At 44.8% G+C, this 57,671-nt stretch carries 52 protein-coding genes, 5 tRNA genes and 1 rRNA gene (1 of these 58 running past the window's edge); 31 read left to right on the forward strand and 27 right to left on the reverse strand.

What is annotated here, in order from left to right:
* The first annotated feature begins 103 nt into the window (after positions 1-103).
* Positions 104-219: ribosomal RNA gene (rrf, locus tag G6R11_RS20885) — 5S ribosomal RNA — on the forward strand.
* A gap of 524 nt (positions 220-743) precedes the next feature.
* Here the strand turns inward: rrf and galU are convergent.
* The 10 genes from galU to G6R11_RS20935 all read right to left on the reverse strand — a co-directional run bounded on the left by galU (position 744) and on the right by G6R11_RS20935 (position 9,741).
* Positions 744-1,640, reverse strand: coding sequence for a UTP--glucose-1-phosphate uridylyltransferase GalU (galU, locus tag G6R11_RS20890; protein WP_163135097.1), 897 nt, complete (start codon positions 1,638-1,640; stop codon positions 744-746).
* A 169-nt stretch (positions 1,641-1,809) separates the two neighbouring features.
* Entirely contained in the window at positions 1,810-2,082 is a 273-nt protein-coding gene (locus tag G6R11_RS20895) for a ComEA family DNA-binding protein (RefSeq protein ID WP_163135099.1), read from the reverse strand.
* A gap of 124 nt (positions 2,083-2,206) precedes the next feature.
* The gene (locus tag G6R11_RS20900; RefSeq protein ID WP_163135101.1) at positions 2,207-2,506 is read right to left on the reverse strand and encodes a YciI family protein; all 300 of its coding nucleotides are present in this window, start codon (positions 2,504-2,506) and stop codon (positions 2,207-2,209) included.
* A gap of 4 nt (positions 2,507-2,510) precedes the next feature.
* Positions 2,511-3,071 (reverse strand): septation protein A, encoded by a 561-nt coding sequence (locus G6R11_RS20905; protein WP_163135116.1) that lies wholly within the window; start codon positions 3,069-3,071, stop codon positions 2,511-2,513.
* Positions 3,072-3,141: 70 nt separating this feature from the next.
* Positions 3,142-3,948, reverse strand: coding sequence for a tryptophan synthase subunit alpha (trpA, locus tag G6R11_RS20910; RefSeq protein WP_163135118.1), 807 nt, complete (start codon positions 3,946-3,948; stop codon positions 3,142-3,144).
* Positions 3,948-5,138 (reverse strand): tryptophan synthase subunit beta, encoded by a 1,191-nt coding sequence (trpB, locus tag G6R11_RS20915; protein WP_163135120.1) that lies wholly within the window; start codon positions 5,136-5,138, stop codon positions 3,948-3,950. Before trpB ends, trpA begins: the two co-directional genes overlap by 1 nt.
* A gap of 50 nt (positions 5,139-5,188) precedes the next feature.
* A complete protein-coding gene (trpCF, locus tag G6R11_RS20920; RefSeq protein WP_163135122.1) occupies positions 5,189-6,571 on the reverse strand; it encodes a bifunctional indole-3-glycerol-phosphate synthase TrpC/phosphoribosylanthranilate isomerase TrpF in 1,383 nt (460 codons plus the stop codon).
* Complete coding sequence (gene trpD / locus G6R11_RS20925) at positions 6,568-7,572, reverse strand: anthranilate phosphoribosyltransferase (RefSeq protein WP_163135124.1); 1,005 nt, start codon at positions 7,570-7,572, stop codon at positions 6,568-6,570. Before trpD ends, trpCF begins: the two co-directional genes overlap by 4 nt.
* Positions 7,572-8,168: an aminodeoxychorismate/anthranilate synthase component II gene (locus G6R11_RS20930; protein ID WP_163135126.1), complete on the reverse strand. Its 597-nt coding sequence runs from the start codon at positions 8,166-8,168 to the stop codon at positions 7,572-7,574. Before G6R11_RS20930 ends, trpD begins: the two co-directional genes overlap by 1 nt.
* Positions 8,158-9,741: an anthranilate synthase component 1 gene (locus G6R11_RS20935; RefSeq protein WP_163135128.1), complete on the reverse strand. Its 1,584-nt coding sequence runs from the start codon at positions 9,739-9,741 to the stop codon at positions 8,158-8,160. The genes G6R11_RS20930 and G6R11_RS20935 overlap by 11 nt, the downstream gene beginning before the upstream one ends.
* A gap of 242 nt (positions 9,742-9,983) precedes the next feature.
* On the opposite strand from G6R11_RS20935, the gene G6R11_RS20940 reads away from it, so the two are divergent.
* The 5 genes from G6R11_RS20940 to rluB are packed head-to-tail and all read left to right on the forward strand — an operon-like array spanning position 9,984 to position 13,719.
* On the forward strand, positions 9,984-10,826 hold the full coding sequence (locus G6R11_RS20940) for a PHP domain-containing protein (protein WP_163135129.1): 843 nt from the start codon (positions 9,984-9,986) through the stop codon (positions 10,824-10,826).
* 23 nt (positions 10,827-10,849) lie between these two features.
* Positions 10,850-11,470, forward strand: coding sequence for an L-threonylcarbamoyladenylate synthase (locus G6R11_RS20945; RefSeq protein ID WP_016400687.1), 621 nt, complete (start codon positions 10,850-10,852; stop codon positions 11,468-11,470).
* Positions 11,470-12,288 carry a ScpA family protein gene (locus tag G6R11_RS20950; RefSeq protein WP_163135130.1) on the forward strand — a complete coding sequence of 273 codons (819 nt, stop codon included), beginning with the start codon at positions 11,470-11,472 and terminating at the stop codon, positions 12,286-12,288. Before G6R11_RS20945 ends, G6R11_RS20950 begins: the two co-directional genes overlap by 1 nt.
* Positions 12,281-12,832, forward strand: coding sequence for an SMC-Scp complex subunit ScpB (scpB, locus tag G6R11_RS20955; RefSeq protein WP_163135131.1), 552 nt, complete (start codon positions 12,281-12,283; stop codon positions 12,830-12,832). Before G6R11_RS20950 ends, scpB begins: the two co-directional genes overlap by 8 nt.
* 26 nt (positions 12,833-12,858) lie before the next feature.
* Entirely contained in the window at positions 12,859-13,719 is an 861-nt protein-coding gene (gene rluB / locus G6R11_RS20960) for a 23S rRNA pseudouridine(2605) synthase RluB (protein ID WP_040306893.1), read from the forward strand.
* Between the two features lie 59 nt (positions 13,720-13,778).
* On the opposite strand, the gene G6R11_RS20965 is transcribed toward rluB, so the two are convergent.
* From G6R11_RS20965 to G6R11_RS20975, 3 genes are all read right to left on the reverse strand, one after another.
* Positions 13,779-14,375 (reverse strand): Yip1 family protein, encoded by a 597-nt coding sequence (locus tag G6R11_RS20965; RefSeq protein ID WP_163135132.1) that lies wholly within the window; start codon positions 14,373-14,375, stop codon positions 13,779-13,781.
* Positions 14,376-14,567: 192 nt separating this feature from the next.
* On the reverse strand, positions 14,568-15,317 hold the full coding sequence (locus G6R11_RS20970; protein WP_163135133.1) for a UDP-2,3-diacylglucosamine diphosphatase: 750 nt from the start codon (positions 15,315-15,317) through the stop codon (positions 14,568-14,570).
* A gap of 6 nt (positions 15,318-15,323) precedes the next feature.
* The gene (locus tag G6R11_RS20975; protein WP_163135134.1) at positions 15,324-15,821 is read right to left on the reverse strand and encodes a peptidylprolyl isomerase; all 498 of its coding nucleotides are present in this window, start codon (positions 15,819-15,821) and stop codon (positions 15,324-15,326) included.
* Positions 15,822-15,974: 153 nt separating this feature from the next.
* Between G6R11_RS20975 and cysS the strand changes: the two genes are divergently transcribed.
* A complete protein-coding gene (gene cysS / locus G6R11_RS20980) occupies positions 15,975-17,354 on the forward strand; it encodes a cysteine--tRNA ligase (protein ID WP_163135136.1) in 1,380 nt (459 codons plus the stop codon).
* Between the two features lie 43 nt (positions 17,355-17,397).
* Here cysS and G6R11_RS20985 read toward each other — a convergent pair whose 3' ends face one another.
* The 3 genes from G6R11_RS20985 to G6R11_RS20995 form a co-directional block, all read right to left on the reverse strand.
* Entirely contained in the window at positions 17,398-18,126 is a 729-nt protein-coding gene (locus tag G6R11_RS20985) for an ABC transporter substrate-binding protein (protein ID WP_163135138.1), read from the reverse strand.
* Between the two features lie 98 nt (positions 18,127-18,224).
* Positions 18,225-19,082, reverse strand: a complete 858-nt coding sequence (folD, locus tag G6R11_RS20990) for a bifunctional methylenetetrahydrofolate dehydrogenase/methenyltetrahydrofolate cyclohydrolase FolD (RefSeq protein WP_163135140.1) — start codon at positions 19,080-19,082, stop codon at positions 18,225-18,227.
* Positions 19,083-19,258: 176 nt separating this feature from the next.
* The gene (locus G6R11_RS20995; RefSeq protein WP_163135142.1) at positions 19,259-20,923 is read right to left on the reverse strand and encodes a putative transporter; all 1,665 of its coding nucleotides are present in this window, start codon (positions 20,921-20,923) and stop codon (positions 19,259-19,261) included.
* A gap of 422 nt (positions 20,924-21,345) precedes the next feature.
* Between G6R11_RS20995 and G6R11_RS21000 the strand changes: the two genes are divergently transcribed.
* The 5 genes from G6R11_RS21000 to G6R11_RS21020 all read left to right on the forward strand — a co-directional run bounded on the left by G6R11_RS21000 (position 21,346) and on the right by G6R11_RS21020 (position 21,904).
* Positions 21,346-21,422: transfer RNA gene (locus G6R11_RS21000), tRNA-Pro, on the forward strand.
* A gap of 47 nt (positions 21,423-21,469) precedes the next feature.
* Positions 21,470-21,546: transfer RNA gene (locus G6R11_RS21005), tRNA-Arg, on the forward strand.
* 31 nt (positions 21,547-21,577) lie between these two features.
* Positions 21,578-21,653, forward strand: a tRNA-His gene (locus tag G6R11_RS21010).
* Positions 21,654-21,696: 43 nt separating this feature from the next.
* Positions 21,697-21,781, forward strand: a tRNA-Leu gene (locus G6R11_RS21015).
* 46 nt (positions 21,782-21,827) lie between these two features.
* Positions 21,828-21,904: transfer RNA gene (locus G6R11_RS21020), tRNA-Pro, on the forward strand.
* Between the two features lie 872 nt (positions 21,905-22,776).
* Here G6R11_RS21020 and G6R11_RS21025 read toward each other — a convergent pair.
* Positions 22,777-23,739 carry a MalM family protein gene (locus tag G6R11_RS21025; protein WP_163135144.1) on the reverse strand — a complete coding sequence of 321 codons (963 nt, stop codon included), beginning with the start codon at positions 23,737-23,739 and terminating at the stop codon, positions 22,777-22,779.
* Positions 23,740-23,993: 254 nt separating this feature from the next.
* The gene (locus G6R11_RS21030) at positions 23,994-25,325 is read right to left on the reverse strand and encodes a carbohydrate porin (RefSeq protein WP_163135146.1); all 1,332 of its coding nucleotides are present in this window, start codon (positions 25,323-25,325) and stop codon (positions 23,994-23,996) included.
* A gap of 826 nt (positions 25,326-26,151) precedes the next feature.
* Here G6R11_RS21030 and G6R11_RS21035 point away from each other — a divergent pair.
* From G6R11_RS21035 to G6R11_RS21065, 7 genes are all read left to right on the forward strand, one after another.
* Positions 26,152-27,987, forward strand: coding sequence for a carbohydrate-binding protein (locus G6R11_RS21035; protein ID WP_163135148.1), 1,836 nt, complete (start codon positions 26,152-26,154; stop codon positions 27,985-27,987).
* Positions 27,988-28,269: 282 nt separating this feature from the next.
* The gene (locus G6R11_RS21040; RefSeq protein WP_163135150.1) at positions 28,270-28,974 is read left to right on the forward strand and encodes a phytanoyl-CoA dioxygenase family protein; all 705 of its coding nucleotides are present in this window, start codon (positions 28,270-28,272) and stop codon (positions 28,972-28,974) included.
* Positions 28,975-29,086: 112 nt separating this feature from the next.
* A complete protein-coding gene (locus G6R11_RS21045) occupies positions 29,087-30,094 on the forward strand; it encodes a LacI family DNA-binding transcriptional regulator (protein ID WP_163135152.1) in 1,008 nt (335 codons plus the stop codon).
* 59 nt (positions 30,095-30,153) lie between these two features.
* Positions 30,154-31,395: an ABC transporter substrate-binding protein gene (locus G6R11_RS21050; protein ID WP_163135154.1), complete on the forward strand. Its 1,242-nt coding sequence runs from the start codon at positions 30,154-30,156 to the stop codon at positions 31,393-31,395.
* 71 nt (positions 31,396-31,466) lie between these two features.
* Positions 31,467-32,483: a carbohydrate ABC transporter permease gene (locus G6R11_RS21055; RefSeq protein WP_163135155.1), complete on the forward strand. Its 1,017-nt coding sequence runs from the start codon at positions 31,467-31,469 to the stop codon at positions 32,481-32,483.
* Positions 32,480-33,379 carry a carbohydrate ABC transporter permease gene (locus G6R11_RS21060; protein ID WP_205473005.1) on the forward strand — a complete coding sequence of 300 codons (900 nt, stop codon included), beginning with the start codon at positions 32,480-32,482 and terminating at the stop codon, positions 33,377-33,379. Before G6R11_RS21055 ends, G6R11_RS21060 begins: the two co-directional genes overlap by 4 nt.
* 7 nt (positions 33,380-33,386) lie before the next feature.
* The gene (locus G6R11_RS21065; RefSeq protein WP_163135157.1) at positions 33,387-34,373 is read left to right on the forward strand and encodes a Gfo/Idh/MocA family protein; all 987 of its coding nucleotides are present in this window, start codon (positions 33,387-33,389) and stop codon (positions 34,371-34,373) included.
* Positions 34,374-34,418: 45 nt separating this feature from the next.
* Here G6R11_RS21065 and G6R11_RS21070 read toward each other — a convergent pair whose 3' ends face one another.
* Positions 34,419-34,925: a Tfp pilus assembly protein FimT/FimU gene (locus G6R11_RS21070; protein WP_163135160.1), complete on the reverse strand. Its 507-nt coding sequence runs from the start codon at positions 34,923-34,925 to the stop codon at positions 34,419-34,421.
* 398 nt (positions 34,926-35,323) lie between these two features.
* Here G6R11_RS21070 and tig point away from each other — a divergent pair, with 398 nt between their 5' ends.
* The 3 genes from tig (at position 35,324) to clpX (ending at position 38,732) form a co-directional block, all read left to right on the forward strand.
* Positions 35,324-36,625, forward strand: coding sequence for a trigger factor (tig, locus tag G6R11_RS21075; protein ID WP_163135162.1), 1,302 nt, complete (start codon positions 35,324-35,326; stop codon positions 36,623-36,625).
* Between the two features lie 89 nt (positions 36,626-36,714).
* The gene (gene clpP / locus G6R11_RS21080) at positions 36,715-37,338 is read left to right on the forward strand and encodes an ATP-dependent Clp endopeptidase proteolytic subunit ClpP (RefSeq protein ID WP_163135164.1); all 624 of its coding nucleotides are present in this window, start codon (positions 36,715-36,717) and stop codon (positions 37,336-37,338) included.
* Positions 37,339-37,451: 113 nt separating this feature from the next.
* Positions 37,452-38,732, forward strand: a complete 1,281-nt coding sequence (clpX, locus tag G6R11_RS21085) for an ATP-dependent protease ATP-binding subunit ClpX (protein WP_163135166.1) — start codon at positions 37,452-37,454, stop codon at positions 38,730-38,732.
* A 56-nt stretch (positions 38,733-38,788) separates the two neighbouring features.
* On the opposite strand, the gene G6R11_RS21090 is transcribed toward clpX, so the two are convergent.
* From G6R11_RS21090 to G6R11_RS21120, 7 genes are read right to left on the reverse strand one after another with little or no spacing between them, the layout of a single operon-like run.
* Entirely contained in the window at positions 38,789-39,394 is a 606-nt protein-coding gene (locus G6R11_RS21090) for a DUF938 domain-containing protein (RefSeq protein ID WP_163135168.1), read from the reverse strand.
* Complete coding sequence (locus G6R11_RS21095; protein WP_163135170.1) at positions 39,384-39,749, reverse strand: Na+/H+ antiporter subunit G; 366 nt, start codon at positions 39,747-39,749, stop codon at positions 39,384-39,386. Before G6R11_RS21095 ends, G6R11_RS21090 begins: the two co-directional genes overlap by 11 nt.
* Positions 39,750-39,758: 9 nt before the next feature.
* Complete coding sequence (locus tag G6R11_RS21100) at positions 39,759-40,028, reverse strand: K+/H+ antiporter subunit F (RefSeq protein WP_163135172.1); 270 nt, start codon at positions 40,026-40,028, stop codon at positions 39,759-39,761.
* Positions 40,022-40,525 carry a Na+/H+ antiporter subunit E gene (locus G6R11_RS21105; protein ID WP_240352522.1) on the reverse strand — a complete coding sequence of 168 codons (504 nt, stop codon included), beginning with the start codon at positions 40,523-40,525 and terminating at the stop codon, positions 40,022-40,024. Before G6R11_RS21105 ends, G6R11_RS21100 begins: the two co-directional genes overlap by 7 nt.
* On the reverse strand, positions 40,522-42,033 hold the full coding sequence (locus G6R11_RS21110) for a monovalent cation/H+ antiporter subunit D (RefSeq protein ID WP_163135174.1): 1,512 nt from the start codon (positions 42,031-42,033) through the stop codon (positions 40,522-40,524). Before G6R11_RS21110 ends, G6R11_RS21105 begins: the two co-directional genes overlap by 4 nt.
* On the reverse strand, positions 42,033-42,386 hold the full coding sequence (locus G6R11_RS21115; RefSeq protein ID WP_163135176.1) for a Na+/H+ antiporter subunit C: 354 nt from the start codon (positions 42,384-42,386) through the stop codon (positions 42,033-42,035). The genes G6R11_RS21110 and G6R11_RS21115 overlap by 1 nt, the downstream gene beginning before the upstream one ends.
* Positions 42,386-45,181 (reverse strand): monovalent cation/H+ antiporter subunit A, encoded by a 2,796-nt coding sequence (locus G6R11_RS21120; protein ID WP_163135178.1) that lies wholly within the window; start codon positions 45,179-45,181, stop codon positions 42,386-42,388. Before G6R11_RS21120 ends, G6R11_RS21115 begins: the two co-directional genes overlap by 1 nt.
* 242 nt (positions 45,182-45,423) lie before the next feature.
* Between G6R11_RS21120 and G6R11_RS21125 the strand changes: the two genes are divergently transcribed.
* The 7 genes from G6R11_RS21125 (at position 45,424) to G6R11_RS21155 (ending at position 55,570) form a co-directional block, all read left to right on the forward strand.
* The gene (locus tag G6R11_RS21125) at positions 45,424-45,792 is read left to right on the forward strand and encodes a DUF5329 domain-containing protein (RefSeq protein WP_163135180.1); all 369 of its coding nucleotides are present in this window, start codon (positions 45,424-45,426) and stop codon (positions 45,790-45,792) included.
* Positions 45,789-46,694: a GyrI-like domain-containing protein gene (locus G6R11_RS21130; protein WP_163135182.1), complete on the forward strand. Its 906-nt coding sequence runs from the start codon at positions 45,789-45,791 to the stop codon at positions 46,692-46,694. The genes G6R11_RS21125 and G6R11_RS21130 overlap by 4 nt, the downstream gene beginning before the upstream one ends.
* A gap of 246 nt (positions 46,695-46,940) precedes the next feature.
* Entirely contained in the window at positions 46,941-48,068 is a 1,128-nt protein-coding gene (locus tag G6R11_RS21135; RefSeq protein ID WP_163135184.1) for an S-(hydroxymethyl)glutathione dehydrogenase/class III alcohol dehydrogenase, read from the forward strand.
* Between the two features lie 17 nt (positions 48,069-48,085).
* Positions 48,086-48,925 carry an S-formylglutathione hydrolase gene (gene fghA / locus G6R11_RS21140; RefSeq protein ID WP_205473021.1) on the forward strand — a complete coding sequence of 280 codons (840 nt, stop codon included), beginning with the start codon at positions 48,086-48,088 and terminating at the stop codon, positions 48,923-48,925.
* Between the two features lie 242 nt (positions 48,926-49,167).
* Positions 49,168-50,331, forward strand: a complete 1,164-nt coding sequence (locus G6R11_RS21145; RefSeq protein WP_163135188.1) for a glycoside hydrolase family 5 protein — start codon at positions 49,168-49,170, stop codon at positions 50,329-50,331.
* A 222-nt stretch (positions 50,332-50,553) separates the two neighbouring features.
* A complete protein-coding gene (locus tag G6R11_RS21150; protein ID WP_163135189.1) occupies positions 50,554-54,561 on the forward strand; it encodes an AsmA family protein in 4,008 nt (1,335 codons plus the stop codon).
* 184 nt (positions 54,562-54,745) lie between these two features.
* Entirely contained in the window at positions 54,746-55,570 is an 825-nt protein-coding gene (locus tag G6R11_RS21155; RefSeq protein ID WP_163135190.1) for an ABC transporter substrate-binding protein, read from the forward strand.
* A gap of 40 nt (positions 55,571-55,610) precedes the next feature.
* Here G6R11_RS21155 and G6R11_RS21160 read toward each other — a convergent pair whose 3' ends face one another.
* Positions 55,611-55,838, reverse strand: a complete 228-nt coding sequence (locus G6R11_RS21160; RefSeq protein WP_163135191.1) for a hypothetical protein — start codon at positions 55,836-55,838, stop codon at positions 55,611-55,613.
* Between the two features lie 156 nt (positions 55,839-55,994).
* Here G6R11_RS21160 and G6R11_RS21165 point away from each other — a divergent pair, with 156 nt between their 5' ends.
* Together G6R11_RS21165 and G6R11_RS21170 are read left to right on the forward strand one after the other, a co-directional pair.
* A complete protein-coding gene (locus G6R11_RS21165) occupies positions 55,995-57,167 on the forward strand; it encodes a sugar MFS transporter (protein ID WP_163135192.1) in 1,173 nt (390 codons plus the stop codon).
* Positions 57,168-57,211: 44 nt separating this feature from the next.
* Positions 57,212-57,671 carry the 5' portion of a phosphoribosyltransferase gene (locus G6R11_RS21170; protein ID WP_163135193.1) on the forward strand. 116 nt of this gene lie beyond the right edge of the window, so only the first 460 of its 576 coding nucleotides appear in the window; it begins with the start codon at positions 57,212-57,214; the stop codon falls past the right edge of the window.

Consider the following 57,671-nt stretch of genomic DNA (forward strand, 5'->3'; position numbering starts at 1 on the left):
CCTAAAGGGTGTTGCTTATAGATACCTTATTTAGAAACCATGAATACTTGTTGTACTCATGAGATGTTTCAGCTTTTTCGAATGTTAAAGACAACAGTTTTTGCCTGGTGGCAATAGCGTTGTGGACCCACCTGATTCCATGCCGAACTCAGAAGTGAAACGCAACTGCGCCGATGATAGTGTGGGGCTTCCCCATGTGAAAGTAGGTCACTGCCAGGCTCTCATACTAAGCCCTCGTCTTATGACGAGGGCTTTTTTATTGCCTGCGGTTTATCGCTTCGCTCTTTATACCCTATCTGCATTTAGCCTTTTTAAGGCGCTATGACTCTACCGGCTCTAGCACCTCACTCTCCTGCACATACAAGGTCGACCAATGATTACGCTTGGCTAGCTTCTTTGCGAGGCTAGCGCGCTCACTCAAATCATCAATGCTTAAATTCGAAGCCGCTGTCCAGCGAGTAACACCTAGCCTAGTGAACGATGAATATCAGGGCTTAGCTATTTAAAGTGTAAGAGGGGATGAGGCTGAGTGGTGTCAGAGAAGATAACGTTAGGACTGAATAGTTGATTAAAGTATTTTAGTAAGTAAATGCATTAGGGATTTAATCGAGTTCAATTTAGCGAAGCTAGCGTGTTTAATCAGAGCATTGAGAGAATATTCGGATTTATGGCCTGTAGTAATCAAATAAAAAAAGCCTGTTAGATAACAAGCTTTTTTGAGAACTAATTTAGCTCTATAGAGCTTATAGCTTTAACTCAGAAAGATACTTCTTAAAGCGATCTCTTAACTCCGGATGGCGTAAGCCAAATTCAACAATGGCTTTCATATAGCCAAACTTACTGCCACAGTCATGGCTTTTACCTACCATGTAATAAGCTTGCGTGGCTTCTTTTTCCATCAAGCTTGCAATGGCATCAGTAAGTTGGATTTCGTCACCAGCACCAGGAGCAGTTCTTTCTAATTCTTTCCATATTTGAGCTGATAGCACATAGCGGCCAACAACCGCTAAGTTTGAAGGAGCCTCTTCAATCGCTGGTTTCTCTACTGAGCCTATCATATCCGAAGATTCACCAGGTTTTAGCTTCTTACCATCGATGTCTACGATACCAAATTTACTTACGTCCTCTTTGGCGACGGCTTCAACCATAACTTGGCTCGAGCCTGTTTGGTTAAACTTAGTTACCATGTCAGCTAAGTTTTCGGTGCGGAGATCTGAGGTTGAATCATCGAGCACAACATCGGGTAGAAGGACAGCAAAGGGTTCGTCACCTATTAAAGGATGAGCACATAGGATTGCGTGTCCGAGGCCTTTTGCGACGCCTTGACGAATGTGCATGATGGTAACGTCTCTGGGGCAAATTGACCGAACTTCATTTAGCAGCTGACGTTTTACCCTTTTCTCTAATGTGGCTTCTAGCTCGAAGCTGGTATCAAAATGGTTTTCTATAGAGTTCTTACTAGAGTGGGTTACTAAAATGATCTCTTTAATACCTGCAGATATTGCTTCTTGCACAACATATTGAATCAGCGGCTTATCTACGATCGGTAACATCTCTTTTGGGATGGCTTTGGTGGCGGGCAGCATCCTTGTTCCTAATCCTGCTACCGGCAGTACAGCTTTTCGTACTTGTTGGGTCATTTTCAGTCTCTTGAAAAGTAAGGTTAAATGCCCGTGCACTGTAACATGCCAAAATGACATTTTAAATTGAGATATTTGCGAATAGGTACACAGCTGATGTTTTTTTGAGGTGGAGAAGCTATCGCCCTCGCAGTAACTGCGAGCTACGGACGATGCTAAAATGAACTAATTAGTCTACGTAAATCCTGTCTTTGTTATCCAAATAGATTCTTTCACCAATACCTGGCACTAACACAATTTGTTCAATGTTCTTGAAGTCTCCATGTTGCTGGCGGTATTGAACGATAGCAGTTGATTTCGATTCTCCAACGCCTTTAAGTGAGTCTAGCTGTTCTGCGCTGGCGGTATTTAAGTTGACAGGTGTTAAATTTTCATTAGCTATGGCTGATTGTATATTGATTAAACTAAATACAAGCACCAGTGCCAGCTGAATTAACTTCATGGTTTATTCTCCTTTTTGATAAAACCATGAATAACCGTAGAAGATATGTTTTATATGCGAATCACTCATTTGGGCTAAATTGTGACGCTAAGATGACAATTGGGCGATAGCTCGCCCAATTAGATTAAGGAAGTACTTTTTTGAAAGGTTTTACGCTTACCTGTGCGTAAACGCCAGCAGCCACATAAGGGTCGGCATCTGCCCAGGCCTTTGCATCAGCCAAGCTTTCAAACTCAGCGATGACTGTTGAGCCGGTAAAACCAGCTTCAGCTGGGTCTTCAGCATCAATAGCTGGCATTGGACCAGCAACCAATAGTCGACCTTCATTTAGTAAGGTGTTTAAACGCTCTAAGTGAGCGGGACGAGCTTGCTTGCGTTTATCCAAGCTATTGGCAACGTCTTCAGCGTAGATTACATACCACATGCGATTAATCCTTTTTCTCAGTCAGTGATTCTTGTTGTTCTTTTGGCAAATGCTTATATAGGTAAACCACCGTACCCACCGTGAATACCAAGGTTAATCCAAGTAAACCGAACACCTTAAAGTTAACCCAAAACTCCTCTGAGAAGCTAAAGGCAATGTAGAGGTTTAGCGTTCCACAGGCGATAAAGAATAATGCCCAGGCCACGTTCACTTTGGACCAAACATCGTCTGGCAGCGTCATTTCCTTGCCAAGCATTTTTTTGATAAGCGGACTACCAAATGCAAACTGGCTGACTAGAAGCACTAAGCCAAATATCCAATTAATAACGGTAGGTTTCCATTTGATGAAGTCGTCATCGCGCAGAATTAAAGTTAAGCCACCAAATACTAAAATAAGTACAAAGGAGATGAGATGCATTTTCTCAACTTTTTTGTTTTTGATGTATGAAATAGCCAATAACACTGCTGTAGAGATAATTAATGCAAGAGTTGCCGCGTAAATATCTTGCATCTTATATACAGCGAAAAAAATAATTAAAGGGATAAACTCGAAAAATTGTTTCATAGTTCCTCAGCGCCAGCTGTTAATAAAAAAGCCGCTAAAAAGCGGCTTTTGATAGTAGCAAGATCTTTAGCTAAACGGTAGCCGCTTTCATGTCACTGGCAAACTGCTTAAGTGTAGCAAGCATTTGGACTTTGTCATCGAGGTTGTTTTCGATGATTTTAACCACGGCTGAGCCAGAAATAGCGCCAGCTGCTCCAGCTTGAATGGTTTCTTTAACCTGCTGAGGCGTAGCTATGCCAAAACCCAGTAAGGCTGGCGGCGCATTATGTTGCTTAAGCTTGTTTAACAGCTCTCCCACTGGTGCGCCTGCTTTAGTCTCTGTGCCAGTAACGCCTGCTCGGCTAACGAGGTAGGTATAACCTTGTCCATATTCAGCCACTTTGGCTAAAGTAGCTTCATCAGCGTTTGGTGGCGCAATAAAGATGCTTTGTAAGTCATGTTTATCGGCGGCTTCTCTAAATGGCGCTGATTCACGAATAGGCACGTCTGCCACTAGCACCGAGTCTACTCCTGCAGCGGCTAGCTTTTGATAGAAAGAGTCAATGCCAGTTGAATAAACCAAGTTAGCGTAAAGCAGCAGGCCAATAGGTACTTGTGGGTGTTTTTTGCGAATGGCACTTAGCATCTCTAAACACTTCGGTGGTGTTACATCAGCCGCTAGAGCACGTACATTTGCACCTTGAATAGTTGGTCCATCGGCTACCGGATCAGAGAAAGGAATACCCAACTCTAGTGCATCAGCACCACCTTCAACTAAGGCATCAACAATTGCTAGCGATTGCTCTAAATCTGGATCGCCAAGTGTAACAAAGGGAACAAAGGCGCCTTGTTGTTGGCTAGCTAATTGCTCGAATAGGTTAGCGTAACGTTGCGTCATTATAAGCTTCCTCTTTGTTCGAATATTTCGGCTACGGTGAAGATGTCTTTGTCGCCACGGCCAGATAGATTTACTAACAAAATTTGTTCTTTGTCTTTATCTTGCTTCGCTAATTTAAGCGCGTAAGCTAAGGCGTGAGCAGATTCAAGAGCCGGAATGATTCCTTCACATTCAGCTAAAACTTGGAAGGCTTCTAAAGCTTCCTCATCAGTTGCTGATTCATAATCCGCTCTGCCAATGGCGCTTAAGTGAGCGTGTTGCGGACCCACTGACGGAAAATCTAAGCCAGCTGAAATTGAATAAGACTCTTCAATTTGACCGTTTGGATCTTGCATCAATAATGAATGCATACCAAAGAACATACCTTTACGACCGTGTTTAAGCGGTGCGCCGTGTTGGTCGGTGTCAATGCCTTTACCAGCAGGTTCAACACCAATTAGTTTTACCTCTTCTTCTTTAATGAAGTCGGCAAACATGCCAATGGCGTTTGAGCCACCACCAACACAAGCAATGACTGCGTCAGGTAGACGACCTTCAGTTTCAAGAATTTGTTGCTTGGCTTCTTCGCCAATCATTTTCTGGAACTCACGCACAATGGTTGGGAATGGGTGAGGGCCAGCCGCGGTACCTAGTAGGTAGTGAGCGCTGTCGTAACTGGCAGCCCAGTCACGTAATGCTTCGTTACAGGCATCTTTCAGGGTTGAAGAACCACTATGCACAGGAATAACTTCTGCGCCCATCAGCTTCATTCTGAACACATTTGGCTTTTGGCGTTCACAGTCAATGGCACCCATGTAAACACGACACTTAAGGCCAAGTAGGGCACAGGCTAACGCGGTTGCTACGCCATGTTGGCCAGCACCTGTTTCAGCAATGATTTCTTTTTTGCCCATACGCTTAGCAAGCAATGCCTGACCAAGTACTTGGTTGGTTTTATGGGCACCGCCATGCAGCAAGTCTTCACGCTTTAGGTAGATTTTAGTTTTAGTACCGGCAGTTAAATTGCGGCACAGGGTTAGCGGAGTTGGTCTGCCGGCATATTCGCTTAGTAGGCCATTAAACTCTTCTAAAAAGTCTGGGTCTTCTTGGGCATCAATAAACGCTTGTTCTAGCTGGTCGAGTGCTGGCACTAAAATTTGTGGCACAAACTGCCCACCAAACTCGCCGAAATATGAATTTAATTTACTCATTGTTGACTCTTATTCGTTAATAATGGTTAACGGTGACTAATCTCTTGAGACTAGTACTGTCTAATCTGTTCAAACGCAGCATTAATTTTTGCTGGGTCTTTAACGCCTGGTGTTTGCTCAACACCGGAGTTTAAATCTAAGCCTGCAGCGGCGTAGGCTAGCGCATCTTGGATGTTGCTTGGGCTTATACCGCCTGCTAGCATCGCACCGTGGCTGTGCTCACCTAATAGTTGCCAGTTGAAGGTTTGTCCGGTGCCGCCACATTGGTCGGCCACTTTACTGTCGAACAAAATTTTGTCGGCATTATTGGGTGCTTCTGGCAGGGCATCACTCACCCCTAGCGCTTTCCAAACTAAGCTGTTATTAAGTTTGGTTTTTAACTCTGCAATATATTGTTGGTCTTCGCTGCCATGCAACTGAACGGCGTGCAATTTGAGTTTATTGGCAATGGTTGCCACTTCTTCAACCGAGCTATTTACAAATACACCTACAAAGTTAAGCGGAGCTGCTTGAGCGAGCTTTTCTGCCTGGGCTAGGCTTACGCAGCGCGGTGACTTCTCAGCGAAAATTAGGCCGCCATATACTGCGCCTGCTTGATAAACGGCCTGCACGTCTTGCTCGCGGGTTAATCCACACACCTTGTTTTCGCCCAAAATAAGCTTGCGACAGGCCATGTCTACGTCATCTTGGCTCATGAGCGAGCTACCCACTAAAAAGCCGTCGGCGTATTTAGCCAATTCACGCACTTGTTGGTGCTGATAAATACCGGACTCTGAGATGATGATCCTATCTTCAGGAATTTGTTTTGCCAGCTCTGGTGTTCTATCTAAAGTTATCGATAAGTCACGCAAGTTTCGGTTGTTAATACCGATAACTTTTGCATTTAGATCAATGGCGCGCTCAAGTTCTTCTTGGTTGCTTACTTCGGTAAGTACGCCCATGTTCAGTTTATGAGCAACTTCGGCTAGCAAGCGGTACTCGTTGTCATCCAATACCGATAGCATCAGTAAGATGGCATCGGCTTTATGATAACGCGCTAGGTAGATTTGGTATTCGTCAATGAAGAAGTCTTTACAAAGAACTGGCTGCTCAACCTGCTCTCGCACTTGAGTCACGTAGTCAAACTCACCTTGGAAGTACTTAGTATCGGTAAGCACAGAAATGGCTGCAGCATAGTTTTTGTAAACACCGGCAATTAGATCTAAATCGAACTCTGGGCGAATCAAACCTTTTGAAGGAGAGGCCTTTTTACATTCAAGAATGAATTTAGCTGGCGCACCAGATAGCGCTTGATAGAAGCTGCGTTCAGAGGGTTCAACTTGATTGATAAAGCTTTCTAATGCTTGGTTTAGCATGCGCTCGGCCAACCAAATTTCTTTATCTGCCACAATTTTATCTAGAATGGTGGCTTGTTTTGTTTCTGCTTGGCTCACTGACTCATCTCCGCCAATTGGTTCGCTAAGGTAAGTGGTCGGCCCGAGGCCATTTCATCTAAGGCCATTTGTACGCCTTGTGCTACATCGTCTGCTTTACCAGCAAGCTTAAGCAACAAAGCAACGTTTACTGCCACTGCAGCTTGTTGGGCAGTGCTGGCCTTACCTTGAAGTAATTGCAGGGTAATGGCTTTGTTTTCTTCAGGCGTGCCACCTTTAATGGCTTCTAGTGCTGCTTGCTCAACGCCAAAGTCTGCTGGGCTTAAAGTGTATTCAGTGATTGTGTCGCCACTTATTTCTGCAATTTGCGTTTCACCATGAATGGCTACTTCGTCTAAGCCAGCGCCGTGAACTACCATGGCTTTTTTCATGCCTAGTTGTTGCAAGGTGTGGGCTATCGGTGAAATAAGCGCAGGGTCGTAAACACCCATCACTTCCATGCTTGGGTGAGCCGGGTTAATTAGCGGGCCCAATACATTAAATATGGTGCGAGTTTTTAAGGTTTGTCGCACTGGCATTGCATGGCGTACGCCTGCGTGGTATTGCGGAGCAAACAAGAAGCACAGGCCTAACTCATCTAAACATTTTCGCGCAGTATCTGGTGTCATTTGAATATTAATGCCTAGAGCTGCCAACAGATCGGAAGAGCCTGATTTACTCGATACGCTGCGGTTACCGTGTTTGGCAACTTTAACCCCAAGGCTTGCAGCCACAAAGGCTGAAGTGGTTGAGATATTAATGGTGTTGTGGCCATCACCGCCTGTGCCAACAATATCTGCAAAGTCGTATTCAGGGCTTGGGAAAGGCGCAGCGTTGGCAAGCAAGGCTTTGGCTGCACCGGCAATTTCCTGCGGTTGTTCGCCTTTAATTTTTAGCGCGGTTAACAGTGAAGATAAAATAATCGGCTCTACTTCACCTTGAATAACCTGACTGAACACTTGCTGTGCTTGTTCAATGCTTAAATCTTGTCCTTGATATAGCTGCTCTAAAATAGCCTGCATTATGCTTGCTCCTGTTGGGTGGCCCAGTCTAGGCTGCGGGCTAACAGTGTTGCCCCTTCGCTGGTTAAAATGGATTCTGGGTGAAATTGAAAACCAATAACCTTGTCTTGCTCGTTAATGATTGCCATTGGCATTTTTTGGTAGTGGGCATTGACCACTACGCCTTCAGGCATCGAGGTAGCTACCAAGGAGTGATAACGCGCAACCGGTAGAGGGTTAGTTAAACCTTCAAATATTAAGCGGTTGTCGTGCTCAATAGCCGATGACTTACCATGCACAATTTCATCAGCTTTACCCACTACGCCGCCATAGCTTTCTACTAGGGCTTGATGACCTAGGCAAATACCAATAATGGGTACTTCACCTTTACACAAATCAATTAGCTCTAACATACAGCCTGCTTGCTGTGGGTTACCAGGCCCCGGTGATAACACCAATACCGGTGGTGTAGGGCTATCATCAATATGCTGCTTAATTTCTTTGGCGCTTAAGTGATTGCGGTAGATGCTCACATCTAAGCCTTGGCTGCGAAACTGATCAACAAGGTTGTAAGTGAACGAGTCAAAGTTATCGAGCAAAAATACACTATGAGTCATGGCTAACATCCTTCAAAGTTGAACCGTGAGCACGGGCTATTGCGTTTAGCACCGCTGCTGCTTTGTTTCGGGTTTCATCTGCTTCGGCTTGAGGCAGTGAATCATACACCACACCAGCACCAGCTTGAACATGTGCGACCTGATCTTTAACAAAAGCAGAACGAATAACGATACAGCTGTCCATGTCGCCGTTACCTGCAAGATAACCTACCGCTCCGCCATAACTGCCTCGGCGTTGTTGCTCAACTTGGCGAATTAACTCTGAAGCACGAATTTTAGGCGCGCCCACTAGGGTTCCCATATTCATACACGCTTGGTAGGCATGCAGTGCATCTAGATCACTGCGTAAAGTGCCTACCACTCGCGATACCAAATGCATTACGTGGCTGTAACGGTCTACTTTTAGTAAGTCGGCTACGTGGCGAGTACCTGGCTCACTAATGCGAGCAACATCGTTACGAGCCAAGTCAACCAGCATTATGTGTTCGGCGGTCTCTTTTTTGTCTAGGCGTAGCTCTAGCTCTAGTCGTCCGTCTAAGTCTTGATTGATTGAGCCATCGGCATTAAAACCGCGTTTACGAGTGCCGGCAATTGGGTAAATTTCAACATCGCGATTATGGCTAGAGTACTTAATAGCACTTTCTGGAGAGGCGCCAAACAATACAAATTCGCTGTCTTGTAGATAGAACATGTAAGGGCTAGGGTTGGTGATCTTTAGTTCGCGGTAAGCGGCGAGGCTATCGGGACAAGAGAGTTTAAAGCTGCGTGATGGAACAACTTGGAAAATGTCGCCTTGGCGAATGTAGTCTTTCATGGTTTCTACATTTTGGCAGAAGTCGCGGTCGCTTATGTCGGCTTCAATTTTTCCTTGGTAATCACTAAAATCTGGTTGCGCTTGTTGGTGATTTTTATGCTCACATAATTCTACCAAATGGGCTAAACGCTGATTTATTCTAGCTTGTTCGCCATCGTCGTATACCGAGCCAATTAAGTGAGTAACTTGTTCTTGGTGGTCAATGAGTAGCAATGTTTCGGCGAGGTAGAATTGGTAATCAGGGCAAATATTGGTGCTTTCGGCCACCTCTTGCAATTGCTCAAAGCTGGCGATGAAATCATAAGCAAATACGCCGCCGATAAAAACGCCTTTATCGTGAGAGGCGAGCTCGCCATAAAGCGTGGTAATTAAACGTAGCGCATCAACCGGTGAGCTAGCTTTTAATCGGGAGTCTTCGTCTAAATTAGCAGCTGGGAGTGGGTAATCTAAAACCAGATGAGTTGCACTGTGTTCGGTGATTAAGGCTTTATCACTGTGTTCTACAATGGCCGAGATAACCGCTTTACCGTTGAGTGATACTGCAGTAAAAGTCACTTGGCGACCTTTACAGGTAATCTTCAACGCTGCATCGGCCAAAATTAAACTTTGCAGGTTTTCTTTACTGTCTATCTCGCAAGATTCTAGCAATACATTGTGCTGACTTTCTTTGCAAAGCTCTTGATATAAGCTTAGTGGGTCAAGCACGTAGCTCGCATCAATTAATTTGTTGCTTAGCTGCACCCTAGGGTGATTACTCATGGTTCGTTACTCCTCGTTAAGGCCGTAGCGCAAATATAAAAAAAGCCCGCGTTAAGCGGGCTTTTTGTTGTTCTGTTCAATGTATTGGAAATACAACAACTCACACCCGTTTATTTCGGAGTGCGCCACCACCAAGATTTGTTGGTAAGAAGAAAAGTTGTCATGCTTATTCCTAGTCATTTTGATAGACTAAGTTAACTGTAAATGACATAACCAAGTCAAGAAAAAATTTAGGAAATTTAATGCGATTTGATTTGCATTGCCATACTACTGCCTCTGATGGTGGCTTAAGCCCAACAGAAATAGTAATGCGTGCCGAAAACATGCAAGTCGACGTATTGGCCATTACCGACCACGATACCACCGCCGGCATTGCTGAAGCGCAAGCCAGCGCTAAGCACTTGCAAATTATCACGGGTACCGAAATTTCCACCGCATGGCATGCCTTCGATATTCACATTGTTGGCCTTAACCTAGACATTACCCACCAAGGCTTGCAAGAGCAGCTGCTGGAGCAACGTGATAAGCGTGAAGTAAGGGCTAAAGAAATGAGCCGCCGCTTAGCTAAGGCTGGAATAGACAATGTGTATGAGGATGCCAAGCAAATAGCAGGCAGCGCACCTATTACTCGTTCTCATTTTGCTAAGGTGTTGGTAGAGCGCGGAATAGCGGCTAATTTTAATAAAGTGTTTGATAAATATTTAAGTCGAGGCAATACCGGTTATGTACCTAACAATTGGATGAGCATGGGAGATGCAATCGACATTATCCACCAAGCTGGCGGCGTTGCTGTGTTAGCTCACCCCACGCACTACGATTTGTCCAATAAATGGGTGCGTAAGCTGTTGGCCGAGTTTGCCGAATTGGGCGGCGACGGCGTAGAAGTGGCAATGCCGCAAATGTCTAAAGATCAATTGCAGTGGCTTGCCGAACTAGCCGAGCAAAATGGTTTAGCGGCTTCTCAAGGTTCTGATTTTCATCATCCCTCTCCTTGGCGCGAATTAGGTAGAGGCTTACAATTACCAGAAAAGTGCCAAGCGATTTGGCAACAGTGGCCTGGCTTCTCTCCTGAATCCACTCGCTAGGCCCCAAAATAGCAGGGACAGTTATGAGTCAATTTTTCTATGTACACCCCGACAACCCTCAACAGCGTTTGATGAATCAAGCGGCTAATCATATTCAGCAGGGCGGAGTGGTGATCTATCCCACGGATTCTGGTTATGCCATTGGCTGCCATATCGGTGATAAAGCCGCGTTAGAGCGGATTTGCAGAATTCGCCAATTGGATAAGAACCACCACTTCACCTTAATGTGTCGCGATTTATCTGAACTCTCTGAATACGCGCGAGTAGGTAATCAGGCCTATCGTTTACTTCGCAATAATACCCCGGGGCCATATACCTTTATTTTTAAAGGCACCAAAGAAGTTCCGCGTCGCCTGCTTAATCCTAAGCGTAAAACCATAGGTATTCGGGTTCCAGATAACAAGATAGCTTTGGCTATGTTAGAGGCTTTAGGCGAACCCTTGATGTCATCAAGTTTAATTTTGCCAGGCAACGATTACACCGAGTCCGATCCAGAACAAATTAGAGACCTACTGGAACATCAAGTGGATTTAATTGTGAATGGCGGTTATTTAGGTGAGCAGCCTACAACGGTAATTGACCTTTCTGAAGATGAACCCGAAATATTGCGCAGTGGCTCAGGCGATACGAGCCCCTTTGAATAATGTCTGACAATGCTTCTCCCACTCATCAGTTAACACTGGCCAGCGTTAACGGTGAACCTTGGCTAGATATTCCGGAGGATTTGTTTATTCCACCGGATGCCATGGAGGTGATTTTAGAGCAGTTTGAAGGACCCTTAGATTTATTGTTATACCTGATCCGCAAACAAAAGCTGGATATCGAGCACTTACCTGTATTGGCGATTACCCAGCAATATATGGATTATATTGAAGCGATGCGCATGCTTAAACTCGAGTTGGCAGCCGAGTATTTGGTGATGGCGGCGCTATTAACCGAAATTAAATCGCGCAGTTTGCTGCCTGTTCAAGAGCATGAGCAAGCCGAAGAAGACCCGAGAGCAGAGCTTATTCGGCGCCTTCAAGAGTATGAGCTTTACAAAGACGCCACCGAAAAAGTCGACAGCTTACCCAGACAGCAACGCGATACGTATACCGCATCCATTGAGCGACCTGATAACCTGCCGGTTAACGTGATTTATCCAGAGGTGGCAATGGATGAACTTATTGAAGCAATACGCGGTATTGCCCAGCGAGTGGCCAACTTTGAGCATCACGAAATTAAGCGCGAAAAACTGTCTACGCGGCAACGAATGAGCGATATTTTAGCTAAGTTGCAGCAGCACCAGTTTGTTGAATTTAGTCAGTTGTTTTCATTGGAAGAGGGGCGCAGTGGCTTGGTGGTTAGCTTTCTGGCAATACTTGAGCTGGTAAAGGAAGGCTACATCAAGTGTGTACAAAGCCAGCCCTTGCAGCCTATTCAAGTATTATTAGTAGATGCGGAGATTTTTGAGCATGGCTAAACCTAATTTAGTCAAGTTAGTTGAAGCTGCCTTGTTTGTGGCGGGAAGACCGCTTAGTGTTAAAGAATTGCAAACTACTGTGCTAGCAGATGTTGGCTTAGCCAAAGCACAAGTGAACATGGTTCTTGAAGAGTTGTCACAGCGCTATCAAGATTCAGGTATTGAGTTAGCAGAAACCGCATCAGGGTTTCAATTTAGAGCGCGGCAAGAGTATGCCCCGCAACTGGCAAATTTATGGGCTGAAAAAGCGCCAAAATTTAGCCGGGCAATGCTAGAAACTCTCACCTTAATCGCATACCGCCAACCCATTACTCGCGGAGAAATAGAAGCGATTAGGGGAGTGGCGGTAAGCAGCCACATTATTAGTGTATTAAAAGAGCGCAATTGGATCCGCAGCATTGGACATAAAGAAATTCCTGGTCGTCCTACCTTGTTTGCTACAACTGTGAGCTTCTTAGATTACTTTGGTTTGAAAGATCTGGCTGATTTGCCAGAATTAGATCAATCTTTACTTGAAAAACTGCCGCAAGACTTTCAGACTTAGCGCACATTACCACCCGGATAAGAAATATGAGTGAAAAACTTCAAAAAGTCCTGGCCCGTAGCGGTTTAGGCTCACGTCGTGAGATGGAAGCTGTAATTGACGCAGGGAGAGTAAGCGTAGATGGGAGTATTGCCACTTTAGGTGATCGCATCGAAGAAGGGGTTGAAGTAAGGGTGGATGGCCGCATCATCGACATTCAAAAAGTCGAAGACACCATTTGTCGAGTATTGGCTTACCATAAGTCTGAAGGAGAAATCTGTTCTCGCAATGATCCAGAAGGACGAGAAACCGTATTTGACCGTTTACCACGTTTGCAACATGGTCGCTGGATTGCGGTAGGCCGCTTAGATATCAATACCTCTGGTTTATTGTTATTTACTACCGATGGTGAGTTAGCCAACCGTTTAATGCATCCAAGCTTTGAAGTTGAACGCGAATACGCAGTACGTGTATTTGGTGACGTAGATGATGAAGTGATTCGTAATCTTCGCACCGGTGTTGAGCTAGAAGATGGCCGCGCGGCATTTACCACGGTTAAGCGCCAAGGCGGCGAGGGTATAAATCAGTGGTACTCAGTCACTTTAAGCGAGGGACGAAACCGCGAAGTGCGTAGAATGTGGGAATCGCAAGGTATGCAAGTGAGCCGTTTGATTCGGGTTCGCTACGGGCTTATTCCTTTACCTAAAGGTTTACCACGCAGCGGCTGGCAAGAAATGCCTTTAGATCAGGTAAACTACTTACGTAAGTTGGTACAGCTAAACAAAGAAGAGAATACGATTATTAAGGTAGAGGATCGTGTTCGCAGTACCCAACGCATCAGAAAGTCAGTGCGTAAACATCGCTCTCGTACTCAAAGCCAAGCGGCAAAAAGAAGACGCTTAAAGTAGTCTCTTAGTCATAAAAAAAGCTCGCTTAATAGCGAGCTTTTTTTATTGGCGTTTTATAGTCAGTTCGCAAAAATGGGACCTGCGCCGCTAGACCATAAAATAACCGTAGAAATAAGTACGGTCACTAACATCACCAAACCCACAGTGACTAAGCTACTGGCAAAGATAAAACCGCGCTCTTCAGGGATGTGCATAATGATCGGCACTCCGGTGTAGAGCAAATATACTGCGTAAGTTACGCCAACTAGGCCCGCCACCATAACAAACCAAGGTTCTGGATAAAGGGCGGCAAAACCCACCATGTAAATTGGTGTTGCTACGTAGGCGGACAGCTCAAGAGTTTGTTGATATGAGGTATCGGTATTAAAGGTTTTTGCCATCCAAAGCGCTGCATAAGCTAAACACAACACCACGGTAACCATGGCTGCGTACATGGCCACAGACATGAAAATGGCACTGTCGCTGGTTAAGGAGAAGCTATTTGCTCCCACCTTCCAACCAATGTGCACGGTCGAAAAGTAACCACAAATGGCTGGAATAAGTGCCATAAGTAGTAAGTGCGACAAGCTCGCTCCGATCCCTTCGTGGTGCTTGTCAATGTCTTGCCATTCTTCTTTTGTATGTGAAGCTAGTCCCCAAACATGACTAAATAACATAGGCGCGTCCTCGCTAAAATTAACATTAATGCAACATTAATAATTAAGTTATGCGCGATGTCTATGTAATCGTCAAGTAGTTTATTAATTAAACGATTCTGCTGGGAGTTAGGGTAAGAGTAGAGTATTCAAGCGCTTGGCTTGGTTTATGAACAAATCACCTAAGCAAAGTGCTAGTGCTTAATGTTTAAATTATTGACCAAGCTCAAGCTTCTGAAGCTGACCATTAGCGCTAAGTTCTACGCCATTTGGATCAATCTTCAATACACTCATTTGTTGATACCAATCACCAAGTACTACACGGTACTTGCTTGTGTTATCGGCTTGTTTAATAGAGTGGATATCTGGTCGATGGGTATGGCCGTGGATCATGTAGTCTATAGGCTGCTGTTCAAAGCGTTGTTCAACAGCTTGTTGGTTAACATCCATAATCCCTAGCGATTTACTGGTGTTGGCTTGTTTGCTTTTGCTACGGATTTTATTGGCAATTTTTTGTCGAACAAATAAAGGCAATAATAAAAACAAGCGTCTTAGCCAAAGCTTTTGAGTTACTTCGCGGTATTCTTGATAACCGACATCGTCAGTACACAGGGTGTCGCCGTGTAGAATTAAGACTTTCTGACCGTACAGTTCAACCAGCTTTTCTTCTTCCAGTAAGGTCATGCCACAGCGTTCAGCGTAAGCTTTGCCTACCATAAAATCACGATTACCGTGAATGAAGTAGCTTGGCACACCTTTATCAGACAAGGCTTTTAGCGCTTGCTCCACTTGTTTAGCAACTGGGGTTTTATCGTCATCGCCAATCCAAAATTCGAACAGATCGCCCAAAATGTATAGAGCTTCGGCCTCAGGCGCTTGTTGCTGTAAAAAGTCGAGAAAGGCCTGAATAATGTCAGGCCGATCTTCACTTAGATGTAAATCTGAAATGAAATAGGTGTGCACGTAGGCTTATTCCGAAACACTTACAGAAGTGATAAGTACTTCTTCTAGTGGAACGTCTGAGTGAACATAACCAAAGTTACCAGTATCTACACCTTTGATTTTGTTAACTATATCCATGCCTTCTACCACTTCACCAAATACGCAGTAACCCCAACCTTCGCTGGTTTCTGATTTGAAATCTAGGAAAGTGTTGTCATTCACGTTAATGAAAAACTGTGCTGATGCTGAGTGAGGGTCCATGGTGCGAGCCATTGCCAAGGTGCCGGTTTTGTTAGACAAACCGTTGTTTGCTTCGTTTTTAATTGGCGCTTTAGTTTCTTTTTCTTCCATGCCTGATGCAAAGCCACCGCCTTGAACCATAAAACCGTCGATTACGCGGTGAAAGATAGTGTCGTTGTAAAAACCATCTTTTGCATAAGCAAGAAAGTTAGCGGCTGTTTCTGGTGCTTCGCTAGAATTTAGTTTAACTACGATGTCGCCAAAATTTGTATGTAAAGTAACCATTTTTTCACCCTTTTTTGGTAAGTGCACCGATTCTAAACTTTCCCATCTCTACTGACTAGTCACAGTGCTTAATTCGGCTGTTTTTCCTCAAGCGCAGTGTTAGAATAGCCAACCTTAGTAAGCAGTCAGTAAATGGAACAGGAAACCGATTAGATGTTACAGATATACAATACTTTAACCCGCAAGAAACAAGCGTTTAAGCCCTTAGTAGAAGGCAAAGTGGGTATGTATGTTTGTGGAGTTACCATTTACGACTACTGTCACATTGGCCACGCGCGCACCTTTGTGGCCTTTGATACTGTGGCTCGCTACTTACGTTGGTCGGGCTATGAGCTTAATTTTGTTCGTAACATCACTGATGTGGATGACAAAATCATTAAGCGTGCTGCTGAAAACGGTGAAAGCTGTGATGCCTTAACCGAGCGCTTTACTAAAGCCATGCATGCTGACTTCGATGCGCTGAATATGCTACGCCCAGATATTGAGCCTCGTGTTACAACGCATATGCCAGAAATTATCGAAGTAATAGAAAAGCTGATCGCTAATGGCCATGCCTATGTTGCAGACAGCGGTGATGTATTGTTTGAAGTCAATACCTTTGCTGATTACGGCAAGCTTAGCTTACAGAATTTAGAAATGCTACAAGCTGGCGCGCGTGTAGAAGTGGAAGAAGACAAGCGTAATCCTTTAGATTTTGTATTGTGGAAAAGCGCTAAACCGGGCGAGCCAATGTGGGATTCTCCATGGGGCAAGGGGCGCCCTGGCTGGCATATTGAATGTTCAGCAATGAACATGAAGCACCTAGGCGAGGTATTTGACATTCACGGCGGTGGTTCCGATTTAGCTTTCCCACATCATGAAAACGAAATCGCCCAATCGTGCTGTGCCCACAAAACCAATTACGTGAACTACTGGATGCACTCCGGCATGGTTCAGGTGAACAAAGAAAAAATGTCTAAGTCTTTGGGTAACTTCTTCACTATTAAAGATGTATTAGAAGTATATGACCCCGAGACAGTACGTTACTTCTTGTTATCCGGTCATTACCGTAGCCAACTGAACTATTCAGAAGACAATCTAAAGCAATCTCGTTCTGCACTAGAGCGCTTGTATACGGCTTTACGCGGTATTGAGCTGGTGGCGATTGACGAGCAAGTGGCAAACGCCTACCGCGAACCGTTTAAAGCGGCCATGGATGATGACTTTAATACGCCAGAAGCGCTACCAGTATTGTTTGAGCTAGCTAAAGAAATTAACCGTGTTAAAGAAAGCGATGTGGCTTTAGCTGGGCAGTATGCGAGCTTATTGCTGGAGCTAAGCGCAGTGTTAGGCATTTTAACGCAAGACGTAGAAACCTTTTTGCAAGGTGAGCACGATAGTGAAGTGGCTGAAATTGAAGCCTTGATTGCAGCGCGTAATCAAGCTCGAGCTGATAAAGACTGGGCGGCGGCGGATATTGCTCGTAATCGCTTAACTGAGATGGGCATTGTACTGGAAGACGGCGCTGCAGGCACCACCTGGCGCAAAGCTTAAGTAAGACATACAGAGAATAAAAAGGCAGCCTAGGCTGCCTTTTTTACATGTGGTATTTCTTTAACAAGTTCTGATACTGCTCCCCAGCGGTGACTTTGCTGAGAGCGGCTCTAAAGCGCTTTAGGTAATCTTGATTGGTACCTTGGCTAAATGCATAGCAGCCCTCCAATTTACCCAGTTGATGCACCGGTTCAAATAGTTCGCCCTCAAAGCCTAAGGCTCTAGCTGTTTGCTCAATTACTTCTGGTTCAGAGGCTATTACATCAACTCGCTCACGCTTTAACATGCGTAAGGCTTTTTCTAAATCTTCTGTTAGTGATATTTGTTCAAACTCCACACCTTTGTAGAGCAATAGTTGCTCACCTACGCTGGCTTTCATCGCACCAAATAAAAGCTTCGAATTTGGACCTATTTCATCAATTTTTATAGCTCGAGATTTTAAAGCTATCAGCTTGATATCGGAGGTAGTAATTGGGCAAGCCCAGTGGAACATATGCTCTCTGCGGGGACTACGCATGGTGAGAAACAAAGCCATATTAGGGCGGTGTTGTAACAAGTAGTAAGCTTTTTCCCAGGTTTGCATTTTGATAGGCTGCGGATCTTCGCCCATCTCTTGCCACACTAAGCGTAACAATTCGACCGAAATACCGGTGAGGTGGGCATCTTCTACGTAGTTAAAAGGGCGCAGGTTTTCCGTTACAAAGCTTACGTTTTCTGCACGAGCAGTAAACGCTAAGGCAAAGCAAAGTAAGAGTAAGTAACGGTGGAGCATAAGTAATCCTAATCAAGTCCCTTTGTTTAAATTAGCTTACTTTTGATTAAGTTGCAGTGAAAATGGCGAATACTTGATCTGAGTATTCGCCCTGTTAACTATTTATCGTGAAACTCTTCGCAAGCCTCTAAGGTGTTTTGAATAAGGGTTGCTACTGTCATCGGGCCAACACCGCCAGGCACAGGCGTAATAAATGCTGCGTTTTGGCGAGCAACTTCGTACTCTACGTCGCCAGCCAGTTTACCGTTGTCTAAGCGGTTAATGCCTACATCGATCACCATTGCACCGGGTTTAATCCACTCACCAGGAATAAATTGTGGTTTACCCACGGCGACTACAACTAAATCAGCACGACGAACATGGGCTTCTAAATCTTTAGTAAAGCGGTGACAAGTGGTGGTAGTGCAACCTGCTAGCAACAGCTCCAAGGTCATTGGGCGGCCAACAATATTTGATGCGCCTACTACAACGGCTTCTAAGCCATAAGGGCTAATGCCGGTAGACTCAATAAGGGTAATGATGCCTTTGGGAGTACAAGGGCGCAGTGCAGGAATACGCTGAGCTAATCGGCCAATGTTATAAGGATGAAAACCATCTACGTCTTTGTCGGGGCGAATACGCTCAACAACTTTGGTTTCGTCGATGCCTTCTGGTAACGGCAATTGCACTAGAATTCCATCAATAAGCGGGTCATCGTTAAGTTTATCAATTTCACCCAATAGTGTTTGCTCGTCGGTGTTGTCATCTAAGTCGATAGATTTAGAGATAAAACCAACGGCTTCACATACGCGGCGTTTGCTGCCTACATAAACCTGAGAGGCGGGGTTATCGCCTACTAAAATCACGGCTAAACCTGGAGCACGTTTCCCTTCAGCGACTCTTTTCTTAACACGCTCAGCAACTTGATCTTGAACTTGTTGAGCGATTTTTTTTCCATCAATTATTTGTGCAGACATTGATTCTTCTTTAACGAGTGATTGACCATGCTAGAGGGCGCTATTTTGGCATGATAGGCGAATAAATGTCAGATCTTTTTTAAAGCAAAAGGGGAGGTTTTTGCAAGTAAGCAGTAAAACGCAGTGCTTTAGCACAGATAAAGAAGACTAAGCCCGCTAGCGCGGGCCCAATTATATTAGGCGGCAACCCATAATAGCACTGCAATAACCTGAGGCGACAAAATGCGCAGGCACATCACTAAGGGGTAAACGGTAGCATAGGCTAGGGCGGAGGCACCGCTGGTACTGTGAATAGAGTTAGCAAATGCCAGCGCTGGTGGATCGGTCATTGAGCCAGCCATTAAGCCGCATAAGCTTAAGTAGTTCACTTTTAATACGTAACGCCCTATAAAACCGATAATCAGCAAGGGGATAAGGGTAATAAAGGCGCCATAGAACATCCAGCTAAGGCCGTCGCCCTCCACCAATGTTTCAATGAAGTTGGCACCAGAGTTAATGCCTACAACGGCTAAGAAAAGGACGATGCCTATTTCTCTAAGTGCCAAGTTAGCACTTGGCGGCATAAACCAATAGAGACGACCAATACTGCCTATTCTGGCTAGAATAATCGCCACAATCAGAGGGCCACCAGCTAAGCCGAGCTTAAGTGGAGCAGGCAAGCTGGGAATGGCTAGCGGCATAGAGCCTAGTAATACGCCTAGGCCAATGCCGATGAAGATAGGCAGCATTTGCACGTGCTGTAACTTGCTGCGCACATTGCCTAGGCTTTTGGCTACTTTCTCAATGTCTTCAGTTGGGCCGACAATATTTAGGATATCGCCAAACTGCAAAATGGTATCTTTGTTAGCAACCAGCTCAACCCCGGAGCGGTTTAAACGAGAGATGATGACATCAAAACTATGCTTTAGATCTAGCTCGCTGAGCTTTTTACCTAAAATCCGCTCTTCGGTTACCACTACCCGTTCACTGCGAAGCAAGGTTCCTTTCGTAGAAAGAGATTCACTGATCTCTTGGCCAATGATTAAGGTTGCTTGTTCCAGTTTGTTGCGGTTAGGTCCAACCAAGTGTAGGTAGTCGCCTAGGTGCATTAGCATATCGGCGCCTGGTACCTTTAGCTCGCCATCAGATTTTACTCGCGAACAAATCACATCTTCGCCAATCAGCTTACTTAGCTCTGAAAAAGCAATGCCATTTAGGTTGGGGTTTTCAATAATGACGTTGATATCAAGCAAGCTTTGCTTCTTTTTACCTTTAGTATTATCGAAATCTTCTGCTTCTTGTTCAATATCAACGCGAAAGGCAAGGCGAATGATCCACATGGTGAGCAAAATGCCTAAAATACCAAAAGGGTAGGCCATGGCATAACCTAAACCGAGTACGGTGGTTTCTTCGGTCGCCATTCCTAGCTCTTGTAAGATCTGTTGGCCAGCCGCTAGAGAAGGGGTGTTGGTAACCGCGCCGCTGTATATGCCCAGGAAAACATTTAAAGGTAGGTCAAAGATGAAATGAAGTGCTACTGCAGTTATGCCTCCAAGAACAACAATGCCAACAGCCAACAGGTTTAACCTTAAGCCACTGGCTTTAAGTGAGGCAAAAAAACCAGGACCTACTTGGATACCAATAGTGTAAACAAACAGGATAAGGCCAAACTCTTTAATAAAATGTAGGGCGTGGGGGTCTAAATGCCAGCCAAATTGTTTAATGAAGTGACCAACAAACAGGCCTCCAAATAACACTCCGCCTATACCTAAACCAACGCCGCGAACTTTAATTCCACCAAACCATAGTCCTATAACCGCAACGGCCGATAGAACTAATATGGATAACGCAACTTCACTCATGAGATTCCATTCCAATCGCAAAAAATAATTTATGTTTAACTTGCCTGCAAGAGACTACTACTTTAGTCGTAGTTAACTATTGATTTGGATTAATAAATAACAATGATCCAAATAAACACTGCCAACGTTAAACAAACGACAAAGCTTTATACCTAATGATTGGTTTTAGGCCTCTATTTGCTGATTATTGCCGCAGGATATTGTTGAAATTCACTCATTTTGGCTATGCTGTAACCAATCGGTAAATATCAGTAAAAAACTGTTTGACGCTGACCAATCAAGTGGGTAGTATTCGCCTCCGTTGAAGGGCACAATCAGTGCTTTAAAACAAATCGATGATTACGCATTTTGATAGCGCATCGTCGCGAAGCTCATTAAGAGCGGGACCAGAAGGGACAGCCTTCTATAAATATCAAAGCAATCGGTGATTAGCGCAGCTTGGTAGCGCATCTGGTTTGGGACCAGAGGGTCGGGAGTTCGAATCTCTCATCACCGACCAAATTTTTGAAGCCTAGTGTTTACACTGGGTTATTTGACGCTAAAGATGCGCCCTTAGCTCATCTGGATAGAGCAACGGCCTTCTAAGCCGTAGGTAGTAGGTTCGAGTCCTACAGGGTGCGCCAAATACATGCTCTAGTAGCATAAAAGTTTGTGGTGGGTATAGCTCAGTTGGTAGAGCCCCGGATTGTGATTCCGGTTGTCGTGGGTTCAAATCCCATTACTCACCCCATTATTCGACTACATTGCCATAGCAATGTTGCGAAAATAGTTTTGCGGAAGTGGCGGAATTGGTAGACGCGCTAGATTTAGGTTCTAGTATCGCAAGGTGTGAGAGTTCAAGTCTCTCCTTCCGCACCATTATTGGTGTAAGCGTAGGTAACGCTTAAAATATACCAAAAGTTTTCGGTGATTAGCGCAGCTTGGTAGCGCATCTGGTTTGGGACCAGAGGGTCGGGAGTTCGAATCTCTCATCACCGACCAATACATAAAGCCTCGTCAGCAATGACGGGGCTTTTTTGTACCTGCAATCTGCGATGTTTAGAGCTTTGCTTTAAAGTCAGGAGTTCGCCCTTAAGCCTTGCTCATCACCGACCACTACTTAAAGCCTCGTTAGTAATGACGGGGCTTTTTTGTACCTGCAATCTGCAATGTATAGAACTTTGCTTTAAAGTCGGGAGTTCGCCCTTAAGCCTTGCTCATCACCGACCACTACAAAATCCTCGTCTGTAATGACGGGGCTTTTTTGTATCTGCAATCTGTAATGTTTAAAGCTTTGCCTCAAAACTGGGAGTTCGCTTTTTAGCTTTGCTCATCACCGACCACTACATAAAGCCTCGTTAGCAATGACGGGGCTTTTTTGTACCTGCGATCTGCGATGTTTAGAATTTTGCTTTAAAGTCAGGAGTTCGCCCTTAAGTCTTGCTCATCACCGACCAATACATAAAGTCTCATCAGCGATGACGGGGCTTTTTTGTACCTGCAATCTGCAATGGTAAGAACTTTGCCTTAAAGTCGGGAGTTCGCCCTTGAGCCTTGTTCATCACCGACCACTACACAAAGCCTCGTCAGCAATGACGGGGCTTTTTTGTACCTGTTCTTTGCGAAGAAGAGGGCTCAGATTAAGAGTTGGGGTTCGTCTTTAAGCTTTGCTCAGTCCCTAGCGCTAGATAAAACCTCGTCTGTAATATCGGGCTGTCGTATCTATATCGTTGGTAGCTATTAATAAGTGCTAGAGAGCTTTAGTCTTAAGAGGTAGGGCTGTATCCACCAAGGCGTAGCCCTAGGTGATTAGCTAGTCTAAACAAACAAGGGAGCTGATGCTCCCTTGTGACTATGTGTTGTGCGATGCTTTGTTAATGATGTTTCTTCATTGCCTCTACCAAGGCGTCACGAGCCGATTTAGAGCCGGCGCGTTCGGCTTCTTCTACAAAGTTTAACGCTTTATCAAAGTCACTGGCTTTTACCGCGTTTTCGATAAGCTGATTAAACATTGCTTCGGTTTCTGGTTGTATTGGGCTAGTTTTGGTTGTTGGCGCACTTACCGCAACGGCGGTTGCGGTGCTTGCTGCTACAGGCTCTGCAATTAGTGCATCTGCAGAATTTTGCTGCTCAACCATGTCATTGGCTGAATTTGCCGCTCCTGGCGCGTAATCGAAGGCTAAGCGGAATACGCCGGTGGCAGTGTGAGCAATAGGCTGGTTACTGTACATTTTAACCACATCGGCTTCTCTACCTAGCTCTACCGCTTTTGGGTCGGGGGGATCGAGTTTAGTGGTTTGCTGCATTGCTTGATCAGTTGTTAGAACGACGAGGTACTTAGCCTGTCTGCCGTCGCGAAACACGGCGGGCAATTCCACATTGCCAAAAAAGCGGTCAATGCTTAACAGTGAACCGTTTTCGTAGTTAATGGCTTCTTCCCCGTAAACATCGATAGGGCTGAAGTTCTTGTCGAGAACTAACACTGTAGGGGCAAAAACACTGGTAACAATGGGAGAAGATACCGCTACTTTAATCGGGCCATTTACTTCAGGTAATTCAATGGCTTTAACAAAGGATTTACCAGTTCTGAATTGAAATGCGGGATCTTGAGTAGAGAGGGTAAAATCAACTTTACCTGGTGCGGTAATCTTTTGGTATTTGAGTTCCGATAAGCTATTGCAGCAAACAGGTGCTTGCGCTAAGGCCTGGTAACCAATGCTGGGATCAATTTTTTGCACGGCTTTGGCGTCGGTGGCGCCATAATCAATAACCATACTCTTATTACTGCTGCAGGCTGCTGTTAGCGCAACCATACTAATCACGAGTAACTTTTTCATACTGTCTTCCTTGTTGCTTAGCAAAGCTTATTGCTTTTACCTAGTATTTATTTTTGTAGTTATTTTATGTTTTTAGTACTTGTATTTGCTAAGCGCTTATTGCTTAGCGTAAAGTAGGCAAGGTGAGTATTCGCCACAAATATTTCACCTTGCCTGTTAGGGTTAGTAAAGCTTCGTCATCACCCGAAGTTTTACTGGAGTGTTTGAAGTTGGTGCCACACTAACTCCAATCACTTCTTCCTAATGGCTTGTTTCTACCACCACATATCTGCTTGAACACCGTAAACAAACTCGCCTTTCTGCTCACCATTTGCGTTGGTGTTGTCTTGGCCGTTTGTTTTTCCGTCGATGTAGCTTGCTAAGAGGCGAATTTCAGGAGCTGGGCCAGTACCGGTACCGATTACCCAAGTAGGAGCAATAGTAGCTTTGTACTGTGAAGATTCAAACAAAGTGTTACCGCCTGAGCCTTCTACGTCAGTTTCTGTGTAACCAAATTCAGTTGCGATAGTGAAGTTGTCGATAGAATTAATTAAGAACACAGGGCGAGCCATTGCTGACCACCATAAGCTCTTGTTGCCGTTGTCCATATCGTCATATTGCGCTTGTACTGATGGGAATATCATCACGCTGCTGCCAAACCATCCACCGTAAGCTAAGGCGCGGTAAGATTTATCACCTTTATCTACGTAAGCCATACCAACTGGGCCTTTGCCCGCGCTGCCTGGCGCATAGCCATTGTAGTTTGTGAATGACTTACCAAGCATGCTGCTAGCGCCTAGGCCAGAACCTGCTTGAACAGAGATTTTAGAGAAACCGTTGCCCAACCAGAAGAAGTCTTTTGGAGTGTATTGAACGTGAGCTTCAATGCCGTTAGTAGCAAACTCAGAAACGGTAATGTTACCATTTCCATCATCGCTGCGAGACACGTTGTCAGCCATGTATTTGCCCACTAACTCTACGCGCCAGCTGCCGTAATCTGCTCGAGCGTGACCTAAATGGAGTGGGGCACTTTCGTCGCTGCCATAACCATTATCATCAGGACGGTTACTTGCTAAGTAAGCGAAATCCCACTTACCGCCACCAAGTTCCATCTGTTGAACACCCAACCCAGTACCTGACCAATCTGTGTAGAAGAAGTCAGTCATGAAAATGTAGTTATCACGGCCATAGTAACGTTGACCACCCCACATTTTGCCGGTGTTGGTTAAGCCTTCAAACTCTACAAAACCTTCTAAAAGGCCCGTTGCCGAACCGTTGATCGTGTAGTTTTGCTGGGCTTCAAACGCATCTTCGCCAGTGTTGTGCTGACCAAGACGGGTTTTAATTGCAATGTTTTGACCGTTATCTAAAGCCCAGGTTTTGTTAAACGCAAGCTCGTAAAAGTCATCACTTTCAATACCTAAGCGGCCTAAGCTTTCTTTAGATGCTGGGTAAAGTGCTTGGTTGCCACCTGTAGATCCTGTGAATAATGCGCCTGAGCGGAAGTATCCATGGAACTCGAATCCTTCTTCAGCTGCAACAGTTGTGCTAACTGCGCTAGCTGCAAGAGCTAGTGAACATGCAACAGATAGTGCTTTAATTTTCATTTTAATTTAACTCCCTAAATATATATCCATATGTCTGTGCTTGGCTTCCTAAAACATCACTGTTCTGCCAAAAGACGAATCGATTATAGGAGTATGAAACCGGTTTTATTTTGAAGTCGGTCACAATGATACCGGTTTCAATGGTGCGTTGATCACAGTTTTATTTCAATTTTTAAAATTCATTAGTAAAAGTGATTTTTTGTTAATGCTTGTGCCGGAAAACCGAAAAAATGTTGAAATTTTATGGTAGCGCTAACATGTGAAGTGGGTCTATTTTGTGGTGATTAAAGTATCAAATAAACTAGAGTTAGGTGGTTGTGTTTTGGTTATTTTTATTAATTTCAATGGTTTGAGTGTTTTCTTTGTGTGAGGTGGTATATAGACATCGTCAGTTTTCCTCAACAAGCTAAGGTAGTTGATTCACAGAGTACAAATATTGGCGAGTAGTAACAGCTTGTTTACCTTGTCAGGGGTGGCTAGCTTGAAACGCTAGAAGAATAAAGAGACTTACTACCAGAAAACGATGTTCCTACACTTCTTATCTTGTGTAACTTAAAGGGCGAGTAATGAATTAAAATTGAACGACTGTATGGTTTTTTTCTTATGCAACTGTTTTAAAAGGTAAAAATTAGCTGTCTTGCTGTTCGTTAGGTAGCGTTCCTCATAAATATTTATCTTTTTCACGCTTTATTTGTGCGTCCTTTTTATTAGGTAGAACATTTATCATTTATTTAACATATAAATGTAACCGGTTTCATTTGTGTGTTTGGGTTCACGGTTTTATTTAATTCGGCTGATAAAGTAAAGGCGTTATTAAGAGAATTTTATGGAAGATCTAAATATGAAGAAAAGGACTGCTGCCTCGGCAATACTTAGTGTTTCTCTAATTGCCTTACTGGCTGGCTGTGGAGCAACCAGTAAGGTTGAGCCCAATGTAGATGTTACATCGTACAAGCGTCACCAGTTTTTGCCACCGCAGGGTAAAACCTTAATGTTTATTGGCCAAGACATTAAAACCATTAACGAGTTTGTTGCCGATACTGGGGTGCAACCTGCAGCAGTAACCGCCTACGCCTCAGCAGACTTAACAGGTGTGCTTAATGCTTTTCCAGAGTCGCATGGCTCTTTGGATATTCCTGCTTACGCAGAGGATTACCCAAATGCTAGCTTAGCAATTGGTTTGTGGCTAAAGAACACTTACAAGAAGTTAGCTGACGGTCATCCACGTAGCGTCAATAACGTAGACCGCTTAGTAAAACATCTAAAGGGTTTGAACAGACCCATTATGCTTAGAATTGGCTATGAAGTAGATGGTTATTGGAACAACTACCATCCAGAAGAGTTTAAGGCAGCATGGAAGGTTATAACGGCTGTAATTGCCAAGAATGACGCACAAAACATTACTACTGTTTGGCAAATTGCCGGCTATTGTGCCTCTATGGATAACTCGGTGTTTACCGAAACCCATAATAGCTTTAAAGGCTTAGACTATGATGCCTGGTACCCTGGCGATGAACATGTTGATTGGGTGGGGCTTTCATATTTCTCTCAACCACGAGATTGCTTAACTGATACCGCTAAAAATGCTGCTGGTGGATTACCTAGTGAATTTGGCTCTTTGAGTGATGTTGACGAGCAGGGTAATAGCTTAGCCTTAGGTAACATCGTGGCTTATTTGAATACCAAAAATAAACCCATTTTTGTCGCCGAAGCGAGCCCTAAGTACTACTGGATTGAACGCGGTGAATATAAACCTGATGCAGATACTACGGTAAACAACTTACAAAAAGTCAGCGGCGAGCAAATTTGGCAAGATTGGTATGAACCATTTTTTGATTTTCTGGAAATTCATCAAGAGTCCATCAGGGCGGTGTCTTACATTAATATGCACTGGGAGTCGTTTGCTGGCTGGAGTTGCGATATTAAAAACACCCGTGCAGTTAAGCTTGGCTTAACTTGTAAAGACGGTGTTTGGGGCGATGCTCGGGTGCAAGTTAACCCATACATCAAGCAGCAATTCTTTAATCGCCTCGACAACGGTAAGTATATTTATCGCCAATCTGACGATGGCTTTGACCAACTTAGCGGTTGGAAGGAGGCTGCCGCCGCTTTAACCGCAACAACAGTAATAGCAACTGAGAAAGCTAAAGTTGTTAAATCTTCCCCTTATCATGGCAAACCCGCTGCCATACCTGGTCGTATTCAAGCACAAGAGTACGATAAAGGCGGTGAAGATGTTGCTTATAAAGATAGCTCGGGGATTAACCACGGTGCAAACGAGTGGGGGATTAGCTTCCGAGAAGATGAATTGGTGGATATAGGCAAAGATCCCGAGACCGAGAGCTTTGTAGTTGGCTGGACGGCCAAAGGCGAGTGGCTGAATTACTCGGTGCAAGTTAAAAAAACGGGTAACTATGATGCAACATTTAGATTGGCACATGGTGGCAAAAATGCTGGCGCTTTCAAAGTGCTAGTTAACGGTGAAACACTGATTGAGCAGGTAGAGATTCCAGCAACTAAAAGTTGGGAGACATACCAACTAGTTACAGTTAAAGGCATTGTGCTTAATGAAGGTGAGCACCTACTCACTGTAGAGTTTACCGAAAGTGGCGATTTCAATACGCCAGGAAATATTGATTGGTTTGAGTTTGTTCAACAATAGGAGGTGCATTAGTCGAATCTATTTCATTCCTCTTCCTTGGCTATCTTAGCAATTGCATAGCCTTTTTTTGCCCGCTTCATCAGCGGGCTTTTTTTTGTTTTTACAAAGCAAGTAAATGTTATTAATAGGTTAATTATTGCTGATCGAGATCTCATTTCTCTCTTAGATTACTTGTTAGTTTTCGTATTTAATAATAATCTGAAACCAGTTTCAGGAACCGGTTTCATTTTTGTGTTTTCAATCGGATTCTGCGTTAAGGGAATAAGGCAAGCAGGAGAGAACATGGATCTTAAAGCACTTAGTGATCAGTTTTGGCGAGATGGCTACTTACTCATTGAAGACTTCTTTTCAATGCAGCTAATGGATCAAATGACCAACGCTATCAATGAGCACTATGGTGTAGACCCAGACTTCTGGCATACCGATGAATTTTTAGATCGCGCTAAAACTGAAGTGATTCCCTGGTTTCCTCAAAATGAAGGCTGCTTGCTGTTTAATGAAGTAGACCAACACCCTTATTTTAAAGCTCTGTCGAACGAAGTTCTGGGTGAAGAAAGTAACACGCTTTACTGCATGGTGATGTTTTCTAAGCAGGGGACGGTGGGCCAGGCATGGCATCAAGATTGCGAACCTGACGACCCTCAGCGTTACAACATTAATCGGCTTATTTATACCTCTGATATTCGTGAAGACATTGGTGGCGAAGTGGTTGTAGTGCCTCGTTCTCATTTACGTGGCGAAATTCCGATTGGTAACCCTGAAGGTGAATTGCCGGGGCAATTGGTGCTACGGCCTAAGAAAGGCAGCCTAATTTTTTTACATGGCCATACCTGGCACAGAGTATTGCCTATTCATGGCGGAAACCGGATATCGACTAATTATCGCGCAGTGCCTAAGGGCACTCCTTTAGACATTACCGACATTTGTGTCTACCGAAATATGCGTTACCACTTTGGCAGCAACAAAGTGGTAGAAGAGCGACAGTGATAGCGTTAACATTTTTCACGACAAAACCCATAGAAATCGGTTCAGCAATTGCTAGTGACTGAAAATAAAGGTCTTATTAGAGCTAGCTGAGAAACCGCTTACGGAGAGCGTTGTGAATAACAAGAAAGTTACCATTAAAGATGTAGCCGCTAGGGCAAAAGTATCCCGTGCTTCTGTATCACGAGTACTCAATGATTACCCAGGCGTTAAACCGGAGCTGCGAGAGCGGGTAAATCAAGCGATGGATGAGTTGGGTTTTGCGCCTAATTATTTCTCGCAAGCCTTAGCAAAAGGGCGTTCGCAAAGTGTTGGTTTGATGGTGCGTTCTTTAGGTGGCTTCTTTTTTGGCAGCATTATGTGCGAGGTTGAAGAAGTGCTCACCAAAGCTGGTTACCAATGCATGGTAACCAGTGGACATGGGACTTATGAGTCTGAGCGGGCAGCCATGGAGTTTATGGTGTCTCGCCAATGTGACGCGATTATTGTGTATTCCGATTGTTTGTCGGATGAAGAAATTATCAAGATTAATCAAGCGGGAAGCCCAGTAGTGTTAATTTCCCGCTTTATACAAGAATTGGACAGCCAGTGTATACGCTTCGACGACACCAGTGGAGCGTATCAGGCTACCAAGCACCTGATTGCCAACGGGCATAGTGATATTGCCACTATCACCGGACCTTTAAGCAATCAAGACGCGAGAGATAGATTAACAGGATACCGCAAGGCGTTAGAGGAGTTTGCTATTCCTTATCGTCCTGAATTGGTATTGGAGTCTAACTTTCAAGTCCCTGGCGGAAAGCTAGCAACTGAAAAGTTATTAGCGGCTAAACATCACTTTAGCGCCGTCTTTTATGGTAACGACGAAATGGCGATTGGCGGTATTCAAGCGCTTAATCATGCTGGATTGTCGGTACCTGAAGATGTCTCAGTGATTGGTTTTGAGGATGTGCCACTGAATGAATTCCTTAAACCCAAAATGAGCTCAATGAGGATACCTGTTGCAAGCATTGGTAATTTGGCCGCTAAACGCGCCTTAAGTTTGATTGCACAGGAAGAACTGGATTTAGCCCTAGAGGTTGATGTTCAACTGATGGAGCGTGAATCCGTTAAAACAATCTAGTTGTTCACTCCTACTACGCTAATTAAGCAGTTTGAGTGACACCCATAAGGATTTGAATAATGGAACTCAAAAAGCTTAGTTTAGCTCTAGTATTGGCAGGCACCGCTTCAGCGGCACAAGCGGAAACAACCATTCGTTACGATTGTTGGCCAAACCACGATAAAACAGCCGTAGAAAAGATTGATGATTTCTACAAAGCCAACCCAGGCATTAAAGTTGAAGTACTGTCTAACAACTGGGTGGATCACCACAACAAACTAACCACAGCCCTAGCTACCGGTGACGGTGCGGGCGACGTGGTATGTATCGACGTTGAAAAAATTGGTGCCATTGTTAACCAAGGTGGTTTTGCCAACATGAGCAAAGCTTTTAACGCTGATCAGGATGAAAACAAATTTGCTCCATTTGCTTGGGCACAAGGTAAAGGCGCTGATGGCGAGCAATACGCATTGCCGCTAAACGTTGGCCCGGGCGTGATGTACTACCGTCGTGAGCACATGCAGGACAAAGGTTTCAACCCTGAAGCCGTTACTAAAGATTGGGATGCACTTATGGCTTGGGGTGAAGATCTTAAAGCCAAAGGCGTTCCGCTAGTAGGTCATGCTGGCTCTATTGCTCAAGCTATTATTAATACCGAAGTAGAAGCGGGTAACAGTATTTACTTCGACAAAGATGATAATCCGATTGTTACTAACGAGCGCTTTGTTAAGGCTTTCACTTACGCCAAAATGGCGCGTAAAAAGGGCCTTGATGCACGCATTGGTGACTGGAGCTCTGAGTGGTTTGAAGGTTTGAAAAACGCCAATTTCGCTATTCAGTTTTCGGGTGCTTGGTTAGCCGGTTTCCTAGAGTCTTGGATTGCGCCTGATACAGGTGGTAAGTGGGGCGTAAGTGGTTTACCTGCGGGTAACTACGGCTCATGGGGCGGTACTTTCCTTGCTATTCCTGAGCAAAGCAAGAACAAAGAAGAGGCCTATAAGTTAGTTGAATACTTAACTAAAAACCGCGACATCGTATTGTACGAGTTTAAAACTAATGCAGCTTTCCCTGCCTTGAAGAGCTCTTACGATGCACCAATGTTCCAAGAAGAAATGCCTTTCTTAGGTGGTCAAAAAGCTCGCCTATTGTGGACAGAAATTGCTGAAAACATTAAGCCAATTAAACCTTCTAAAGCCGACAATATTGCGCGCGCGATTATTTTAGAGCAAGCGTTACCAGCGGTAGTAGAAGAAGGCAAAGATGTTAAAGAAGCTTTAGCTGATGCTGAGAAACAAATTAAGCGCCGTATGCGTAGTTTGTAATCATTATTTAGTGTCCTTCTAATTACTGGGTGGCTGCCGTCGCCCAGTTCATCACAATATGAGTAAGTAACATGAGCAGTTCTCAAGCATCCGCGCCTCTATCCGAGGTAGAGGGGGATAAGAAGGCCAAGTCTGCACGCAAACGTTCGTTTGCAAAGTTAGGCCAAGCGTTCGCCCCTTACGGTTTTTTAATGCCGTTCATCATTCTATTCTTGGTTTTTCAGGTTTTTGGTTTCGCCTTTTCTTTGTATTTGTCGTTTCACCAATGGAACCCGGTTGCTGGATTAGATTCAATGCGGTTTGTCGGTATAGAAAACTATACCTTTTCTTTAGAAGACGAAGACTTTTACCGTTCTTTATATAACACCATTTGGCTGGGCTTAGCCTCTGGGGTGAGTCAGCACTTGGTGGCAATTCCTATGGCATATTTACTGGTTAATCTAGGCAGCAAGTTTCGCCACTTTATGACCTCGGCGTTCTTTTTGCCATTTATCACCTCTACCGTTGCGGTGAGCCTGATTTTTGTCAACATGTACTCGGCAAATGTAGGGATTATTAACAAGGCTTTAGTGGCCTTAGCTAACGCGCCAGGATTAGGTTACGTGTTTGGCTGGTTAAACGACTTAATGCCTTTGCGTTGGCTAGAAGACCGTTTATTAATTAAACCTGCAATTGCCTTTTTGCAGTTTTGGAAATACACCGGTTTTCATTTGGTCATTTATATTTCCGGCATACTCACCATTTCAAAAGAAGTGGAAGAAGCGGCTTTGCTAGATGGCGCTAACTTCCGTCAGCGTTTTTGGTATATAGCCTTGCCTCATCTGCGTCCGTTTATCTTCTTTGGTGTCATCTTAACCATAATCGGTAGTCTACAAATGTTCGAAGAACCGTTCATCCTAACTAACGGTACTGGTGGTATTGGTAACTCTGGTTTAACCATTTCAATGTTTCTCTATAAAGTCGCTTGGGAGTGGCTAGACATGGGCTGGGCTTCGGCAATGTCGTGGTTACTATTTTTAATCATTGCAGCGGTAACGGCGGTGCAGTTCTTATTCTTTGGCCGTAAAGGATTGGGGAGCCATTCATGAATATATTCGCAAATTCTACTCTGCCTCGGCGTCGTAGGCAGCAAACCAAGGGCGGTGAATTAGCTGCTCAAATCTTTGGGGTAGTGGGTACCGTTGGCTTTTATGTTTTTTTAGTGTTGTGTGCCTTTTTAAGTATATTTCCGTTTATTTGGTCGAGCATCTTATCCACCCGTACTCGAACTGAGATTTTTTCCTCAGAGCTAAGTTTGGCACTGGGTAATACGTTGTTTGAGAACTACCAATCGTTGGTTGATACCTTGCCGTTTTGGACGTCAATGCTTAACAGCTTTTATGTCACCGGCTTGGGTACTGTTGTATCTATCCTGTTTTGCTCTATGGGCGGCTATGCCTTTGCCATTTACAAGTTTAGGGGAAAGAATTTTATATTTGGAACCATGGTGGCCTCGATGATGGTGCCCCCTATTCTAGGTTTGATTCCTTACTACATGATTGTGCAGTTTTTAGGTTTGCTCAATACACACGTTGCCCTGTGGTTACCCTTTACGGCTACGCCTTTTGCTATTTTTTTGGTACGCCAATACGTTGTGAGCTCAATTCCGCGAGAATTGATTGAATCAGCACGAATTGATGGGGCAGGTGAGTGGTCGATTTATTTCCGGATTGCACTGCCACTGATGAAACCGGTATTAGGCACGGTCGCCATCGTGCAGTTTGTTTTCTTCTGGAATAACTTCTTGGGGCCCTTGGTTATTTTGTCTAGCCAAGATAAGTACGTGGTGACTTTGGCACTACGTACCGTTCAAGGCTTGCCAAACACTCCATGGGGCGCGGTAATGTTGGGCACCACGATATCGATTTTACCTATTGTGACCTTCTACTTGTTTGCTTCTAGGCAGATGATTTCAGGGCTCACCAGTGGTGCGGTAAAAGGTTAAACCAAGCATGCAAAGAAAAACCTTTAACTGGGGCATTATTGCCCCAGGTCGTATTGCTCGCCGTTTTGCCGAAGGCTTAAGCGCCATTGAAGACGCAAAACTGCATGTCGTTGCTAGTTCAAATGAACAACGTGGCAAAGCCTTCGCAAGGGAGTTTGGGGCTAGCACCTGTTATTTGCGTTACGACGAATTGTTGGCCGATAGCAAAGTAGATGCAGTATATATTGCTAATCCTCATCGCTTTCATTACGACACTATTCGCGCTTGTATCTTAGCGGGAAAACCGGTGCTTTGTGAAAAGCCCTTAACGGTGAATGCCGCGCAAGCCAAACAACTTATGGCGCTGGCTGAGCAGCACCAAGTATTTTTGATGGAAGCCATGTGGAGTCGCTATTTGCCCGCGTGGCAACAAGTTAAACGCTGGCTAAATCAAAACGCGATTGGCGAGGTTAAGCTGCTGCAATCCAACTTTGCTTTTCCTATTCCTCGAGATGAAAACGACCGCTTACTTAATCTTGAGTTGGCGGGCGGAGTGTTGCTTGATTATGGGGTTTACAATGTGGCGTTGTCGCAGTTTGTTATGGGCAGGCACCCTGAAAAGGTCTTAGCTGACGGGCTTGTTGGCAATACAGGAGTGGATGAACGCTGCAGCGTAATTCTTAATTATGGTGGGGTGGCTAGCCAATTTACTTGCTCTTTTCAGAGTTATACCGAAAACAGTTTTTGCATTTACGGTGAAAAAGGCAAAATTGTTGTTCCGGCTTATTTCTGGGATACCAACAAAGTAGAACTTCATTCTTTCGATAAAAGCCCGGAGATACTTGAGTTACCTTACTTGGCCACTGGCTTTGAATATCAAGCGAGCGAAGCAATGAACTGTATTCGTCAGGGTAAGCTGCAAAGTGTTCTAAATACTTGGCAAGACACCTTGGGCACACAGCAAGTGATGGATGAGATTTTGGCGCAAGTTGGCGTTAAGTATCCATTTTTGTAGTATTGCTTTAGTCGCCTCTAAAAGGCCTCTTAATTAGAGGCTTTTTTAGCATCCGTCATCAACTAGTTGGTATTGCGGGGGAGTGGTTGCGTTGCTGGCCTGGGTATACTGAAAATAGCAATTGTCGTCAGTCACCTGGCCATTGCCGTTTCTGTCGTAACCCAAATAAGTAAAGGCAATGCCTTGCTCTTGTAAAACAAATACATCGTCAATGTCGATACGCTTGGTGATGTCGGTATTGTCGAGGTAGCGCCACTTTAGCCTTACATCTGGGCTATTGGGGTTAAATACATCAAAAATACCGTCTCCGTCCATATCCACGTCAATTAAGTCATCTCGATTAGGAACTTGTTGTGAGACATAGCTAGGCATGTAGGACTTAAGCGTTAGTAAATCATTAGCCGCTTTCACGCTTACGCTTATTTGCTCAATAGTTTTAATGCGGGCGTCGCTGGATAGGTTTAAAAACTTAGGCGCGGCAGTGACCGCGAGAATACCTAGTACGATAATCACCACAACCAGTTCGATTAAAGTAAAGCCTTGGTTTTTCATTAATCCCTAAACAAAAGTTACAACTACTCCATTGAGCGGAGTATAAAAGTTTGCCTATCGCTTGCCTAGCTTTGTAGAGTCGTTGGTCTAAATTTGTGCGGATGCGCTAATTATAAGCGAGTGTTGTATCAACAAAGGCTGGTTTTGCGAGTAGCCTTAAGCAGCTTAATGCCGTGAAAATCGCCAAACAGGTATGCGTAGCTGCAAATATTTACGCGATATCTGTGATTATCTAGCGAACAGTCTCGACCTTGGCGGAAACCATGGCTATAATGCGGCGTTTTGAAATTGTGGGCCCTTAAATAAGGACAGCTTGTTCGCCAGCGCGAACCGCTAAATTCCCATTGTTTACGTAAGTAAATTGTCAGCAGGGTGCTGACTATAGCCGAGGTAATAAAATGCAGGTTTCAGTAGAAACAACTCAGGGCTTGGAGCGTCGTGTTACGATTTCGATTGACGCTACGCAAATCGAACAGCAAATTGAGCAAGCGCTTAAGCAAGAATCACGTCGTGCTCGCATCGACGGTTTCCGCCCTGGTAAAGTGCCAGTAAGCGTAATCAAGAAACGTTACGGTACAGCGATTCGTCACGACGTAACTGGTCAAGCAATGCAGCGTTCATTCTACGAAGCAATCATGCAAGAGAAGCTAAACCCAGCAGGTGCTCCAGCACTTCAGCCTGGTGACACTAAAGATGGCGAGTTCAGCTTTAGCGCTACTTTCGAAATCTTCCCAGAAGTGGAAGTTGCTGGCTTAGATGCTATCGAAGTAGAAAAGAAAACTGCGACAGTTAACGATAAAGATGTTGATACCATGATCGACACTTTACGCAAGCAGCAAGCTACTTGGAAAGAAACCAAGGGCATGATTAAAAATGAATTCCGCGTTAACCTAGATTTCTTAGGTAAAATTGACGGTGAAGAATTCGAAGGCGGCAAAGCTGAAGGTTTCGACCTGGCAATGGGCGCTGGCCGAATGATTCCTGGTTTTGAAGATGGAATCATGGGTAAGAAAGCTGGCGAAGAGTTTACTATTGAAGTTAACTTCCCAGAAGATTACCACGCTGAAAACCTAAAAGGTAAAGCAGCAACCTTCGATATTAAGATCAACAAAGTTGAAAAGCCTGAACTAGCTGAAGTTAACGAAGAGTTCGTTAAATTATTCGGTATCGAAACCGGTGAGTTAGACGCGCTTAAAGCTGAAATTCGCAAGAACATGGAACGTGAACTAGAGCAAACGCTAAAAGCGGGTGTTAAAGAGCAAGTTCTAGCGGGTCTTATCGAGCAAAACGAAATTGACGTTCCAGCTGCACTAGTTTCTCAAGAAATTGAGCAATTACGTAAGCAAGCTATGCAACGCTTTGGCGAAAACGCACAAAATGCTCCAGAGCTTCCAGATGAGCTATTCACTGAGCAAGCACAGCGCCGTGTTCGCACTGGTCTGCTACTAGGCGAGTTAATTAAAGTTAACGAACTAGAAGCTGACGATGAGAAAGTTAAAGAGCACATCGCTTCTTTCGCATCAGCTTACGAAGATCCAACTGAAGTACTTGAGTACTACGCGAAAAACGAAGAGTTGATGAACAACGTTCGTAACGTAGTATTAGAAGAACAAGCGATTGAATTTGTACTTGATAAAGCAAAAGTGACTGAAAAAGAAGTAGCTTTTGACGAAATTATGAACAAGCAAGGTGCAAACTAAGGTCTAATTTGACTTAGCCACCTTTATCTCGCATATAATGGCTCGTATGTACTACATACGAGCCATTTTTTTTAAGGAAGAGCGCATCAATGTCTAAAGAAGTTAATCAGTCTGCATTCGACCCCATGGCGGCTTTGGTGCCAATGGTTATTGAGCAAACCTCTAAAGGGGAGCGCTCTTACGATATTTATTCTCGTCTATTAAAAGACCGAGTTATCTTTCTAACCGGTCAAGTGGAAGACCACATGGCCAACCTTGTGGTAGCTCAGCTGTTATTCTTAGAATCTGAGAGTCCTGAGAAAGACATCTTTATTTATATTAACTCGCCAGGCGGCTCAATTAGCGCTGGTATGGCGATTTATGACACCATGCAGTTTATCAAACCCAATATTAGTACCGTGTGTATGGGTATGGCAGCGAGCATGGGAGCATTTTTATTAGCGGGTGGCGCTAAAGGCAAACGTTACTGTTTACCTAATGCCAAGGTGATGATTCACCAACCACTAGGGGGTTACCAAGGTCAAGCATCTGACATTGAAATCCACGCTAACGAAATAATTAAAACAAAACGTCGCATGAACGAGTTGTTGGCCGAGCATACTGGCCAAAGTTTTGATACTATCGCTGCAGACACCGATCGCGATAACTATATGACAGCCGAACAGGCTAAAGAATATGGTATTGTCGATGATATCTTTGGCCGTCGTGAATAATTAGTTCTATTTCACGGTCTGTACAGATAGAGCATTGAGAAAATAGCATTCTTCGCGGTTTGATTTACACTGTAATTAAACGCCTAGAGTGCTACATAGTTTGAGGTTAGCGAATGACAGATAAGCGCAAGGGTGATGGAGATAGCAGTAAGCTGTTGTATTGCTCCTTCTGCGGTAAAAGCCAGCATGAAGTGAGAAAGCTGATTGCCGGTCCCTCCGTCTATATTTGTGACGAATGTGTTGAGTTATGTAACGACATTATTCGAGAAGAAATAAAAGAAATATCGCCTAATAAAAAAGAAGGCAATGCCTTACCTGTTCCTAAGGAAATTAGAGAACATCTAGATGACTACGTAATTGGTCAGGACCACGCTAAAAAAGTGTTAGCGGTAGCGGTTTATAACCATTACAAGCGCCTTCGCAATGGCGATGTGGCCGACGGCATCGAGCTTGGTAAGAGTAATATTCTCCTAATCGGCCCTACCGGTAGTGGTAAAACCCTATTGGCAGAAACGCTTGCTCGTTTACTAGACGTGCCGTTTACAATGGCCGACGCAACCACACTAACCGAAGCCGGTTATGTGGGTGAAGACGTAGAGAATATCATCCAGAAGTTACTGCAAAAATGTGACTACGACGTTGATAAAGCGCAGCGCGGTATTGTTTACATTGATGAAATTGACAAGATTTCTCGTAAGTCTGACAACCCATCAATTACTCGTGATGTATCAGGCGAAGGTGTTCAACAAGCGTTACTTAAGCTGATTGAAGGTACCGTTGCTTCTGTTCCTCCTCAGGGCGGTCGTAAGCATCCTCAGCAAGAGTTTTTACAGGTTGATACCTCTAAAATCCTGTTTATCTGTGGTGGTGCATTTGCCGGCTTAGATAAGGTGATTGAGCAACGTGCTTCTACTGGAACCGGCATTGGGTTTGGTGCGGAAGTGAAGGGCGAAGCGGATAAAAATTCATTGAGCGAAACCTTCTCTAAAGTTGAGCCAGAGGATTTAGTTAAATACGGTCTAATTCCTGAATTTATAGGTCGTTTACCAGTTGTAGCGACATTGACTGAACTTGATGAAGACGCATTGATTCAAATTTTGAGCGAACCTAAAAACGCCCTTACTAAACAGTATGGCGCTTTGTTTAAGCTTGAAGATGTTGAGCTAGAGTTCCGTGAAGACGCACTAAGAGCTATCGCTCATAAGGCGATGGAACGTAAAACTGGTGCTCGTGGCTTGCGTTCAATTGTTGAAGCTGTATTGCTTAACACCATGTACGACTTGCCATCGATTGATAACATCTCCAAAGTCGTTATCGATCAAACGGTGATTCAAGGTGAGAGCGATCCAATCTTGATTTATACCAATGAAGATAAAGCCGCTAGCGCAGACTGATTTGCGCGGGTGCTAAAAAAAGCCAGTCTAAGGACTGGCTTTTTTGTTTTTGTCGCTTAGGCTTTTTGCCAAACCAACAAGAGGTTGTTAGCTGGCATAGCGATGCGCTCTTTCAGCTTTAATTTGTTTAACCCAGCCCAGGCCTCTAATTGCTCAATGTCGCGTAACCCTCCATAGCCTTGGGCTTGCAACAATAAATCAAACTCTCGATTGCTATCACTTGTGTATTCACCAGCCAGTCTAAATGGCCCGTAGTGGAATAGTTGTCCTTTCGGCGGTAAATGCTTACCAATATCTAAGTACATAAGCTCTACAAGCTCTTGAGGCATTATGTGGGCAGTATTAGCTGTGTACACTGCGTCACAGGCAAAAGGCCAATGATCCTTTCCTACTTGGTAGTTCAGCGGTTCGGCTTGCTCGCGGAGCTGCATCTGTTTCTGCCAATATCCAATAGCGGCTAAATTGGCTTGTTGGTCAGAACACTGCCAGTGAAGGTGGGGTAGGGCTTTAGCAAAATAAGCAGCATGCTGCCCGGTGCCAGAACCTATTTCTAGCAAGCGGCGAGCATCTTCAAGCCTTGGCTTAAGTTGCTCTAATATCGCTTGTTTGTTGTTATCGGCAGCTCGATTAAAAAAGGCTGCCGGATGCTGGTTATTGGTCATCAGGGTTTTGATGTAAATAGGCTTTTTCGGTTAGGTGTTGCTTTTGAGTATTGGCTTTTAGCTTCACTTTATAATGTAAACCCGCTTTGGCTAACATGTGGGCAGCAATAGGTGCGGTGATCAGCAAAAACATGGTGATTAATATTTCTTTTAAGCTCAATCTACCTAGCTCAAAGCTAAAATAGACCATCGAGGCAATTAAAATACAACCTACACCTAAGGTACTCGCCTTAGTAGGTGCGTGCAAACGGGTGAAAAAGTCTGGCAATTTTGCTAAACCAATAGAGCCAATCAACATAATAGTTGCACCAAGTACAAGTAAAACACTGACAATTACTTCTAATAAACTGGTCATCTGTTGGTCCTATTCGATGATATCGCCACGGAGTAAGTATTTACAAAATGCCGCGGTACTTACAAAACCTAGCAGTGCAATTAGCAATGCGCTCTCGTAGTAACTGACAGAACCCTGGTAGATGCCTAACAATATAATTAAGGCGATACTGTTGATGTACATGGTATCTACCGCAACAATTCTATCTGGTGCGGTTGGCCCAATAATTAAGCGCCATGCGTTTAGCGCCAATGCGATACAAATTAAGCCGCTGGCAAAGAGAGTGGCGTACATTAACATTTGAAAATCTCCTTGAGTGGGGCTTCATAGCGCTGCTTTATCTGGGTTATAAGCTCGTGTTCGTCATCTAAGTGCAGCACATGCACGTAAAGCCATTTTCTATCATCAGACAACTCAACACTACAAGTACCAGGCGTGAGCGATACGCTGCTGGTAAAAATGGTTAAGGGCAGCGGTTCACTAATGGCGATGGGCACAGCCACAAAAGCTGGATTCAGTTTCTTGTTACTTTGCAATACCCGTTTAGCGACATCAAAATTTGATACTACTATGTCTACCATTAGGCGCAGCGTATACATCACTACTTTAAGCGGGTTTTTAGCCACCGGCTCTTCCTCGCTAAGAGGTGCGACAATCCAAGGGATTACGATGGCAAAAACTGCCCCTAACACCATGTGGCCACGGCTAAACTCATGAAGAATTTGCCAGACTAACCACAACAGTAAGCTGTGGTAAGGAGTAGGGAACCAAACAAATTTCTTTTGTGTTTTGATCATTTGGCTGCCTCATTAAGTTGCTGCAAGCTTAAGCCATTGTTGAGTTGCTCGGCGGCCAGTTGAGCGTAATCGGTGAGTGGTCCACCAAATAACACCATTAGAGGCAGTAAGCTCACCAAAATGCCAATGGCTAAATACTGAATTGGGTGGCCTTGTAAGGCTCCTGTGTTCTCGCCACTGGTACGCCAGAAAAGTGATGTGCCCGCGCGTGATAAAGCTATAAGGGAAATCAATCCTGCCACTAGAATCAGCGACCAGATCCATGCCATCTGTTTGGGGTCGGTGACCGATTGCAAAATAAGCGCTTTGCCAACAAAGCCCGATAAGGGCGGCATGCCGATTAGACCAATCGCCAGCAGTGTAAATACGAAACCTAATTTAGCTGATTGCGGCATAGCCCTGGCTGTTACAAATCGGTCTTCTGCCTTTCCTCGCTGCTGCTGAATAAGCCCTGCCAGCAGAAACATCGCTGCGCAAGCAATGGTGCTATGAACCAAATAGTAAATCCCAGCAGTACTAGCTTGAACACTGTTTAGGCTGATGGTCACCAATAAGGTGCCCACCGACACAATCACCAGATTGCTAGAAAGCACTCTCAAGCTTTGGCTAGCGAGTACTGAAATAGCGCCAATGGCAATCGTTATTAAAGCAATTGGCCATAACCAAGGAAGTGCGATATTAGCTAGCTCGCCTGCTTGGTCACCAAACATCACACCGTGAATTCGCCAAATACTGTAAATACCTACTTTAGTCATAATGGCAAATAAAGCTGCCACTGAGGTACTTGTGCTTGAGTAGGCCTTTGGCAGCCAAAAATGCAGTGGAAGCATCGCAGCTTTTAGGCCAAATACTGCTAGCAATAACAATGCACCTGATTTAGTTATAAGTTGCTCATTGGGCGACAGGTGGGGAATTTTATCCGTCATGTCAGCAAAATTAAGCGTACCTAAAGTGCCGTATAAGGTACCTAAGGCAAACAAGAATAGAGATGAGCCAATTAAGTTTAAAAACACATAGTGGATGTTGGCCTGAATTTTCTGTTTGCCGCCGCCATGAATCATCAAAGAGTAAGACGCAATCAGTAGTACTTCGAAAAATACAAACAGGTTGAAGGCATCACCGGTTAAAAAGGCGCCGTTAATCCCCATTAGCTGAAACATAATTAGCGGATGAAAGAATGCTCCACTTTTGTCTTCACCGGCACTGGCATACAAAATCACCGTTAGGCCTAGTACCGCGCTTAGGGCAATCATCAAAGCTGAGAAAGCATCTGCCACCAACACAATACCAAAAGGTGCCGACCAGTCGCCTAAGGCATACATTTGAATGCCATCCTGTTGAACCTTAAGTAGCAAAGAAATTGCCACCACCACCATTAAAATGTTGGCTGATATGGTGAAAACGCGCTGCTTATCCAAAGAGCCGCTAAGGCTTGGGAACAGTAATATCACTCCCACAAAAAATGGGATGAGAATGGGGAAGATAACTAAATGATCAAACAAGCTCATTAGGCTTTTTCCTCCCGCGCTAAACGGTCAATAGGTTCTTCTCCGTCAACGTGGTCGTTACCTAAATCAGCACGTCCTCGCATGGCCAAAATAACCGCAAAAGCGGTCATCGCAAAACCAATCACAATGGCGGTGAGCACTAAGGCTTGAGGCAAAGGATCCGCATAGTTGCCACTGCCATCTAATACCGCAGGAGCGCCAATCGTAAGACCGCCACTGGCAAACAAAAATAAGTTAACAGCGTAAGACAGCAAGGTTAATCCTATAACAAGGGTAAAAGTGTGCCCGCGTAGCATCAAAAAGATGCCACAAGCGGTCATAAAGCCGACACACACTGAGTAGACTACTTCCATTATCTTTCTCCTACGGTGAGTCGTTCTTTGGTGGTGAGTTTGCCTAAGTTAGCCAAAATCAATAGGGTAGCGCCGATCACCGTTAGGTAAACACCTAGGTCAAATACTAAGGCACTGGTAAGTTCAAACTTGCCTATCCACGGTAATGAGAAGTAATCAAACCAAGAGGTTAAGAACGGACGACCAAAGGCCCAGCTGCCTAAACCGGTAATAGCAGCCATCACTAAACCAATCGCAATAAAGTAGTGATAACTCACGCTAACGCGTTTAGTCATCCAATCCACGCCGTGAGCCAAATACTGTTGAATCAGCGCAATAGCAGTGATTAGACCTGCAATAAAGCCACCGCCAGGTAAGTTGTGTCCGCGCATGAATATGTAGGCAGAAACCAATAAAAATAGCGGCAATAAGCTTTGCGAAACTACCGACAGCAGAACCGGATACTTATCTGTAGCCCATAAGCGCCCCTCGTGATCCTTGGTGCGCATCGATAGGCGCATGCGGGCAATCAGTTTATAGATGCCTAAAGCCGCAATGCCGAGCACGGTAATTTCACCGAAGGTATCAAAGCCACGAAAATCCACCAAAATCACGTTAACGACATTGGTGCCGCCGCCGCCAGTTTTTGCGTTGGCAATAAAGAAATCAGAAATACTGTCGAGCGGATGAGTCAGCAGGGCAAAACAAATACTGCCAACGATACAACCAATTGCTGAGGCCAAGGCTAAGTCTCGCACAAAATGGCTGGGGCGGCTCTTACTGGTGGGAGTATGTTGTGGGAAGAAGTATAAAGCTAGCAGCAGCAAAATAACCGTTACCACTTCTACCGACAGCTGGGTTAAAGCAAGGTCTGGTGCCGAGAAGTAAGCAAAAGTAATTGATACCACCAAACCCACTAACGACAGCATCAACAGCGCTATCATCCGGTAGTGGCTCCATATAATGGTGGCCAGTGAACCAGCTATTAACAATATAGCGGCTACGATTACAGCGCCATTAAGTGGTGTGGTGGGTAAACTACCTTTGGTTGTTTCCAAGTCTAATAGTGGTGGTGCAGTTAAGGCTAAGGCAAAAAAGCATAGCCAAAATGCGTAGCGCTGCAGTGAGCCCGACTCTAAATAAGCATTAGCTTTTTGCGCCCAAGCCACACAGCGTTGTATAACACCTTCAAATATCAACTTGGCATCAAGGGCTGGGAACAAACCTTCAAATCTAAATAGCGGCTTGCGGTTTAAGTAAATCGCTAAGCCACCTGCGATGGCTAAACCACTCATCAGTAATGGAATGTTGAAACCGTGCCAAAGAGCTAAACTGAATTCGGGTAAGGGGTGGTTCAATACAGCCAGTGAAGCGCTGTCTAGCAATGGCCCAATGGTGAAGTTAGGGAAGATACCTACAATTAAACATAAGGCTACCAAGATTTCGACCGGCACCCGCATGTAACGTGGTGGTTCATGCGGTGTTTTGGTTAAGCCTTTAGGTTCGCCATTGAAAAACACATCGTGAATAAAGCGTAACGAGTAAGCTACCGCAAAGGCACCGCCAATGGTGGCGAGCACTGGAATAAGCCAAGACAGTGAGCCCAAAATGCTTTGGTCCAGTGTTTCGGCAAAAAACATTTCTTTAGACAAAAAGCCATTAAGCAAGGGCACACCCGCCATTGAGGCCGAGGCCACCATCGCTAAGGTGGCTGTAATAGGCATGTACTTCCATAAACCGTTCAGTTTGCGCATATCACGCGAACCCGACTCATGGTCAATAATCCCCGCAGCCATAAACAAAGAGGCTTTGAAAATCGCGTGGTTAATAATATGGAATACTGCGGCAATGGCTGCCAGTTGAGTATTTAAACCCAATAGCAATACGATTAAACCCAAGTGGCTAATGGTTGAATAAGCCAATAAGCCTTTTAAATCATGCTTAAACAGCGCGGTATATGCGCCTAATAACAGCGTAAACAAACCGGTGAGTGAAACCACTGCAAACCAGGTTTCGGTTCCCGCAAGTACCGGGTAAAAGCGGGCCAATAAGAAGATACCCGCTTTAACCATAGTGGCAGAGTGTAGATAAGCACTTACTGGAGTAGGCGCTGCCATCGCATGAGGTAGCCAAAAGTGGAACGGGAACTGCGCCGATTTAGTAAAGGCGCCTAACAAGAACAAGGCAAGAATGGCAAAGTAGTAGGGGTGTTGTTTAACTAACTCGCCACTGTTTAACACTACATCCAATTCGTAACTACCAACCACTTGGCCTAGTAGCACAATGCCACCTAACAGGGCTAATCCGCCTGCGCCAGTGATGGTTAAGGCCATGCGGGCGCCTTTTCTGGCGTCGCTGCTGTGCGACCAAAAGCTAATCAGCAAAAAGGAACTGATACTGGTTAATTCCCAGAAGAACCATAACTGCAACATGTTGTTAGACATAACAATGCCAAGCATGGCGGTCATAAACATGATCAGGTAGCAGTAAAAGCGCCCCATGTGGTCTTTTTCGCTCAAATAGTAACGAGCATATAAAATGACCAATAAGCCAATGCCTAAAATCAGTAGACTGAACAATACTGACAAGCCATCAAGGCGAAAAGATAGGTTAAGCCCCAGTTGCGGGATCCACGCTATGCTTTGGGTAAAAGCTTGGCCACCCAGTACGGCTGGCATGTCGAACAAAATCAAGGCTAATGCAAGTGCGGGGAGTAAGGCAGTTGCCAATGCACAGGTACTACGGTTGAATTTGTTGGTTAGCAAAGGAACAATGATTCCTAGCATGGGTAAAAACGGTACCCAGAAATAGTGCATTTAATGCAGCTCCGTCAGCTAATTGTTTGGTATTTATGAAAAATCATAGTCATTATTCGAATGAATATCCATGCTTAGTTTACATTACTTTAGGAAAGTTACCCCTTGATTAAGCCTGCTTATTTTGTTTCTTGAGCTTAGTGGTGATGAGACATAGACTAGGCGAAAGTCCACACGCAAAAGGATGATTTCAGGTGTTCTCTCGCAAACCTTTTTTAAGTGTCGTTTTTTTAAGCTTTTGCATGTTTAGTCAACTTATCTATGCTGAATCAAACACTAGCCCTAATTGGCCAAAACAACAGCAACGTATTGAAGCCCTGCTGCAAGCTATTGAACAAGCTGATCTCACCTTTATCCGCAATGGTTCTGAGCATAATGCTAAGCAAGCTGGAGAGCACTTAAGAATGAAGTTAAAGCGGGCACAAAACAGTTGGTTTGCGCCCGATAAAGAAACCTGGACTGCTGAAATGTTCATCGACAAGCTAGCTAGTAAATCTTCCTTTAGTGGCAAACCCTACCAAATTCGTTTTACTGATGGTGAGCAAGTAGACTCTTCGCTTTGGCTATATCAGCAACTCGCTAACTTCGACCAACTGCAGGGAGCGCAATGAGTAAAACCAATTATCACCGCAAATTTGTACCGGTGATTCGTTACTTAGAAAAAAACTACGACAAGAACTTAAATTTAAATGAAGTGGCAGAACTGGCGCATTTGTCGCCCTATTATTTCCACCGCGTTTTTAAAGCGGTCACCGGTGAAACACCGGCGGACTTTATTCGCCGCTTAAAGCTAGAAAAAGCTGCTACCCAATTGTTCTTTCATAAAGAAGCGGTAACCAAAGTAGCTTTAGATTTTGGTTTTTCAAGTTCTCAAGCTTTAGCGAAGGCTTTTCGTGGTTATTTTGCCTTAAGCCCAAGTGAGGTGAGAAATTGCGAAAGCATGGAGCATTACAATCAGTTGTTAAGAGACAGCAAGATTGGACACCTGTTACGCAACAATGGACACGCTTTAAGTGCTAGCTCCCAATATGATGAGACTGAACATCAAACAAGGAGTGAAACCATGAAAACTGAACATTTCGAAGAAAAGACCTTGGCTTACATTCGGGTAACCGGCCCCTATGGCGAAGGCTATGCTGCTGCCAGCGAACGACTTTATGGCTGGGCTGGCCCAATGGGCTTAGCAGAAGGCGATAGTATTTTTATCTATCACGATAACCCTGAACTTACCCCGGCAGAAAAGTGTCGCACCGATGTATGCTTATCTGTGCCAAAAGATGTTACGCCGCCTGCGGGCATAGAGCTGCAAACTCTGCCAGCAGGAAGTTACGCGAGTATGCGAAAACTGGTTACCGATACGTCTCAATATGGGCTTTACTGGCAACAGCTGATGACCCAAGTAGTAGAAGCAGAGTTAACCGTAGATAACCGCCCATGTTTTGAGTTTTACCATAGTTATGATCAAAGCTCTCAACATGCTGATGTTAGTTTTTGTACCTCAGTTAAATTGTAAGTTCTAGCAGCGTTATGCTGCTTACCGTGTGATCGAGTTCATTTTGTTTTTTGCAGCCCGCATGGGCTGCCTTTTTATTTCCTCTCCAAAGTCCTTATAAAACATAGCGGTTAGTTGTTCCGGCTCTGCTATGCTCTGGTAATGATTAGTGGCTGTGTGCTGTAGCTTCATTTCAGTTGAGTGAAATTGCTTAAGCAACTAAACAGCAGCTAGTGTTAATTCGTTTTTTATTGCCTAAGGATTGTTATGGATACCAGCAATTTTATTAAGTCTCGTGCGGCCATTGCTTGGGCGCCTAATCAGCCGCTTTCAGTAGAAACCGTTGATGTTATGCCGCCTAAAAAAGGCGAGGTTTTGGTTAAAATTGTTGCCACTGGGGTTTGCCATACCGATGCATACACCTTGTCGGGCGCCGATTCAGAAGGGGTGTTCCCTTGTATTCTCGGTCATGAAGGGGGCGGCATTGTTGAACAAGTGGGCGAGGGGGTTAACTCGGTAAAAGTGGGCGATCATGTTATTCCACTGTATACCCCAGAGTGCGGCGAATGTAAGTTTTGCTTGTCTGGCAAAACCAATCTTTGCCAGAAGATTAGAGCCACCCAAGGTCAGGGCTTAATGCCCGATGGCACGTCGCGTTTTTACAAAGACGGCAAACCAATTTTTCATTATATGGGCTGCTCAACCTTTAGCGAATACACTGTTTTACCCGAGATATCTTTAGCAAAAATTAACCCCAGTGCAGATCTAAAAGAAGTTTGCTTATTGGGCTGCGGAGTCACCACCGGAATGGGCGCTGTGACAAAAACCGCCAAAGTGCAAGCCGGCGATACCGTTGCCATTTTTGGCTTGGGTGGCATTGGCCTATCTGCCGTCATTGGCGCAGCAATGGAAAAGGCTTCACGCATTATAGCCATTGATATTAACGAATCTAAATTTGAGCTAGCCGAGCAACTGGGCGCTACCGACTGCATTAATCCTCAAACCATCGACAAGCCGATTCAAGACTATATCGTTGAGCTCACCGATGGTGGCGTAGATTTCTCGTTTGAATGTATTGGTAACGTAAACGTGATGCGCTCGGCCTTAGAATGTTGCCATAAGGGCTGGGGAGAGTCGGTGATTATTGGCGTAGCGGGCGCTGGTGAAGAAATTAGCACTCGACCTTTTCAATTAGTGACTGGCAGAGTTTGGCGTGGCTCAGCCTTTGGCGGGGTGAAAGGGCGCAGCGAATTGCCCGATTATGTAGAGCGTTATATGGCAGGAGAATTTAAGCTTAGCGATTTTATTACTCACACCATGAGCTTAGACAAAATCAATGAAGCATTTGATTTGATGCATCAAGGTAAAAGTATTCGTAGCGTAATTCACTATTAAGGTAGCCGTTGATGACTATTAAATTACTCGCCAGTAACAAAGTGTTTGGCGGCCTGCATCAGCGCTACTCTCACCAGGCAGAATCAACCCAGTGTGAGATGACTTTTGCGGTGTATTTGCCACCGCAAGCCACTGTAGAGCAGCCCGTGCCCTTATTGTATTGGTTGTCTGGCTTAACTTGTAGTGACGAGAACTTCATGCAAAAAGCTGGGGCATTTAAAGTGGCTGCCGAACTGGGCATGGCCATAGTGGCCCCAGATACCAGCCCGCGAGGCGCAGGCGTAGCCGATGACCCAGAAGGTGCTTACGATTTAGGTTTGGGTGCTGGGTTTTATATTAATGCCACGCAGCAGCCTTGGGCAAAGCATTACCAAATGTATAGTTACATAAGTGAGGAGCTGCCCGTTTTATTGGAGCAGCATTTCCCTGTTACTCAGCAGCGGGCGATTGCTGGTCACTCCATGGGCGGGCATGGCGCTTTATCTATCGCCTTTAAAAATCCTGAGCGTTTTTCATCGGTGTCGGCGTTTAGCCCAATCTGTCAGCCTACGACTTGTCCTTGGGGGCAAAAAGCCTTTACTGCGTATTTGGGCAGTGATCAACAAGCTTGGCTAGAGCATGACAGTAGCATACTGATTAAACGGCTCACGCCGGAGCAGCGACTACCATTGTTGATTGACCAAGGAAGCGATGACAGTTTTCTTGCTGAGCAGCTAAAGTCAGAAACCCTGGTTGATGCCGCTAAACAGCTCGATTACGCCATCAACTTTAGAATGCAGCAAGGTTACGACCATAGCTATTTTTTCATCGCTAGCTTCATTGAAGACCACCTGCGTTTTCACTATAAATACTTCTAACTACTTACTTTTATTAGTCTCTGTAGATCCTTCAGCCCGCTAAAACATAGTGGGCTTTGTTTTAATCTTTTTCGCAATGCTTCATGTTTTATTTGAAACAAATTCACCACTTCATTCATTTGAAGATTTTTAGTGTGAGAGTCTACAAATTCTGATCAACTACTTTAGGTTTTGGCTAGGTTTAGCTAATGACTTATTTTAGCCTGATAGCTTGTGATAAGACGTAGTTGAAAAGGTTAAGCATGGAAGTGATTAAAAAATGTCTTCAAGGTAGTGTCATACTCGCTAGCAGTATTTTGCTTGCAGCCTGTGGCGGTGGCAGTTCAACAGGAGCAGCCAGCGATGCGCAGGTAGAGCTAGACAGTGCTTATTACACCGATGTCTATGGATGGAATGCCAGCGGTGGGCTTAACCAAACTCAACTAGGCCGTGGCCTCAATTTAGGCAATTACCTAGAAGCACCTAACGAAGGAGAGTGGACCGGCGGTCGCTTGTTGGTGCAAGAAGACTTACAGATAATTGCTGATGCGGGCTTTAAAACCGTGCGTATTCCGGTGCGTTGGTCAAATCATGCTGCTGAATCTTCTCCTTATCAAATAGACGCCAGCTTCATGGCCCGAGTTAAGCAAGTGGTTAATTGGAGCTTGGCTGAAAATCTGCAAGTGGTGTTAAACGTGCATCACTATGAAGAAATGATGAACGACGGCGAAAATATGCAAGAGTCGCATATTCGCCGTTTAGTAGGGATCTGGCAGCAAATTAGCGAAGAGTTTCCTTTAAGTGAATTTGGCCAAGAGCAAGTGGTGTTTGAGCTACTCAATGAGCCTAATGGCACCATTGGTTACGATGACTGGAATGACATAATTGCGCGTCTTACTCAGCTAATTTGGACCACCATGGCCGCTGAGCAAAACGATGGTAACGAACAACGCACCATTATGATTGGTACTGCTAACTGGGGGCATCCAGACGGTTTAACCGAGCTAGAGCTGCCCAGTAGTGTCAATTCGGATAACACCATTGTTACGGTTCACTACTACGAACCCTTCTACTTTACTCACCAAGGCGCCGATTGGGTAAGTGGTTCTAACGATTGGATTGGCACGCCATGGTTAGGCACCGAATTAGATCAGCAACCTTTGATTGAACTATTCGACCGAGTTACCGCTTGGAATGAACAAGCTGGCCGTGGCTTTGAGATATTTATGGGCGAATACGGTGTGTACTCGCTGCACTCTGAGCCCGACCATCAGCGGGCCTGGACAGCTTTTATCGCTCGAGAAGCAGAGAAACGCAATATTAGTTGGGCCTATTGGGAGTATGCCTCTGGCTTTGGTGCTTATGACCCTGAAGCAGGCGCTTGGCGACCAGCCCTTATCGAAGGTTTAATTCCCACTTCACTGTAGTTACTCCTTTCTAGCGCTAGCTAATTTTTGCTAGCGCTAAATATTTCCTCACCAGCTATTATCTTATTGCTAATCAAACACTATAGTTTGTTAGTAGGTTTACAATATCAATATTAAATTCAAGCTATTAGCTTACGCTCTAGTAGCCAAATAACTGTTGAAACTGTGATAGTAGTGATGAAAATGAAGCCCTGGCTCACGCGAAGTCTAATTGGTTTAACGGTGTTAGTTGCAATTCTGCTGCTTCCCTTTGTTATGTTATTGGTGGGGCTAAAGGTAGAAATTGGCGACAGCCGTCAGCTGCTTACTAATATGCTTAGTGAGCAATTGCAACGTGAGGTGCGAATTAAAGGCGCTATTCAACTGGAATTGTCTTTTCGTCCCGCTATTACTGTAGAAAATATCCACATTGCCAACCCTAGTGGCTTTGGTGAACAAAGCTTTGCCCAAGTGCGTAAAGCCAGTGCGCAAGTTCAAGTATTGCCCTTATTAAGACAGCACTTAGAAATTGAACAAATATTGCTAGATGGCTTTTATCTCGACTTGGTAAGAAATGTTGCTGGCGAAAACAATTGGCAATTTGCTAGCGGCGCACCAGAGCAGAGTTCAACAGCAGCTCCCGCAGAATCTACTGAACAACAAAACACTAATGACTTTACTTGGCAGGGTACTAACTACAGTTTCGAGATTGAAGATCAAATCCTGATAAGCGATGCCAGAATTAACTACGCCGACCAAGCCGCAGAAGCAGTTCTAAAATGGCAACTAGAAGAGCTAAAACTCACCTCTTTAGACAGTGAAACACTGGCGATGACAGCCAGGGGAAGCATGTTAGATGAGCGTTATTCCTTAGATTCAACTTGGCAGCTAGAGCCCTTACTGCAAGGGCGCGCGGGCGACATACAGTTAAATATGCAAGTGGCAGACGCGAAGCTAGGGCTATCGGGGCAGTTGGCACCGCAAAAAGAAAGCAACAGCTATTTGGAGCTAAGTATTGATTGGCAAAATGCTGATTCAATCGCGCGCTTGCTGGGTGAAAATCTGTCGCATATGGCGCCGATTAAGCTTGAGACACGTTTTGATGGCAAGCCCGGTGCGTATAGCTTGTCGCCAATTACTGCCACTTTGGGTAGCAGTGAGTTTTCTGGAGAGTTGGCGCTAACTGGGCGTGAGCCAGTGGCAATTAATGGCAAGCTAGCCATCAATCAAATTGACCTAAGTGCTTGGCTTCCTGCCGAAGCGACTGACGCTTTACCACAACAAAACTCCAATCTAGATTCAGCAGAGCAAGCAAAAAACCAGACTATTGCTCAAGTGCAACAGGTTGAAGCGCAGGCCGAAGAGCTTCCTTTATTGCAGATTATTCGATACTGGTTCAATCAAGCAGATGCTGATTTGTCTTTAAACATTGGCGAAATACTGGGGCTGCCGTTAGAGGTATCTTCAGTTAGCTTAGGCTTAAAAGTGGAGGGTGAAAAACTAAAAGCACCGCTGCGCGCGGTGGTTGATGATATTCGCTTTCGCGGCAACCTTAAAGCCAGTGTAGAGAATGACAGTTTAAATACATCAATGCGTTTGGTTGCGCAAAAGTCACCACTAGATAAGTTGGCTAGTCGTATTCCTGTGTTGGCAGGGAGCACCGGAAGTATTGGCCGCTCGGTATTGCGCATTAGTGCCTCTGGCAGTGATGTGACACAGTTATTAGCCAGTAGCGAATTTAACTACAAAATCGAAGACAGCCGTATGAGCCTGCCAGCAGGCACTAGGTTTGATATTAAAAGTGCTAATTTACATGCCAGTTTAGACAGTGAGCTAGAGCTAAACCTTGACGGTGTGCTACTGGATATTCCGGTTAATGCGCTTATCCACACCAGCCCTGTGCGCGCCATGCTTGAGCAACAAGCTTGGAAAGTGCGTATGCAACTAGATTCTCCGGCCATCCAACTAGATTTAAATGGGGAGCTACCCAGTGGGGTATGGCAGCAAGGAGCAAGCTTAGATCTTAAGGCAAACTCACCACAAATTGGTTTGTTAGCGCCTTGGTTGGGAGTAGATAGCAAAGCTCAAGGGCCACTCAAGCTCGAGCTAGCCATTCAGGCTCAGCAAGGAAAATCCTCACTCAATATTAGCCAACTGCAGATAGCAGATAGTAAGGGAACCATTCAAGCCAGTTGGGATAAAAGTAAAACCGAGCAAGGCTTGGTGAGTGTTGAATCAGCCTGGCAAGGTATTCACTTGGCTCAATTAATGGATTTAATGCCCAGTGAAGCAGCAAAACCAGTAATTGAAGAAGATAAAAAATCTGATAAGCCGCCCAGTGAACAGAACACTATCAATATTCGTGTGCCTATATTGCCGCAAGGCTTTGCTATTCATGATGCTGATCTTGCAATTAGTATCGAAGAGCTGATACTCGGTGAACATCAACTTGAACGCATAGAGTTACAAGCGTCTGCGCGAGATGGCTGGTTGCAGCAAGCGCCATTTAGTGCTGAATTTGCCCAGAGCAAAATAGCCGGCAATGCGACACTCGACCTACGTAGCTCACCACTTAAGCTCGATTTTAATATTGCTAGCGAGCAACCCAACATCGCTCAATTACTTAAACAGCTTAATATTGCCGAGCAAGCAAACCTCGCTTTAGACCGCGCCGAGTTGGATTTGTCTTTGCAAGGAGATAACGTGGCTCAGCTATTAGCAAGCACCACACTCTCTGCCAAGCTCATCGGTGGCTATTGGGATTTAGTTGACCCCAATACTCAAGCCAGCGCACGAATCGAATTAGATGAAGGCAGCTTAAGCGCTAGCCCCAAGCAGCCTTTGGCCTTAGCCTTAAATGGCGAGTTAAAAAAACTACCTCTGAATGTAAAACTAAGCACACTAAGCTTGGCTGAGTTTACTCAAAAACCTAGCGAGCTACCCCTCAATCTTAGCTTGGATGTGAACCAAGTTAATTTACAAGCTAAGGCCACACTGCCGCGCCCTGTGTCGCTAAATAACCTGAGCCTTGCAATGCAGCTCACCAGCCCCAGTTTAAGTCAGTTAGACAGCTTACATGGCATTCAGTTACCGCCATTTGGTCCAATAAAACTGGCCGGTGAATTGCTGATTAGCGACCAAGGGTACGCGATTAATAACATGTTATTGGCAGTGGCTAATAGCCAGCTTAGCGGTCAAGCAAGTTTAAACACGCTTGGTCAAAAGCCCCAGTTCGATATTGGAATTAGCGCAAATAACATTCAGCTGGACGATTTTAGAACTGGCGACTGGCAGGGCCTAGAGCAAGACTTGGCTTCATCAGACCCTCAGCCGCAGCAAGAAAGTGACCTTGAGGTCAACGAACAGGATGAGGCAGAAAAAGCCGCACAACCCTTGTTAAGCCAAGCGGTGCTGCAGCGTTTAAATGCTAACTTTGCCTTGGATGTTGAACGGGTTAAATCTGGTAATGATTGGCTAGGTGAGGGCAAACTGTATTGGCAGTTGCAAGATGGCAGCTTGCGCTTGGCACCTTTGTGGTTAGCCCTACCGGGTGGTGAAATTGATATTAGTGGCGAGTTAAGCGCTACAGACAGCGGATTTTACAGTCAACTAAAAGCAGAGATAGAGAACTTTGATTACGGCTTGTTAGCCAGGCGGATAAAGCCTGATACTGATATGCGCGGCACCTTTAGTTTGAACCTTGATGTTAACAGCGAGTTTGAACAACTAGAACAGTGGCTAGAAAGTGCTAATGGCAAGGTAGGCTTTGCGGTATGGCCAAAAGAGTTTGAAGCCGGCATCATGGATTTATGGGCGGTAAGCCTAGCCAGTGCGGTGGTACCCGAGTTGGATGACTCGGAAAAATCAGTGCTTAACTGTGTGGTTGCCGCCTTTGATAGTAATAACGGACAGTTGGTTCAAAACTTACTGCTGGCTGATACCTCACGCATGAGAGTGTTGGGTGAAACAGAAGTCGACTTTAAACAACAACAAGTAAAAATGGTGCTGCGACCAAAAGCAAAACGCGCCCAGATATTTGGTTTATCTACTCCGGTACAAGTCACCGGAAGCTTTGAAGATTTTAAAGTGGGTGTCGCCAGTGGTGGCCTAATTGGCACCACCATTCGCTTTGTTACCAGCCCAGTGGTGTCGCCACTGCGTTGGATAGTTGAAGCGCCGCTTGATGCCGATGGCAGTGAGCTATGTCGCCAAGCCTGGCAGCAAGCTAAACAGGTAGATGTAACCAACTGATTTACTGTGGCAGATTTTGGCAGCGAGCATTGCCTACTGATCATATGTAGGATGGCAATGTTCATAAGCTAAATTGGAGTCTGCTCACTAAATGCAAATTTTTCAGTTGCTTAGCTTTAAGTTAGCTTGAAAAGTCGATGCTTCGCGCTACCCTTAATACAGCTGGTATTTAAGGAAGCACAAAATGCCCTCTCTTATTAAACACCTATTCCTGCTTGCTGCATTAAACTGTTCTCAGGGAGTTGCTGCCTCAGACTTAACTATTTGTAATCGCTTGGTGGTAACCGGTAACGCGGAATATCCGCCTATTTTGTGGCGAGACCAAAATAACCCCGGAAAGCTCACCGGCCTTGCCATCGAGTTACTCGAATTAGCTTTAATGGACACCGATATTAGCGTAGATGCTCGAGACCGTGGTGTCTGGGCTAGAGCATTACAAGAAGCTAAACACGGTGAAGTAGACATGTTGGCCGGAGCGTTTTTAACTAATGAACGACAGCAATATATGGACTACATTGTGCCGCAGTTTACCGACGTGCCCAGCGTGGTGTGGACCAAAAAAGGCAATGAGTTTAACTATCAAAAATGGGAAGACTTATTAGATCGCCGTGGAGGAACATTGGTCAATAATAGTTTTGGCCAAGACTTTGATACCTACGCCAAAGCCAATTTGAAGATCCTAAGTAGTGCGTCGGCAGAGCGCTCTTTTGCTATGTTGTTAGCCGATCGCTTCGACTATGTACTTTACGAGCTCTATCAAGGTTTAACCATTTTGGAATCTGCAGGCCTAAAATCTAAAGTGGTACCTTTAGACAATCCCATTTCTGTAGAAGGTTTATATTTCACCTTTTCTAAAAAGTCAGGCTGTAATAGCGAGGAGTTAAGGCGTCATTTAAGCGAGCGGGTTACTCAGCTGACTAAGTTTAATACCTTTGACCAGCTCTTCGATAAGCACATGCAAGCCTGGTTGTTACAGCAATCTAATTTTGGTGTGGTACCGCGTAACTAAGCGCTAAGTTGGGCTTAGTTACTGGGCTTAGCTATTGGGCTTACTTATCTTTGCTTGAGATTTTTTCTGCACTAACAGCGGTGTTGGCTTCTTGCCAACCTCGAGTGTCATTAATTAGCTGTTCAACCATTTCTACCTTACCAACAACATTCCCTTCATCTAACACCACCAAGCTATTGTTCTGCTCTTCAATCTGAAAATGTGTGCAGATGATTTCATTGTCTCGATATCCGGCAGAATTAAAAAAGTGAATCTTGTAAGTATTCATGCCTTCGCCTCGATTTGAAGAGCAATCAATTGCCTTTCATCATTATTTGGGAGTTTTGTTGTATTTTAGGAGATGAAATCGCTATTAAGCAATTGTAGTGAAGAGTATTGTTCATTTGTTTTGATGTTCATCGTTCTTGTCTAGTGAGTAACTGAAATGCTATTGCTGTTAGCGATTATTTATCTAGCCTTTATTAGCCTTGGCCTACCTGATTCGTTATTGGGCTCTTCCTGGCCAATCATGCGTGGCGACTTAAATGCCAGCCTTGAGTTTGCTGGTGTTATATCTATTGTGGTGAGCGCGGGAACCGTGGTATCGAGCTTGTTATCCACCCGAGTTACCCATCGATTTGGTACCGGTAAGGTGGTTGCCTTTAGTGTACTAATGACCGCAATAGCATTGTTCGGGTTTTGCTTAAGCCTAAACCCATGGCTACTAGTGCTGCTAGCTGTGCCTCTTGGCTTGGGTGCAGGGGCAGTAGACGCAGCCTTAAATAACTTTGTTGCGATAAACTACAAAGCAAAACACATGAACTATCTACACTCTTTTTGGGGTGTAGGCGCAACCGCTGGGCCATTAATCATGGCGCTGTATTTAAGCCAACAACAAGGCTGGCGCGAAGGTTATGCCACCATTTCCTATATTCAATTTGCCTTAGTGGCGGTGCTGCTTTTAGCACTGCCGCTGTGGAAGCGGGCAGCTAGCGAAAGTTTGGCGGCGGGTGGAGAGCAGCCCGCGCCTATAAGTAATCGCAATGCCGTAAAAATAAAAGGCGTTAAACTGCAGCTACTCACCTTCTTTTGCTATTGTTCTTTAGAGGCTGGAACCGGCTTGTGGGCAGCTAGTTACCTGATTAGCCAGCTACAAGTGAGTGCCGCTAATGCAGCCTTTTGGACAGCTATGTATTTCTTGGGCATTACCCTGGGGCGCTTTATTTGTGGCTTTGTCTCTGAGCGAATAGCGGAAGACAAACTGGTGCGCGCTGGAGTGCTAAGCATATTGGTCGGTGTTGTATTGTTGCTTATTCCTGGCGGGGCTATGCTGGCGAAAATTGGCTTAATGTTGATAGGTTTTGGCTGCGCACCAATCTACCCAAATACAATCCACCTAACGCCGCAGCGTTTTGGTAAGCATGCATCGCAGGCGATTATTGGTTTGTCGATGGCTTGCGCTTATGTGGGGACAACCCTAATGCCACCGTTTATTGGGCTGCTGGCAGCCTCTAGCTCCTTTGTTGTGTTGCCCATAGCTTTGTTAGTGTTTAGCGCTTTAATGCTGTTTAGTACCGAGCGTCTTAAGCATTGGCCACAATCGCAGCAAAACAATTAGCCACAAGCTAAACTGGTTTGATAATTAACAGTGCGGAGTGGGAAATGGCAAATGAAGATATTGGTGAACTAGTATTTAGTTCGCAGCAGATAAGCCAAGGTGTAAGCGCGGTAGCCAAGCAGCTTAACCAAAAATACCTCGGTGAATCGCTGGTGGTGATAAGCGTAGTACCGGGTGGGATGTTATTTGCCGCGGACTTAGTGCGTCAGTTAGATCTTGACCTAGCCATGGACTATATATCTTGCCCACATACCCCGGGTAGTAGAAATAACGATTCCAATATCGAGTACCAGCAAAACATCAACATCGAGAATCAACATGTGATTGTTATCGACGATGCCATCGAGTCGGGAGGCACCATGCAGCGCTTAATCGCTCATCTATCTAAGCACTATGCTCCCAAAAGCTTGGCGGTGGCCTGTTTATTAGTGAAACCTAGCAGGGTAACTATTGCCGCAGAGCAGCATTACGCATTTGAAATGGACAACGATGATTTACTCGTAG

The organism is Agarivorans sp. Alg241-V36, from assembly GCF_900537085.1.
In the GTDB taxonomy this organism is placed as follows: Bacteria; Pseudomonadota; Gammaproteobacteria; order Enterobacterales; family Celerinatantimonadaceae; genus Agarivorans.

Coding starts and splice junctions, on each gene's coding strand:
- galU (WP_163135097.1), bottom strand. CDS start 1,640: ATGACCCAACAAGTACGAAAAGCTGTACTGCCGGTAGCAGGATTAGGA.
- G6R11_RS20895 (WP_163135099.1), bottom strand. CDS start 2,082: ATGAAGTTAATTCAGCTGGCACTGGTGCTTGTATTTAGTTTAATCAAT.
- G6R11_RS20900 (WP_163135101.1), bottom strand. CDS start 2,506: ATGTGGTATGTAATCTACGCTGAAGACGTTGCCAATAGCTTGGATAAA.
- G6R11_RS20905 (WP_163135116.1), bottom strand. CDS start 3,071: ATGAAACAATTTTTCGAGTTTATCCCTTTAATTATTTTTTTCGCTGTA.
- trpA (WP_163135118.1), bottom strand. CDS start 3,948: ATGACGCAACGTTACGCTAACCTATTCGAGCAATTAGCTAGCCAACAA.
- trpB (WP_163135120.1), bottom strand. CDS start 5,138: ATGAGTAAATTAAATTCATATTTCGGCGAGTTTGGTGGGCAGTTTGTG.
- trpD (WP_163135124.1), bottom strand. CDS start 7,572: ATGCAGGCTATTTTAGAGCAGCTATATCAAGGACAAGATTTAAGCATT.
- G6R11_RS20930 (WP_163135126.1), bottom strand. CDS start 8,168: ATGACTCATAGTGTATTTTTGCTCGATAACTTTGACTCGTTCACTTAC.
- G6R11_RS20935 (WP_163135128.1), bottom strand. CDS start 9,741: ATGAGTAATCACCCTAGGGTGCAGCTAAGCAACAAATTAATTGATGCG.
- G6R11_RS20940 (WP_163135129.1), top strand. CDS start 9,984: ATGCGATTTGATTTGCATTGCCATACTACTGCCTCTGATGGTGGCTTA.
- G6R11_RS20945 (WP_016400687.1), top strand. CDS start 10,850: ATGAGTCAATTTTTCTATGTACACCCCGACAACCCTCAACAGCGTTTG.
- G6R11_RS20950 (WP_163135130.1), top strand. CDS start 11,470: ATGTCTGACAATGCTTCTCCCACTCATCAGTTAACACTGGCCAGCGTT.
- scpB (WP_163135131.1), top strand. CDS start 12,281: ATGGCTAAACCTAATTTAGTCAAGTTAGTTGAAGCTGCCTTGTTTGTG.
- rluB (WP_040306893.1), top strand. CDS start 12,859: ATGAGTGAAAAACTTCAAAAAGTCCTGGCCCGTAGCGGTTTAGGCTCA.
- G6R11_RS20965 (WP_163135132.1), bottom strand. CDS start 14,375: ATGTTATTTAGTCATGTTTGGGGACTAGCTTCACATACAAAAGAAGAA.
- G6R11_RS20975 (WP_163135134.1), bottom strand. CDS start 15,821: ATGGTTACTTTACATACAAATTTTGGCGACATCGTAGTTAAACTAAAT.
- cysS (WP_163135136.1), top strand. CDS start 15,975: ATGTTACAGATATACAATACTTTAACCCGCAAGAAACAAGCGTTTAAG.
- G6R11_RS20985 (WP_163135138.1), bottom strand. CDS start 18,126: ATGCTCCACCGTTACTTACTCTTACTTTGCTTTGCCTTAGCGTTTACT.
- folD (WP_163135140.1), bottom strand. CDS start 19,082: ATGTCTGCACAAATAATTGATGGAAAAAAAATCGCTCAACAAGTTCAA.
- G6R11_RS20995 (WP_163135142.1), bottom strand. CDS start 20,923: ATGAGTGAAGTTGCGTTATCCATATTAGTTCTATCGGCCGTTGCGGTT.
- G6R11_RS21025 (WP_163135144.1), bottom strand. CDS start 23,739: ATGAAAAAGTTACTCGTGATTAGTATGGTTGCGCTAACAGCAGCCTGC.
- G6R11_RS21030 (WP_163135146.1), bottom strand. CDS start 25,325: ATGAAAATTAAAGCACTATCTGTTGCATGTTCACTAGCTCTTGCAGCT.
- G6R11_RS21035 (WP_163135148.1), top strand. CDS start 26,152: ATGGAAGATCTAAATATGAAGAAAAGGACTGCTGCCTCGGCAATACTT.
- G6R11_RS21040 (WP_163135150.1), top strand. CDS start 28,270: ATGGATCTTAAAGCACTTAGTGATCAGTTTTGGCGAGATGGCTACTTA.
- G6R11_RS21050 (WP_163135154.1), top strand. CDS start 30,154: ATGGAACTCAAAAAGCTTAGTTTAGCTCTAGTATTGGCAGGCACCGCT.
- G6R11_RS21055 (WP_163135155.1), top strand. CDS start 31,467: ATGAGCAGTTCTCAAGCATCCGCGCCTCTATCCGAGGTAGAGGGGGAT.
- G6R11_RS21060 (WP_205473005.1), top strand. CDS start 32,480: ATGAATATATTCGCAAATTCTACTCTGCCTCGGCGTCGTAGGCAGCAA.
- G6R11_RS21065 (WP_163135157.1), top strand. CDS start 33,387: ATGCAAAGAAAAACCTTTAACTGGGGCATTATTGCCCCAGGTCGTATT.
- G6R11_RS21070 (WP_163135160.1), bottom strand. CDS start 34,925: ATGAAAAACCAAGGCTTTACTTTAATCGAACTGGTTGTGGTGATTATC.
- tig (WP_163135162.1), top strand. CDS start 35,324: ATGCAGGTTTCAGTAGAAACAACTCAGGGCTTGGAGCGTCGTGTTACG.
- clpP (WP_163135164.1), top strand. CDS start 36,715: ATGTCTAAAGAAGTTAATCAGTCTGCATTCGACCCCATGGCGGCTTTG.
- clpX (WP_163135166.1), top strand. CDS start 37,452: ATGACAGATAAGCGCAAGGGTGATGGAGATAGCAGTAAGCTGTTGTAT.
- G6R11_RS21090 (WP_163135168.1), bottom strand. CDS start 39,394: ATGACCAATAACCAGCATCCGGCAGCCTTTTTTAATCGAGCTGCCGAT.
- G6R11_RS21095 (WP_163135170.1), bottom strand. CDS start 39,749: ATGACCAGTTTATTAGAAGTAATTGTCAGTGTTTTACTTGTACTTGGT.
- G6R11_RS21100 (WP_163135172.1), bottom strand. CDS start 40,028: ATGTTAATGTACGCCACTCTCTTTGCCAGCGGCTTAATTTGTATCGCA.
- G6R11_RS21105 (WP_240352522.1), bottom strand. CDS start 40,525: ATGATCAAAACACAAAAGAAATTTGTTTGGTTCCCTACTCCTTACCAC.
- G6R11_RS21110 (WP_163135174.1), bottom strand. CDS start 42,033: ATGAGCTTGTTTGATCATTTAGTTATCTTCCCCATTCTCATCCCATTT.
- G6R11_RS21115 (WP_163135176.1), bottom strand. CDS start 42,386: ATGGAAGTAGTCTACTCAGTGTGTGTCGGCTTTATGACCGCTTGTGGC.
- G6R11_RS21120 (WP_163135178.1), bottom strand. CDS start 45,181: ATGCACTATTTCTGGGTACCGTTTTTACCCATGCTAGGAATCATTGTT.
- G6R11_RS21125 (WP_163135180.1), top strand. CDS start 45,424: ATGTTTAGTCAACTTATCTATGCTGAATCAAACACTAGCCCTAATTGG.
- G6R11_RS21130 (WP_163135182.1), top strand. CDS start 45,789: ATGAGTAAAACCAATTATCACCGCAAATTTGTACCGGTGATTCGTTAC.
- G6R11_RS21135 (WP_163135184.1), top strand. CDS start 46,941: ATGGATACCAGCAATTTTATTAAGTCTCGTGCGGCCATTGCTTGGGCG.
- G6R11_RS21145 (WP_163135188.1), top strand. CDS start 49,168: ATGGAAGTGATTAAAAAATGTCTTCAAGGTAGTGTCATACTCGCTAGC.
- G6R11_RS21155 (WP_163135190.1), top strand. CDS start 54,746: ATGCCCTCTCTTATTAAACACCTATTCCTGCTTGCTGCATTAAACTGT.
- G6R11_RS21160 (WP_163135191.1), bottom strand. CDS start 55,838: ATGAATACTTACAAGATTCACTTTTTTAATTCTGCCGGATATCGAGAC.
- G6R11_RS21165 (WP_163135192.1), top strand. CDS start 55,995: ATGCTATTGCTGTTAGCGATTATTTATCTAGCCTTTATTAGCCTTGGC.